The 57,671-nt window shown below is 69.2% G+C and carries 38 protein-coding genes and 2 pseudogenes (2 of these 40 running past the window's edge); 25 read left to right on the top strand and 15 right to left on the bottom strand.

The genetic code is table 11. The annotated features are described in order from the left end of the window. A protein-coding gene (glnE, locus tag ACILRJ_RS15200) for a bifunctional [glutamate--ammonia ligase]-adenylyl-L-tyrosine phosphorylase/[glutamate--ammonia-ligase] adenylyltransferase (RefSeq protein ID WP_395684046.1) crosses the window boundary here: on the bottom strand, positions 1 to 1,028 show its beginning. It extends 1,849 nt beyond the left edge of the window; 1,028 of the gene's 2,877 nt are visible here — the first part of the coding sequence; it begins with the start codon at positions 1,026 to 1,028; its stop codon lies beyond the left edge, outside the window. Positions 1,029 to 1,465: 437 nt separating this feature from the next. On the opposite strand from glnE, the gene ACILRJ_RS15195 reads away from it, so the two are divergent. The 7 genes from ACILRJ_RS15195 (at position 1,466) to ACILRJ_RS15165 (ending at position 14,589) form a co-directional block, all read left to right on the top strand. Continuing rightward, on the top strand, positions 1,466 to 3,160 hold the full coding sequence (locus ACILRJ_RS15195; RefSeq protein WP_395684045.1) for a proprotein convertase P-domain-containing protein: 1,695 nt from the start codon (positions 1,466 to 1,468) through the stop codon (positions 3,158 to 3,160). A gap of 113 nt (positions 3,161 to 3,273) precedes the next feature. Beyond that, entirely contained in the window at positions 3,274 to 5,097 is a 1,824-nt protein-coding gene (locus ACILRJ_RS15190) for an LTA synthase family protein (protein ID WP_395684044.1), read from the top strand. A gap of 123 nt (positions 5,098 to 5,220) precedes the next feature. After that, on the top strand, positions 5,221 to 5,769 hold the full coding sequence (locus ACILRJ_RS15185) for an ECF-type sigma factor (RefSeq protein WP_395684043.1): 549 nt from the start codon (positions 5,221 to 5,223) through the stop codon (positions 5,767 to 5,769). A gap of 63 nt (positions 5,770 to 5,832) precedes the next feature. Continuing rightward, a complete protein-coding gene (locus ACILRJ_RS15180) occupies positions 5,833 to 8,625 on the top strand; it encodes a protein kinase domain-containing protein (RefSeq protein WP_395684042.1) in 2,793 nt (930 codons plus the stop codon). Between the two features lie 216 nt (positions 8,626 to 8,841). Then, positions 8,842 to 10,620 carry a hypothetical protein gene (locus tag ACILRJ_RS15175; protein WP_395684041.1) on the top strand — a complete coding sequence of 593 codons (1,779 nt, stop codon included), beginning with the start codon at positions 8,842 to 8,844 and terminating at the stop codon, positions 10,618 to 10,620. A gap of 146 nt (positions 10,621 to 10,766) precedes the next feature. Next, positions 10,767 to 13,583 (top strand): protein kinase domain-containing protein, encoded by a 2,817-nt coding sequence (locus tag ACILRJ_RS15170; protein WP_395684040.1) that lies wholly within the window; start codon positions 10,767 to 10,769, stop codon positions 13,581 to 13,583. Between the two features lie 478 nt (positions 13,584 to 14,061). Continuing rightward, entirely contained in the window at positions 14,062 to 14,589 is a 528-nt protein-coding gene (locus ACILRJ_RS15165; RefSeq protein ID WP_395684039.1) for a hypothetical protein, read from the top strand. 18 nt (positions 14,590 to 14,607) lie between these two features. On the opposite strand, the gene ACILRJ_RS15160 is transcribed toward ACILRJ_RS15165, so the two are convergent. Then, complete coding sequence (locus tag ACILRJ_RS15160) at positions 14,608 to 16,194, bottom strand: FAD-dependent oxidoreductase (RefSeq protein ID WP_395684038.1); 1,587 nt, start codon at positions 16,192 to 16,194, stop codon at positions 14,608 to 14,610. A gap of 224 nt (positions 16,195 to 16,418) precedes the next feature. Here ACILRJ_RS15160 and ACILRJ_RS15155 point away from each other — a divergent pair, with 224 nt between their 5' ends. The 9 genes from ACILRJ_RS15155 to ACILRJ_RS15115 all read left to right on the top strand — a co-directional run bounded on the left by ACILRJ_RS15155 (position 16,419) and on the right by ACILRJ_RS15115 (position 24,523). Further along, positions 16,419 to 18,119: a choice-of-anchor D domain-containing protein gene (locus ACILRJ_RS15155; protein ID WP_395684037.1), complete on the top strand. Its 1,701-nt coding sequence runs from the start codon at positions 16,419 to 16,421 to the stop codon at positions 18,117 to 18,119. A gap of 39 nt (positions 18,120 to 18,158) precedes the next feature. Further along, entirely contained in the window at positions 18,159 to 18,656 is a 498-nt protein-coding gene (locus tag ACILRJ_RS15150; protein WP_395684036.1) for a hypothetical protein, read from the top strand. A 112-nt stretch (positions 18,657 to 18,768) separates the two neighbouring features. Then, positions 18,769 to 19,161, top strand: a complete 393-nt coding sequence (locus ACILRJ_RS15145; RefSeq protein WP_395684035.1) for a hypothetical protein — start codon at positions 18,769 to 18,771, stop codon at positions 19,159 to 19,161. A gap of 89 nt (positions 19,162 to 19,250) precedes the next feature. Further along, a complete protein-coding gene (locus ACILRJ_RS15140) occupies positions 19,251 to 20,195 on the top strand; it encodes a hypothetical protein (RefSeq protein ID WP_395684034.1) in 945 nt (314 codons plus the stop codon). Between the two features lie 111 nt (positions 20,196 to 20,306). Next, positions 20,307 to 20,567, top strand: coding sequence for a hypothetical protein (locus ACILRJ_RS15135; protein ID WP_395684033.1), 261 nt, complete (start codon positions 20,307 to 20,309; stop codon positions 20,565 to 20,567). 5 nt (positions 20,568 to 20,572) lie between these two features. Further along, the gene (locus ACILRJ_RS15130; protein ID WP_395684032.1) at positions 20,573 to 21,979 is read left to right on the top strand and encodes a delta-60 repeat domain-containing protein; all 1,407 of its coding nucleotides are present in this window, start codon (positions 20,573 to 20,575) and stop codon (positions 21,977 to 21,979) included. A 239-nt stretch (positions 21,980 to 22,218) separates the two neighbouring features. Further along, entirely contained in the window at positions 22,219 to 22,698 is a 480-nt protein-coding gene (locus tag ACILRJ_RS15125; RefSeq protein ID WP_395684031.1) for a hypothetical protein, read from the top strand. Beyond that, positions 22,695 to 24,026 carry a hypothetical protein gene (locus ACILRJ_RS15120; protein WP_395684030.1) on the top strand — a complete coding sequence of 444 codons (1,332 nt, stop codon included), beginning with the start codon at positions 22,695 to 22,697 and terminating at the stop codon, positions 24,024 to 24,026. The genes ACILRJ_RS15125 and ACILRJ_RS15120 overlap by 4 nt, the downstream gene beginning before the upstream one ends. A 95-nt stretch (positions 24,027 to 24,121) precedes the next feature. Beyond that, the gene (locus ACILRJ_RS15115; RefSeq protein WP_395684029.1) at positions 24,122 to 24,523 is read left to right on the top strand and encodes a DUF805 domain-containing protein; all 402 of its coding nucleotides are present in this window, start codon (positions 24,122 to 24,124) and stop codon (positions 24,521 to 24,523) included. A gap of 251 nt (positions 24,524 to 24,774) precedes the next feature. On the opposite strand, the gene ACILRJ_RS15110 is transcribed toward ACILRJ_RS15115, so the two are convergent. The 6 genes from ACILRJ_RS15110 to ACILRJ_RS15085 form a co-directional block, all read right to left on the bottom strand. Continuing rightward, positions 24,775 to 27,687, bottom strand: coding sequence for a protein kinase domain-containing protein (locus tag ACILRJ_RS15110; RefSeq protein ID WP_395684028.1), 2,913 nt, complete (start codon positions 27,685 to 27,687; stop codon positions 24,775 to 24,777). Then, positions 27,671 to 30,448, bottom strand: coding sequence for a protein kinase domain-containing protein (locus tag ACILRJ_RS15105; RefSeq protein WP_395684027.1), 2,778 nt, complete (start codon positions 30,446 to 30,448; stop codon positions 27,671 to 27,673). The genes ACILRJ_RS15110 and ACILRJ_RS15105 overlap by 17 nt, the downstream gene beginning before the upstream one ends. A gap of 161 nt (positions 30,449 to 30,609) precedes the next feature. Beyond that, positions 30,610 to 31,161, bottom strand: a complete 552-nt coding sequence (locus ACILRJ_RS15100; RefSeq protein WP_395684026.1) for an ECF-type sigma factor — start codon at positions 31,159 to 31,161, stop codon at positions 30,610 to 30,612. Between the two features lie 82 nt (positions 31,162 to 31,243). Next, entirely contained in the window at positions 31,244 to 32,302 is a 1,059-nt protein-coding gene (locus ACILRJ_RS15095; RefSeq protein WP_395684025.1) for a choice-of-anchor Q domain-containing protein, read from the bottom strand. Between the two features lie 118 nt (positions 32,303 to 32,420). Next, on the bottom strand, positions 32,421 to 34,187 hold the full coding sequence (locus ACILRJ_RS15090; protein WP_395684024.1) for a hypothetical protein: 1,767 nt from the start codon (positions 34,185 to 34,187) through the stop codon (positions 32,421 to 32,423). 68 nt (positions 34,188 to 34,255) lie between these two features. Next, positions 34,256 to 37,489: an Ig-like domain-containing protein gene (locus ACILRJ_RS15085; RefSeq protein ID WP_395684023.1), complete on the bottom strand. Its 3,234-nt coding sequence runs from the start codon at positions 37,487 to 37,489 to the stop codon at positions 34,256 to 34,258. 132 nt (positions 37,490 to 37,621) lie between these two features. On the opposite strand from ACILRJ_RS15085, the gene ACILRJ_RS15080 reads away from it, so the two are divergent. Next, positions 37,622 to 38,143, top strand: a complete 522-nt coding sequence (locus ACILRJ_RS15080; protein WP_395684022.1) for an ECF-type sigma factor — start codon at positions 37,622 to 37,624, stop codon at positions 38,141 to 38,143. Positions 38,144 to 38,184: 41 nt separating this feature from the next. Then, complete coding sequence (locus ACILRJ_RS15075) at positions 38,185 to 40,947, top strand: protein kinase domain-containing protein (protein ID WP_395684021.1); 2,763 nt, start codon at positions 38,185 to 38,187, stop codon at positions 40,945 to 40,947. Here the strand turns inward: ACILRJ_RS15075 and ACILRJ_RS15070 are convergent. The 3 genes from ACILRJ_RS15070 to ACILRJ_RS15060 all read right to left on the bottom strand — a co-directional run bounded on the left by ACILRJ_RS15070 (position 40,933) and on the right by ACILRJ_RS15060 (position 44,993). After that, on the bottom strand, positions 40,933 to 41,151 hold the full coding sequence (locus ACILRJ_RS15070) for a hypothetical protein (RefSeq protein ID WP_395684154.1): 219 nt from the start codon (positions 41,149 to 41,151) through the stop codon (positions 40,933 to 40,935). The two genes, ACILRJ_RS15075 and ACILRJ_RS15070, sit on opposite strands and share 15 nt — an antisense overlap. A gap of 16 nt (positions 41,152 to 41,167) precedes the next feature. Further along, positions 41,168 to 43,288 (bottom strand): hypothetical protein, encoded by a 2,121-nt coding sequence (locus ACILRJ_RS15065; RefSeq protein WP_395684020.1) that lies wholly within the window; start codon positions 43,286 to 43,288, stop codon positions 41,168 to 41,170. Positions 43,289 to 43,433: 145 nt separating this feature from the next. Next, the gene (locus tag ACILRJ_RS15060; protein WP_395684153.1) at positions 43,434 to 44,993 is read right to left on the bottom strand and encodes a hypothetical protein; all 1,560 of its coding nucleotides are present in this window, start codon (positions 44,991 to 44,993) and stop codon (positions 43,434 to 43,436) included. 216 nt (positions 44,994 to 45,209) lie between these two features. Between ACILRJ_RS15060 and ACILRJ_RS15055 the strand changes: the two genes are divergently transcribed. After that, positions 45,210 to 45,524 carry a hypothetical protein gene (locus ACILRJ_RS15055; RefSeq protein WP_395684152.1) on the top strand — a complete coding sequence of 105 codons (315 nt, stop codon included), beginning with the start codon at positions 45,210 to 45,212 and terminating at the stop codon, positions 45,522 to 45,524. 56 nt (positions 45,525 to 45,580) lie between these two features. Here the strand turns inward: ACILRJ_RS15055 and ACILRJ_RS15050 are convergent. The 4 genes and pseudogenes from ACILRJ_RS15050 to groES all read right to left on the bottom strand — a co-directional run. Beyond that, positions 45,581 to 45,811 (bottom strand): annotated as a pseudogene (locus ACILRJ_RS15050) (transcriptional regulator); the annotation flags it as partial. 232 nt (positions 45,812 to 46,043) lie between these two features. Next, complete coding sequence (locus ACILRJ_RS15045) at positions 46,044 to 48,875, bottom strand: choice-of-anchor D domain-containing protein (RefSeq protein WP_395684019.1); 2,832 nt, start codon at positions 48,873 to 48,875, stop codon at positions 46,044 to 46,046. Positions 48,876 to 49,189: 314 nt separating this feature from the next. Continuing rightward, positions 49,190 to 50,836: a chaperonin GroEL gene (gene groL, locus ACILRJ_RS15040; protein ID WP_395684018.1), complete on the bottom strand. Its 1,647-nt coding sequence runs from the start codon at positions 50,834 to 50,836 to the stop codon at positions 49,190 to 49,192. Positions 50,837 to 50,892: 56 nt separating this feature from the next. After that, positions 50,893 to 51,183 (bottom strand): co-chaperone GroES, encoded by a 291-nt coding sequence (gene groES, locus ACILRJ_RS15035; RefSeq protein ID WP_395684017.1) that lies wholly within the window; start codon positions 51,181 to 51,183, stop codon positions 50,893 to 50,895. A gap of 254 nt (positions 51,184 to 51,437) precedes the next feature. On the opposite strand from groES, the gene ACILRJ_RS15030 reads away from it, so the two are divergent. The 6 genes and pseudogenes from ACILRJ_RS15030 to accB form a co-directional block, all read left to right on the top strand. After that, complete coding sequence (locus tag ACILRJ_RS15030) at positions 51,438 to 53,654, top strand: endonuclease (protein ID WP_395684016.1); 2,217 nt, start codon at positions 51,438 to 51,440, stop codon at positions 53,652 to 53,654. 210 nt (positions 53,655 to 53,864) lie between these two features. Continuing rightward, complete coding sequence (gene cutA, locus ACILRJ_RS15025; protein WP_395684015.1) at positions 53,865 to 54,194, top strand: divalent-cation tolerance protein CutA; 330 nt, start codon at positions 53,865 to 53,867, stop codon at positions 54,192 to 54,194. Between the two features lie 48 nt (positions 54,195 to 54,242). Continuing rightward, positions 54,243 to 56,539 (top strand): annotated as a pseudogene (locus ACILRJ_RS15020) (protein-disulfide reductase DsbD family protein). Further along, entirely contained in the window at positions 56,539 to 57,087 is a 549-nt protein-coding gene (locus tag ACILRJ_RS15015) for a TlpA family protein disulfide reductase (RefSeq protein ID WP_395684014.1), read from the top strand. Before ACILRJ_RS15020 ends, ACILRJ_RS15015 begins: the two are co-directional and overlap by 1 nt. Positions 57,088 to 57,196: 109 nt before the next feature. Continuing rightward, on the top strand, positions 57,197 to 57,637 hold the full coding sequence (gene aroQ / locus ACILRJ_RS15010) for a type II 3-dehydroquinate dehydratase (RefSeq protein WP_395684013.1): 441 nt from the start codon (positions 57,197 to 57,199) through the stop codon (positions 57,635 to 57,637). 31 nt (positions 57,638 to 57,668) lie between these two features. Further along, positions 57,669 to 57,671 carry the start of an acetyl-CoA carboxylase biotin carboxyl carrier protein gene (gene accB / locus ACILRJ_RS15005; RefSeq protein ID WP_395684012.1) on the top strand. 465 nt of this gene lie beyond the right edge of the window, so 3 of the gene's 468 nt are visible here — the first part of the coding sequence; its start codon is at positions 57,669 to 57,671; its stop codon lies off the right edge, out of view.

Genomic DNA, 57,671 nt, shown 5'->3' with positions numbered 1-57,671 from the left:
CGAATCAACTGCACCAGCTGCACGATGAACTCGATCTCGCGGATGCCGCCCGAGCCGAGCTTGAGATCGTCGGCGAGGTCCTTGCGCGCGACCTCGGCGTCGATCAGGGCCTTCATCTCGCGCAGCCCCGCGAACGCGGTGTAGTCGAGATAGCGGCGGAACACGAACGGACGCAGCGTTTCGAGCAGGCGCGAACCGGCAGCGCGATCGCCGGCCACCGGACGCGCCTTGATCCATGCGTAGCGTTCCCAGTCGCGTCCTTCGCGCTGGAAATACTGCTCCATCGCGTTGAACGACAGCGCGAGTCGGCCGGCGCTGCCGAACGGCCGCAGGCGCAGGTCCACGCGGTATACATAACCGTCGACGCTGTGGTCGGCAAGCAGGCCGACCAGCGCCTGGCCGATACGTGCGTAGTAGGCAGTCGCATCGAGCGGGCGCGCGCCGTCGCTGTCGGCGTGCTCGGCGAACGCGAACACGAGATCGATGTCGGACGAGAAGTTCAACTCACCGCCGCCGAGCTTGCCGAGGCCGAGCACGACCATGCGCTGCTCGCGACCGCGCGCGTCGCGCACGACGCCGTGACGTTGCGCAACCTGCGCCTCGGCGCCACGCAGCGCCGCCTCGAGGCAGGTTTCGGCGAGCACCGAGGCACCGGCGAGCGTGGTCTCGACGCTGTCCGTGCCGGTCACGTCGCGCCAGATCAGGCGCAACGCCTCGCGCAGTCGGAAACGCCGCAGCTGGCGGCGCAACTCGGTCGTGTCGCGCACGTCGGCAAGCATGCCCGCGCGCGCGTCCGCGTGGCGCGGGTCACTCATCAGCTGCAGGAAATCGGCGCTGAGCAGGGCCGGCTCGCGCAGCAGGCTGTGGTATGCGAAATCGCTTGCGAGCAGCACGCACGACAGATGGTCGTCGACGCCCGCGTCATCATGGAATGGCACGCTCGCCTCGCGGCAGGCCGCCTCGATCCGCGACAGGCGTTCGTTGAGGAAGGCGGCGGTCGGGCGCGGCCAGCGGGTCGGTTCGAGCATGGTCGGCGCATTGTGGCAGCACCCCGGCGAGTGCGGCCAGCGCGCCCGGCGACCAGCACGGCGTTGGCGCCACGCCGTGGAGGTGCGGCAGGACACAACCCGCACCCGCGCGGCCCGGCATTGATGGGAAGCGTCGCCCGCTCCGCGTCGTGCCATGATGTCTTCGCGCTTCGGCGACATCGTGGCCATTCATGCAGCCGTTCATCGTTGACGCATGGCGCCACGCATGATAAGTGGAGAATTCCTGTGTCGCCGCACGGCGTCTCACACCGTGCAGCGATCCGGACTGGCGACCGTCCGCGACGGGCGCAAAACCTACGGGAGCGAGTATTGCGGGGTTTTGCCAGGCAATGCACGCAGTCGGTCGTCGCCGCTACACGCGATCGACACTTGTTCCTGTACTTGGGGGGTTCACGCAGTCATCTTAGGAGGTTGCTTTGAATACACGAGACATCAGCAAACCATCGGTACTTGCCGTCTGCATTGCGATCGCGCTCGGCGTGCCGATGCTGGCTTCCGCCCAAACGCGCGAGGTGATCGGTCCGCAGTCCAACGCCAAGCAGCCGCCGGCTCCGCCGCAGGCTCCCGGCATCAAGGCGGTGTGGTTGCCGCCAGCCAATGCGCTGTTCGACACCGGCAACCTTGCCGACGGCACCACTGCTTCCTGCTCTGCCGACGCCGGCAATTCGAGCTTCCTGCAAGCTCCCGGCACCCTCTTCGGTTTCGGCGCCTCCTCGGCCGGCGCCACGCGCATGGCGGACGATTTCGTCGTTCCGGCCGGTGGCGCCTGGACCCTGCAGAACGGCTACATCTTCTCCTACCAGACCGGCTCGACCACCACATCGACCTTCACGGCCGTATCGGCACGCATCTGGGACGGTCCGCCCGGCGATCCCGCGTCGAACATCGTCTGCGGCGATGACACCACCAACCGCATGACCGCCACCGAGTTCTCCGGCGTCTACCGCATGCAGGACACCGCACCCGGCTGCACGCGCCCGATCATGGTGGAGACGATCGACCTTTCGAGCTGCCCGGTACTCAATCAAGGCACCTACTGGCTCGACTGGCAGGCCACCGGTTCGCTTGCTTCCGGTCCGTGGGCGCCGCCACTGGCGATCCTCAACACGCAAGTGACCGGCAATGCCATGCAGTTCGCCACGGGTGCCTGGGGACCGGCGCTCGACGGCACGTCGACGCTTGGCATTCCGTTCGTGATCGCCGGCACTTCGGGTGCGGGCGTACCGACCATCACGGTCGATACCGCTTCGGCCGTCTTGACCGACCAGTGCGTATCGGCGCCTGGCCAGAACAACGGCGTGATCGAGCCCGGCGAGACGGTGCAGATCGCAGTGCCGGTCAGCGCGCTGAATGGCGACTTCCACAACGTCGTTGCCAGCCTCGGTCCGGCGCCGGCGGGCGTGACGTACGTGACGTCGAGCGTCCCGCTCGGCACCATCACGGGCGGCAGCTCGGCCACGGCGAACTTCGACATCCGCGTGGACACGACGGCGGCCTGCGTCAGTTCGTTCACCCTGCCAGTGAACATCGCCAGCGACGACGGCAGCGCGAGCGGCTCGATCAGTGCCGATGTCGGCGCGCCCGCCGGCTTCCCGCCGACCGACGTGCCGCTGCCCATTCCCGACAACGACCCGGCCGGCGCCACCTCGACGATCAACGTCACGCAGGACCTCACGCTCACCGCTCTCACCGTGCACGTCGATGTCACGCACACCTGGGTCGGCGACGTGACGCTCGTGCTGCACAGCCCGGCCGGAACCGCCATCACGCTGCTCGATCGCCCGGGCTACACGGGGACCGGCTTCGGATGCAGCAACAACGACATCCACGTCACCTTCGCGGATGGCCAGCCTGATCCGGAAACGGCCTGCGACGCCGCAGGCTCCGCCGCGGCATGGCCGGTGGCCGATGCGGCTCCGGTAACGCCACTGTCCACGCTGGCGGGCGAAAGCACGCTCGGCAACTGGACGTTGACCGCCTCCGACGGTGCGGGAGGCGATACCGGAACGATCGTCAGCTGGTCGCTGACACCGACACCGGCGTTCGTGGGCACCTGCTCGATCTGCGCCGATTCGGACATCATCTTCCGCAACGGCTTCGACGGACCGTAATCGTTCAACAGCGACGCAAACCAGGGGCCGGGACGTTTGTCCCGGCCCTTTTCAATTCCTAACGAACGGTTAATACAGCGTTGCCCCCTTCATGGCATCGTCACGCCCCTGTCATGAGGCCCCTCGCTCCCACTTCACTCGCCGCCGGCCCGAGCGTGCCGACGTGGCGACGCGAAAGCGCGCTGTTCGGCGCCTGCGCGTTGCTGCTGTTGCTGATGCTGGCGCGGCTCGATTCCGGCGCCGCGATCGAGCATGGCTCCACCGCAGACGAACTGCTGCGCCGGCTGCTGCTCAACGCGCTGCCGGCGCTCGCCGTGTTCGGCCTGCTGCTCGCGCTGACGCGACGCCTGCTGCTGTCGACGTGGCTGATGCTGCTGGTGCTGCTCGGCCTGTACGGCGCCAACGCCGCCAAGCTCGGCAGCCTGCAGGTGCCGTTGTTGCCGGCAGACCTGCGTTTCCTCGCCGAACCTGGTCCGGCCTTGCAGTTGTTCTCGCAGTATTTGCGTGTCGATGCGCTGCACGGCGCGCTGGTCGGGTGCGCACTCGGCATCACCCTGTTGCTTGCACGCGAACGCCGTCGCTGTGCGCTCGGCGGCTGGCCGCGGGTCGTGCTTGGCGCCGGCTCCCTGCTGGTCTGCGCATCGCTTGTTGCCGGCGCGACGCCATGGCGCCGACTGTACGACGCGGGCATGCCCGCGTTCCAGCCTTGGGCACTGGCCGAAAGCGCGAGCCGCACTGGCCTGATCGGCGGCATGCTGCTCTATCACTGGGAACTTGGCGGCGGCGATGTTCCCGCGGCTGATCCCGATGCCGCGCGCGCCCTGCTCGAGGCGAACGCGCCGGAGCTGCGCGCCGGCCTCGCCGCATCGACCAATGACGACGCGCTGCCCGACATCGTCGTCGTGCAGAGCGAATCGTTGTTCGATCCGGCACGTCTCAAGGGCGTCCTCAGCGGACGCTATCTCGGCAACCTGCATCGACTGGCGAAGAAGAGCGGGACTTCCGGCGATCTCGGCGTGCCGACGTTTGCCGGCGGCACCATCCGCACCGAGTTCGAAGTGCTGACCGGCGCGCCACTGGCCAGCCTTGGCGGCGTGCAGTACCCGTGGCTCGAACTCGATCGCGAGAACTATCCCGGCCTGGTGCGCGTGCTGAACCGGCATGGCTATCGCAGCGTCGCGATCCATCCGAATGCGGCCGCGTTCTGGAATCGCGCGCGCGCCTATCCGGCGCTCGGCTTTTCGCGCTTCGTCGACAGCGAATCGTTCGCGAGCGACCGCATCGTCGGCCTGTTCACTTCCGACGCGGCGCTGACCGACCGCGTGCTCGACGAGCTCGCCGATGACGGACCGCCGCAGTTCGTGTTCGCGATCAGCATGGAGAACCACGGTCCGTTTGACTGGCGACCTGGCCTCGATCCAAAGCGCCTCGCCGCGTTGCCGATGCCCGAACAGCTCGATGCCGGCGGGCGCCTGTGGCTGGGCAACTACCTGTACCTGCTCGACGACGCCGACCGCGAGCTGGCCCGCCTCGCCGAGACGCTCGCCAAGCGCAAGCGCCGCACCCTGTTGCTGTTCTACGGCGACCACCTCCCCGACCTCGGCCCGACCTACGCGCAACTCGGTTTCGACGACGGACGCGAGGCGAAGCAGCAACCGGTGCCATGGCTGTTGCTCGACAACCGCGAGCATCGCCCGCATCGCCTCGACACGCGCGCATGGATGCTGCCGGGCTTGCTGCTGCAGGCGGCCGGCATTCGCGACGACGCCTGGTTCAATGCGCTGGCAACGCTCGCACGCTCGCAGGATTTCGACCCCGACGACCCGCATTCGGTCGCCGGCGTCGACGCGCTGGCGCGCCTGCAACTGCGCGGCGAACTCGAACCGCTGCTCCACGACGCGCTGGCCCTCGCGCGCGAACACGCCGAAGCGCCGTAGTGGCGTTCGCCTGCTCGCGGGGTGTGACGGCGGCCACGCATCGGCTGCGAACAGGGCACGGATTTAGTTGATGCGGGTTGCCGGACGGGCCACTACACTGGTCCGGCTCGCGCCGAGGTGCTCGTGACCACCGCCACTCCACCGCCCGACGGCGACCTGATCCGGGACGCCTCGCTCGACGAACTGTTCAACGCCGTCTACGACCGACTCAAGGCGATGGCGAGCCGCCAGCTTTCGCGCGGCGCGCCCGGCACGCTCGACACCACCGCGCTGGTGCACGAGTTGTACCTGCGCTTCGATCGCGAGCGCGATCTCGCGTTCGAACATCCGGCGCAGTTCTTCGCCTATGCCGCACGCGCGATGCGCCATCTGCTGGCCGACCGCGCCCGCGCGCGCCTGCGCCTGAAAGCGGGCGGCGAATGGGTGCGCACGACCCTCGGCACCGATGCCGGCGACGCGCTCGCGATCACCAATGCCGAACAGGCGCTCGCGCTCGACGAGGCATTGACCCGGCTCGAACAGGACGATGCACGCGCCGCGCGCGTGGTGGAGCTGCGCTATTTCGCCGGGCTGCCGGCCGAACGCATCGCCGAGCTGCTGCAACTGACCCGGCGCACGGTCGATCGCGACTGGCGCTATGCACGCGCGTTCCTGCACGCCGCGCTGGAGTGAATGTCCAGATCCGGTCGCTTTCGTCGTTATCGTCAGGATGCACGCACAGCAGGCGGGTCCCCGATGGACAAGACAGGCGCGAATGCACGGGCATTGTTCGAACGGGCGCTGGAACTGGTTCCGGCCGAGCGCGCCGCATGGCTGGCAGCCAACTGCCCTGACCGCACGCAGCGCGAGGCGATCGAGCGCATGCTGGCGACCGACGCACAGGCCGACGCCCGCGTGCTCGACCGCTCGTTCGACGCCTTGCTCGAAAGCATTCCCGAGTCGCCCGCCGACGCCGATGCGCCGCCGCCCGGCACACGCATCGGACCGTTCACGCTGCTGGACAAGCTTGGCGAGGGCGGTTCTTCGGTCGTCTATCGCGCCGAACGCGAACAGGATGGCGTGTGCCAGCGAGTCGCACTCAAGCTGCTGCGGCGCGGGCTGTACACGGCGGCGGAACAGCGTCGCTTCCGCGACGAGCGACGCGCGCTGGCGCAGCTGCGCCATCCCGGCATTGCGCATCTGGTGGAGGGCGGCATCACCGATTCGGGCATTCCCTACATCGCGCTCGAACTGATCGAGGGCACATCGATCACCGAGCACGCACGCTCGCACCAGCTCGATCTGCGCGAGCGCCTCGGCCTGTTCGTCGCCGCCTGTCGCGCGGTGGACGCCGCGCATCGCGCGCTGATCGTGCATCGCGACCTGAAACCGTCGAACGTGCTGGTCACGCCCGAGGGCGCGGTCAAGTTGCTCGACTTCGGCATCGCCAAGCTGCTCGACGACGAACCGGACGCGACCCGCACCGACCATCGCGCGCTGACTCCCGGCTATGCCGCGCCCGAGCAATTCAGCGGCGGCGCGATCACCACCGCGACCGACGTGTATGCGCTCGGCGTGCTGCTCGGCGAGCTGATGACCGGCCAGCGCCGCGCGCCCGGCGACACCCATACGCCGTCCTCGCGGATTGCCGTGAATACACCGGCCGGCGTGCTGCCGGCGAGTGCGGACCGGACCCGCCGCCAGTTGCGCGGCGACCTCGACAACGTCGTGCTGAAGGCGACCGCGGAAGAACCGGAACGACGCTATCCGTCGGCAGCCGCGTTCGCCGACGACATCGAGCGCCACCTCGCGCAGCGGCCGGTACACGCGCATCCGCCGTCGAAGTGGTATCGCGCACGCAAGTTCGTCGCGCGCCATCGCGGCGGCGTGGCGACGACCTGCGCGTTCCTGCTGGCGGTGTTCGCCGCACTCGGCATCGCGCTGTGGCAGGCCGGCGTCGCGCGCGAGCAGGCGCAGCTGGCACGGCAGCAGGCGCAACGCGCCGAAGCCGTGCGCGACCTGCTGGTCGGCCTGTTCGATGCCGAAATTCCGTCGCGCCCGCGCGACGAGATGCCGGGCACTGCCGAACTGCTCGAACGAGGCGCCAACAACGCGATGCATGATCTCGGCGCTACGCCCGCAGTGCAAAGTAACCTGCTCGTCGCACTCGGCCGCGTCTACGACCACCTCGCGCTGCCGGACAAGGGCGAACCGGTTCTGGATGCCGCGATCGCCGCGGCGCGGCGCATCGAACCGCCCGACCCCGCCCTGCTGGCGGAAGCGCTCGGCGAGCGCGGCGAACTGGAGCTTTCGCGCAGCCATTACCCGCAGGCGCTGGCGTTCCTGCAGCAGGCATACGACCTGCAACTGGCGCATGTTCCCGACAGCCTCGCGCTGGCCCTGACGCTCGACCGCCGCGCGCACGCGCGCAGCCAGACCGGCGCACACGACGCGGCGATCGCCGACTACCATCGCGCGCTCGCGATCCGCGAACGCCTGCTGCCCGCCGGCGATGCCGAGATCCTCAACGACCTCAACGCGCTCGGCTCCGCCTACAACCGCGCCGGCCGCCCGCGCGATGCCTTGCCGCTGTTGCGCCGTGCCGTCGATGGCGCGCGTGCGGCGTTCGGCGACCAGCATGTGAAGACCGCCCACTACATCAAGAACCTCGCTGCGACCTTCGGCGCGCTGCGCGACTACGCCGAATCCGCACGCCTGACCGCGCAGTCGGTCGCCATCGAGCGCACGCTGTATCCGAAGGGAAGCCCCGACATCGTCAACGGCCTCAACAATCTCGGCGCGATCGATCTGACCCTTGGCCGCCTGCACGCGGCGCGCGAGGTGCTTGAAGAAGGCCGCATGGTCAATCGCGATGCCGGCCTCGACGTCTCGATGGGACAGACCTTCGTGCTCGGCAATCTCGCGCGCGCCGAAAGCCTGCTCGGCGAGCGCACGCAGGCGTTGCAACTGCTGGACAGCGCCGAACGCAGCGCGATCGCGCTCGTCGGTGCGGAGCACGCGCGCACGCGTTCGCTGGTGGTGCAGCGCGACGCACTCGCGCTCGAAGAGGATCCGGGCAACGCCGCCCTGGTCGTCACGCGCATGCAGGACGTGCTCGCACATGCGGATGAGCTTGGCCAGTTCCGCGCTCGCAGCGAAATCGAAGCGCATTGCACGCTCGGCCTCGCGCAGGCGATCCTCGGCCACGACACCGAAGCGGACGCCGCGCTGGCCGCGGCCGCAGCCGCCTTGCCGGTCGATCACGTCGACCCGTTGCTGCTGCCGGCGGTCGCCGCCCGCGCGCAGTGGCAGCACGCGCATGGCCAGGATGCCGCGGCGTACGCGCTGCTCACCGACTGGATCGCACGCGCCGCGCGCGAACTGGCGCCGTCGCACTACGCACTCGGCCTGCTCCATCTGGCGCTCGCGGAGATGCAGTCGCCTGCAGACGCGCGGCCGCATCTCGAGGCCGCGCGCTCAGCCTTCGTCGAACTGCCGAATGACCACCCGTGGCAGCGGCGCCTGGCTGCGCTGGATGTTTCGCGCTGAGGTCCGACCTCGGTGCCTGCGGGCGCCAGCACACGTTGAACTGCGGCAGCGGCACTGCCGAAACGATCTTTTGCGACGGCTTCGCGCTCTTCTGATCGCGCACGGCGACGATTCGTCGCGTGCCAACGCCCTCCGCACGCCGCCGCCGATGTCCAGGATCCGCATGGAACGGCGTTCTTCTGGAAAGCCCGCGCATGGCGGCATCGGGAGAACGAAATGGACGCTGCGAAGAGCAGGATCACGACGCGGTTGGATTCGATTCGTCGCGCACTCGCATGGGCTGCGACCGCCGGCATCCTCGCCTGCCATGCCGCGCAGGCGATGATCACGGTCGGCAATCCGTCCGATACCGACTGCAATTTCCACGACATCGCCGCGGCCGTGCAGGCAGCGGGCCAGTCGCCGGGCTTCGACCTCATTGCGGTTTCGGGCGGCCCCTGGACCTCGCAAACCACGATCACCGACCACGACGCCGACGGATTGACCATCGAAGGCGGTTTCGCCAATTGCAGCGCCGGCATCTCGACCGGCCGCTCGACCATCGACGGTTCCGGCGCGGCGCCGTCAGGCCCGCTGATCGTCCACAGCGGCAACGGCAGCCTCACCCTGCTGCACCTGGTCCTGCAGAACGGCAAGGGAGGCGTCCAGTCGGTCGTCGCAGGCCCCCTGACCCTCAGCGACGTGCTGGTCTATTCGAACCACGCCGACTATGGCGGCGGCTTGTTCGTCAGCGGCAACGACATCTTCCGCATGCATCTGACGCTGATCGGGACCAGCATCAACAGCAACTCGGCGACCGCCAATGGCGGCGGCCTCTATCTCAGCAACGTGGATGCGTCGATCTCCGGCGGCAGCAACATCCTCGCCAACATGGCGCAGGGCAGCAGCACCAGCGACGGCGGCGGCATCTACGCGATCGACTCGAACATCACCATGCGCGACCACAGCGTGTTCCCGTTCCCCAACATCGGCAGCAACTACGCGCAACGCAACGGCGGCGGCGTCTACTACTCGACGTCGCACGCGGGGGCGTACGAAATGCTGCTGTGGAACGACCGCGCGAATGCGCCGATCATCGTTTCCGAGAATACGGCGCAGAGCCAGGGTGGCGGGTTCTACCTGTCATCGATTGCTTCCGGACACCAGGTGTACTCGTTCATCGGCCTCGAGAACGCCCGCATCGACAACAACAACTCGTATGAAGGGGCTGCGATCTACGCCTTTTCCAGCGGCAGCACCTTTTCGGTGGGCACCCAGATCCAGATGGCGCAAACGGTACCCGGCAATTCTATTCCGCCCTGTGCCGCCGGCGTCGAATGCAATACGATCAACGGAAACCATGCGATCGGCGGCTCGGTGGTGCAGCTGAGCGGCGCGGGGGATTCCGGATCGACGTCGTTCGCGATGTATCGCGGCCGCATGCGCGACAACCGGGGCGGCGCCCTGGTCGGCGGCAACGCCTACATCAACATCGAGAGCAGCCTGATCACCGGCAACGAGATCGATGGCGGTGGCGACCTCATGTTCGACATCTCCAACACGCTGCGCATCGCCAACAGCACGATCGCCTACAACACCATCGCCGGCAGCGAACTGTTCACCGTGATCCTGCCGCCGGCATCGCTTGAGATCCTGCACAGCCTGCTGGTGCAATCGACCGCGGGCGCGACGCAAGGCTATCTGATCGGCGCCGGCGTGCCCGTCACCGTGCGCGACATCGGGGCACTCAATGTCGGCATCAGTGGTACCAACGTGCAGTTCCTGACCGACCCGTTCGTCAACTCCGCCGGCGGGAACTTCCACATCCTCGGCACGTCCTCGGCCGTAGATCGCTGGGGCGACAGCGGCGACCCGAATGATCCGCCGCCGACGATCGACCTCGACGGCGCGTTGCGCCCGCACCTGCGCAATTCGCCGACGACACCCTACGATTTCGGCGCCTACGAGGCCGATGCAATCATCGATCCCATCTTCATCAATGGCTTCGATCCGTAGCGACAAATTCAACGATCCATGATGCACCACCCCGCCGCTCGCCGTCGGCGAGCTGGCGGCGGCGCGCTGCGGAACTCGCCCGCGCCGCCGCCGATTGCAACGACGGGCGACGCAGCTCATGCTGCGCGGATCCAGGGGAGGTGTGCATGACGAAGGAGAACGCGGAACGCGGTCGACGGCGCGTGCGCGATCTGTTCGAGGAAGCGGTCGCGCTGCCACCTGCGGCGCGGGGCGACTGGCTCGAAGCGAACGTCGACGACGCCGGCACGCGCGCCGAAGTCGAACGCCTGATCGCCGCCGACGACTTGCCGGACACGCGCGTGCTCGACCACTCCGTCGACGACCTCGTTGCGCGCGTCGGCGAACCGGATGAAGAAGCGGCGCCTGCTGCCGGCGACACCGTCGGCTCGTTCTCGCTCGGCGACATGCTCGGCGAAGGTGGCTCCTCGCTGGTCTACCGCGCCAGCCGCGAGCAGGACGGGGTGCGCCAGCACGTCGCACTCAAGCTGCTGCGCCGCGGACTGCAAACGGCCGACGAGCGCCGCCGCTTCCGCGACGAGCGACGAGCGCTCGCGCAACTGCGCCATCCCGGCATCGCACACCTGATCGAAGGCGGATACAGCGACGCCGGCGTGCCCTACATCGCGCTGGAACTCGTCGACGGCGTGCCGATCACCGACCATGCGCGCGCACGCGAACTCGACCTGCGCGCGCGCCTGCGCCTGTTCGTCGATGCCTGCCGCGCGGTCGAGACCGCCCATCGCGCCCTGATCGTGCATCGCGACCTCAAACCATCGAACGTACTGGTCACGCGCGATGGCGTGGTCAAGCTGCTCGACTTCGGCATCGCCAAGCTGCTCGACGCCGACGACGATCCGCAAGGCCAGCACACGCAGCATCACGCGATGACCCCGGCGTATGCAGCGCCGGAACAGTTCGCGCGCGGCGCGATCACCACCGCGACCGACGTCTATGCACTCGGCGTGCTGCTCGGCGAGTTGATTTGCGGACAACGCCGCGCACCCGGCGACACCCATCCGCCGTCGGCGCGCGTCAGCGGCGAGCCGGGTCCGGGCGCCCTGCCCGCGCCGCCTGCGCTCACGCGCCGGCTGCTGCGCGGCGATCTCGACAACATCGTGCTGAAGGCGACCGCGACGGAACCGGAACTGCGTTATGCCTCGGCCGGCGCGCTCGCCGACGACATCGAGCGTCACCTCGCCGGGCAACCCGTGCTTGCGCACCCGCCATCGGCGCGCTATCGCGCACGCAAGTTCGTCGCGCGCCATCGCGCCGGCGTCGCGATGAGCGCAGCCGTCTGCGTGGCGGTGCTGTTGTCGCTCGGCATCGCGGTGTGGCAGGCAAGGATCGCGCGCGAGCAGGCGCGCCTCGCGCACCATCAATCGATGCGCGCGAACGCGACGCGCGATTTCATGGTCGAACTGCTCAAGACCGCCAGCGCCGACCTGCCGAAGGACGAGCGCCCGTCTCCGCAGCAGCTCGTCGACCAGGCCGCGCGCGACGTGCGGGAGGATCCCGACATGGATCCGTTCGTGCGCGCGCAGGTCCTGCTCACGCTCGGCTCGATCGCGCGCAGCGACGGCGACTACGCGAACGCGGGCCGCCTGATCGACGAGGCGATGCAGCGGGAGCGCGAACTCGGCGTGCCACCGGAGTCACCGGACTGGCTGGCCGTCGCCACCGAGAAGGGCAACCTGTTGCACTCGACCGGGCGTTCCGACGAGGCGGACCGCCTGATGGCCGACCTCGTTCCCGCGATGCTCGCATCGGATACCGAACCCGCGCTGTCCGGCCTGATGCTGTACGGCGCGACGCGCGCCTATGCCGGCGATACCGAACGCGCCGCAACGATCGCGCAGCAGGCGCTGACCAAGGCACAACGAGTGTTCGGCGCCGATTCGGTCAACGGCATCGCGACCGCGACGTACCTTGGCCAGCTCTGCTCGAGCATCGGCCGCTACCACGAAGCCGAGACGATCCTCGATGAGGCAATCGCGCGCTGGCGCCGCCTCGGCCGCCCGCAGGACCAGCAGTTCGCACGCTCGCTGCTGCACCTGGCGGTCGCCAGACAGCAGCTCGGCAAGCGCGCCGAGGTCGAGCCGCTGTTCCGCGAAGGCATCGCGCTGATGCGCCGCATCTACGACGGCCCGCACGACCGTCTCGCGATGGGCCTGGTCCGCTACGGCACGTTTCTCACCGAGGCGGAGCGCTTCGACGACGCACAAGCGGCGATCGACGAAGCGCTCGCCGCCTATCGGAAACTGCTCGGTGACGATGACGCCAAGACCGCGACCGCACTCGATGCGGCGGGCGAGCTCGCGCGCGCGCGCAACGCGCCAGCGCAGGCGGAGCCGTTGCTGCGCACGGCGTACGCAACGTTGCAGGCTCGCGCACACGATGCCGGATACGGCCTCGAACTCGCGGCGGCCCGCCTGCATCTGGCCGACACCCTGCTCGACCTCGGTCGCACGGACGAGGCCGCTGCGCTGGCGGCGATCGGCATCGAGGACGCACCTCCGCTCCAGCGCGAGCCGCTGTCTCCGGAAGCGCAGCGCATCGGCGGTCGCATCGCACTCGCACGCGCGCAGCCGCAACCTGCGCTCGACGCCGCCGATCGCGCGCTCGCGCAACTCGGGCGCCGCGACCCGCCGCCACCGCTCGCGCAAACCCGCATTCGCGAACTGCGCACGCAGGCACTGCTCGCGCTTGGACGCACCGGCGACGCGGTCGCCGAGGCGAATCGCGCGCTCGCCAGCCTGCATGCAGCGGTGCCGGAAGCGCACTTGCGCGAAGCCGGCCTGCTCGCGCTGCGCGCACGCTGCGAGCGTGCCGACGGACGCGCCGACGCCGCCACCGCTTCGATCGCACAGGCACGCGCACTCGGCGTACCTGCGGCCCTGCTCGCCGAGCGCGACCGCGCGCTGCTGGAGACGACTGCTCCCTGATCGCCATCCACCTGTTCCCGCCGACGCTACCGGTGCGATTCGGCGTGGCACGCGATTCGCGGTCGCGGTCCGCATCGGCGCAGGAATTCCCGCTCGTCAGCACGCCAGGTCCGTGCACAAGCAAAGCAGGATGTCCACTCTCCGACGCAACGGCGTTACTCGACAGCACGATCCCGAGATGCGCCGCCATGCCTGCTCCCTCCAGCCACTCGCCGTTGCGCTTCGCATCCATCCTGTTCGCCGCCCTCGCCGCAAATCGCGCCGAGCCGATGATCGCCGTCGCGCAACCGCGGTCGACCTCGATGGCAACGCGCCCTTGCCAGTTCGACAACGCGTCCACGCCTTGCGACTTCGGCTGTTGCGCAGCGGACGCGGTCGCTGTTGCATTCTTCGCCAACGCCTTCAACGACCGGAGAACAACGCTCGTCTCGTCCACCGAGGCGACAGCAATCATTCAACCGCAGCGGGGGGAGGTTGCATGAAAGCCATGTTCCGCATCGCGCTCCGCGCCATGTTCGTCGTTGGCACCTGCACCGCGGCGCCGATGGCCGTCGCGCAGAGCTGTGCCGTGCCTGCCCAACTCACGCCGAACACGTCGCAATCGCTCGACAGGTGCCAGGGAGAAACCGGCCTCGTCCTCGCCTGCAATGCTTTTCCACTGTATGGACGCGCTGCGATCGTGCGAATGGACCTGCCTTACCCTGCCGGCCTGCTCGAAGTGCAGTCGATGACGGTCGGCTACGATCCCGCGCTGTTCCTTCTGCGAGCGGCCTGCAACAACTCGGCCGGCTGCGGCTATGCCAGCAATTCCGGAACCGTGGTCGACTCGATGGACCTCGCCCTCGTCGATTCGGGCAGTTACTTCCTCGCGATCGCGACGCCATATCCGGGAACACCGGATTGCGGGCAGGTACTGGTTACCTACTGGCTCACGCCCGAGCAGCAGGCACTGCTGCAGGACGGCGTTTTCCGCGGCGGCCTCAGCGCACCGCCGATACTGCCGTGAACGCAGCGACGCGCGCGTTCAGGCCACCGCCACGCGCGCACGGAGCAGCGCCTGCGCGACGCCTTCGCCGGTCTCCACGCCGCCTTCCATGAAGCCCTGGTTGTCGAGCGCGCAATGTTCGCCGGCAAAATGCAGGTGGCCGACCGCCTCGCCGATCGCGCCGCGGATCGTCGTCCACTGACCCGGCGTGAAGCACGCGTAGCTGCCGCGGGTCCACGCGTGCGTCGGCCAGTGGAAGCGTGCCTCTCGCGCACCCGCGCGCGCGGCGGCGATGCCGGGCCAGATCGCTTCGAGCTGCTGCGCGGCCGTGTCGGCCTGCTGCTTCGGCGTGCCGTTGCCGATCTCGACACCGTGGCGGCCGCCGACGAAGTTGGTGAGGATGCCCGAGTTGCCGGCCTGCATGCGGCTGGTCTCCCAGGTCGTCTGCAACGGCAGGTCGCTGTAGGTCGCGCCGGCGCTCGCATGGCGCGTGCGCCAGACCCGCTCGCCGAAGCCGATCATGAGTTTCGCATTGGTGCCGTAGCGCAGTTCCTCGATCGCGCGGCGCTTCTGCGGCGGCAGGTCGAGGTCGAGCTGCACGTCGCGCAGGGTCGTGAACGGCAACGCCAACACCACCCGCCGCGCACGCACGTCGTTGCTGGCGGCGCCGCGGCGGAAGGTCAAGCGGTAGTGGCCGTCGGCCTCCTGGCGCAGCGCTTCCAGCACGCTGCCGGTGCTGATCGCGTCGTCGAGTTTCGCCGCCAACGCATGCGGGATGCGGTCGTTGCCGCCGCGCACGTGGTAGCGCTCGTCGCTCGCGCCGAAGATGCGGAACGCGTCGGTGCCCGGATCGATGAAGGTTAGGAAGTTGAGTGCGGACTGCTCCGCGCATTCGAGCCCCATCTCGGTGGTGTAGGCGACTTCGATCAGCGCGCGCAGCCAGCCGGCGGCGCCATTGCGATCGAGCCACTGCGTCATCGATTCCCGGTCGAGCGCTTCGGCACCGCCGGGTGCCGCCCAGGTGATCTGCTCGTCCGGCAGGCTGTCGGCATCCCGCTGGATCGCGGCAGCGAGCGGGGCGAACTCGCGCAGGATGTCGTGCTCGGAGTAGCGGCGCCCGCCGTGGAACCAGAGATCACCGAACACGGTGGTCGGGTCCTCGGCGAGATCGTCGAGCACGAGTCCGAGCTCGGCCGCGAGTGCGCGGATTCGTGCGTGGCCGCTATCGATCAGCTCGCCGCCGAGCTCGCATACCTGGCCGTCGGCGAAGTGTTCGCGCAGCGAGAACATGCGCCCGCCGATGCGCTCCTGCGCCTCGTGGAGCGCCACGCGCACGCCCGCCTGGCGCAGGCGCCACGCACAGGTCAGGCCGGCGATGCCGGCGCCGACGATGACGACTTCCTCCGCAGCGTCGTCGTGCATTCGCAGCGCCGCCGGCGTGCACGCGGCGAGTGCGAGTGCCACCGAGGCACCGAGCGAATCGCGCAGGAATCGCCGGCGCGCGCGGTCGACGCGCGCTTCGCGCTCGCGCGCGATGGCCTCGTCCAACGGCTCGCCGCTGCGCGCGCAATGCGCCGCGATCGCGGCTCCCCGCCGCAGGATGTCCACGAGTGGTGTGCGCGCCATGAAGACTCCCCCATCGTCGTCAGGACCGACAGCCTAGCGCAGTCGCCGATGTGCCGCCGCGCGAAGGCGCGCCCGTGGCTGGTGACCGCGAGCAGCCGGCCAGCCAGGCAGGCTGAATCCGGAGTCGTGGTGGCACACGCGGCGCACGGGCGCGGCCCCGCACACTCACGCCACTGGCCCCCGATCGCCCGCGACTGCGTGGACAACGCGAGGAGGACCATGCCATGCCCGCCCGACACCCGTCCCACGCCGCCGCGTTCGCCGCACTTGCACTCGTCGTCACTTCTGCCGTGCATGCAGCGAACACGCCGATGCACAAGCGCTTCGAGTTCGCGCGCACCGACGTCGCCATCGCCGCGGCGGGTGGCATCGGTGCGCCGACGGAACAGGGTGGGGGCGCGGGGGCACTCGAGCTCGATGGTGTCCAAGGCGATGTCACGCTCGCGCTGCTCTACTGGAATGGCATCGACATCGAACTCCCCGCCATGGGCCTCACCGGCGGCGACGCCAACTACGATCAGCCGCAGATCCAGTTCGACGGTGTCCAGGTCACTGGCGACCCTGTCGCGGCTGGAGGAAGCAACGACTGCTGGCCGGACGCGAATTCAACCTTGCCGCCGAGCGCGGCGACCTGGCGCGCCGATGTCACCGACCGCGTGCGCCTGCGCGGTGATGGCACCTACACATTCTCGGGGCTCTCCGCAAAACCCGGCCACAGCGCGAACGGCCTCTCCCTGATCGTCTACTTCGACGACGGCAATCCTGCCAACGACCTGCGTGTCAGCCACTACGATGGCCTGCAGAGCAATCGTGAGCAGATGGCATTCGCGACCGCATTCGACTATGCGGGTGGCCCCGTCGAAGCGATCCTGCATGCGTCCGATGGCCAGAACACGCTCGCCGACTCGACACTGCTCTGGACGACGCTACCCGGTCCGACCAGCGGCAGCTCGACGACGCTGCGCTACGGCACGCTCTACGATGGCCTCACGCTCTGGCCCGGCAGCAGCGTGCCGCACATGGGCCATCAACGCGGTGCGCGGCCCGACACCTTGTGGGACGTCCGCCACATGCCGCTGACAGCGATGCTCGGACCACAGCGGCACTACACCACTTCGTTTGCGTACGCATCGGCGCAGGATTGCGTGTCCCTGCACGTCGTGCAGGTCGTGCGCCAGGCGGATCCGCTGCCGCCGACCCTGGCCCCAGCGCCGTACGACTTCGGCGACGTCGTCGCCGGCGCGACATCCCCGCCGAGACGCTTCACGTTCAGCAACTGGATGCCGGGTCCGGTGCAGATCGGTACGCCGTCGCTGACCGGCGGCGGCGTTTTCCACATCGTGGCCGACACCTGCTCGGCCCAGTCCGTCGCTCCGGGCGCGCAGTGCACCGTCGACGTCACGTTCGCGCCGACTTTTGTCGGCCCGGTGATCGCCTACGAGGGGACATTGACCGTGCCGTTCGAGGACGCGGTCGTGCATTCGCCCAACCCGGCGAAGCCCTATGCCCTGCTGCGCGGCTCGGTGGTGCCCACAGCGCCGTTCTCGCGCCTCGTGTTCGATCCCGACCGCTGCGCATTCGCCTCGATACCGATCGGCACCACATCGGCGCCGGTCCGATTCCGCGTGCGCAGCAATGGCACCCTGCCGCTCACGCTCGACACAATCACCGGCAGCGGCGCGACTTATCCCCTGCTCGCCACCACCTGCACAGCGGGCAGCGTGCTCGCGCCCGGGAGCGAGTGCGCCATCTCCGTCGCGTTCCGTCCGCCGTCGATAGCCACGAGCACGGGGTTCGTGCGCGCGGGCTTTCACGCGGAAGATACGGCGGACGCTTCGAGCTATCTGCCATTGCAGGGACGCGGCGTCGACGTTGCGGGCGCGGAGATCTTCACTGATGGCTTCGAGCCAGCACAGTGCTACTGAACAGGTCGCGTCAAGGCCGCCAACCAACGAGGAATTGCCATGATCCACTACGCCATCCCGTGCTTCGCGCTCGCAGTCCTGACGAGTCTCGTCGCGCCCACGTCGCAGGCAACGTCTTCCGGTGACAGAGCGCAGGGAACGCTGGTCGTGCAAGCGGAAGACAAGCCTCTGCACGTCGACCTCAAGCACGCCTATCTCGTCATCGGACCGGATGCGTTCGAGCCGAACAAGACCACCCGTCGCCTGGTCTTCGCCGCCGACGACCTGCGCGCCGCCATTGAAGCCTGCAAGGAAATCCGTTGCGCCACCATGATCTCCAACGACGGTCTGGTGCTCGACTTGGATGACGCGGGACCCCGCTACTGGGCGCACGTGCAGCCGATGCAGTACTCGGGCTCGCTCGACGCCCGCGGACTCGTCCTTCGCACCGACAGCCCCGACCGCCTTGCGGGAACGCTGATGGTCGACAACTCCGGCGTGACGACCACGATCGAGTTCGATGCTCCGCTGGTGAAATCGTTCGGTCCCGTCGAATGAGAAACCCGCGGCCATGCGCTGTCCCGCAGTCGCGGAATCATGCGCACCCCGACCCCTGCCGGCGACACCCACCGCCGTCGAACGCCCCGATCGGAACAGTGGAGGACATGCGATGAAGACGATGATGATGATGCTGGCGCTGGCTTTCTCCTTCGTCAGCGGTTGCAGCGGAGCAGGCGACACGGCCCAGCGCGTGTTCGCGGACATGTCTGCGAACATGAGGGAAATGTCGGCGATCCTGGCCAGCGTCACCGACGAAGCCAGCGCGAGGGCCGCGCTGCCGAAGATCGATGCAGTACGCGCGAAGATGCGCGACTGCGCCCGGCGGGCCAGGGGCGTGCCGAGGCCCGACGCCGCCACCGAGCAGGCGCTCAACGCCGCGATGCTGGCGGTCCAGCGCGACGTCATGCCGGCCATCGCCGCCGCCAAGCAGCGACTGGCGGCGCAACCGGAACTGATGGCGATCATCGCGCCGGCCCTGCAGGGGATGGAGAACGATCTCTGAAGCGGTCCGCATGGTCGTCGCGCACCGCGATCGCGGCGGCCTGAAATCGTCGGTGCGATGATGCTCCCGCGCGTTTTTCCGGAGTCAGCATGAATCAGCACCGCGATGCCGCCCTGCCGGCCGCTTCCCTGGCGGCCAAGCGCCAGTCGCTGGCGCAGTGGAAGCAGCTGATGAAGCGCTATCCGCTGATCTCGCCGTGGACGCTGGTTTCCCCGATCCTCACCGCGCTCGGCGCCAACGCCATGACCGCGCACCTGCTGATGAGCGGGCGCATGACGCCGTTCGAGTTGGTGGTGCTGGTGGCCCTGGAGGCCGTCCTGCTGACCGCCATTGCCTGGCTGCAGGGCCTGGGGATGCCGCCCGCGGCGATCGAGAGGAATCCAATGCCGGCGCGCGAACGGTTGGCGACGCTCGCCTTCGGCCTGTTCTGGCTGTGCGGTGTCTACACGATCGTGTTCTTCGCGATGGTGCCGGCGGGCGACGAAATCCTGCGCGCCGCACACGACCCGCTCGCGTTCCTCGGCCGTTCCACCCTGAAGTGGCCGCTGCTGATCACGGCCGCCGGCGCGCTGGTGGATTGGATGCAGGACGCGGCGCACTACCGCCGACACGGCGGCACCTTCCTGAGCACACCGGGCTTCCACGGCGCCGCTCGCTGGCTGACCTTGTTGCTCGGCGGCATCCCATTGTTCGTGCCACTGGTCGGGCTGGTGTTCGGGATCGCACTCGTCGGCAGAAATATCGTCGCCTTCTGGAAGAAGCGCTTCGGCACGCCGCGCGAGCGCGTGCAGGCGGTACTGATCGTGACGATTCCAGTGGTCGGCTGGCTCGTCCTCAACGGCATCGGCTGGCTCGATGCATGGCTCGAACCAAAGGTCCGCGGTGTGGGCTGGTGGGCGGTGTGCTACGCCACGGCGAAGTTCAACGCCGAATTGTTCGTGATCTGCCTGCCGCTGATCGCGAGCAAGGCTTATGCGGAAGAAGCCGCAGCGCTGGCGCATCCTTCACCAGCAGGCGCCCGGATCGAGAACTAGTGCTGCCCGCCCACGATGCGGATTGAAACCGACGCGGCGGCGCGCCTTGCGCGACCGGCGTCTCGCGCCTGCAGTCGGACAACTCTTTGCCAACGTCCTCGACTGGTCGACATGGCTACCGAACCGCATCACGCCCGCGGCATCGACCCCGCGGACGAACGGCGCTTCTTCGCACGGCTATGCACAGCCATCCTGGCGATGGCCGTGACCGGTTTCTCGTGGCGCGGGCCCGGTCCGCGCGAGGGCTGGTCGGCAGCGAAAGCGTACTGCCCGTACAGCGCCGCTGAGGCAGCGGCGTTCGGCGTCGCACAGGCGGTGGCCCGCGCACGCGCGTTCCTGCGTGGACAACCACAGACCCTGCCCCTGGATTGAATGCGATGACACTCTTGCGTTCCACGCGACGCGTGTTTGCCTGCGCGGTGCTGTTGCCGGCACTGTTGGCCGCGATGCCGCCCGCGCGGGCCGCCGACGGCGACCCCGACCCGACCTTCGACGGCGATGGCCGCGCCTGGTACGTCTGGCCGGACACCTTCGTGCAGGTCGAGACCACCGCGGTTGCGGTGCTGCGCGACGGCAGTGTCGTCACCGCCGGCTGGGCCGATCGCGGCAACGACAACCGCGACTTCGCGCTGGTGAAGTTCCGCAGCGACGGCAGCCTCGACACGGGCTTCGGCGATGCCGGCACTAGGGTGATCGCGTTCGATCTCGAAAGCGGCGGAGACGATCGCGCGCTTGGCGTGTTCGAGCTGGCCGATGGCAAGCTGCTGGTTGCCGGCTCGGCCGGCGTCGGCGTCTCGCCGTATGTGTGGCCCGCGACCGCGCGCCTGCGCGCCGACGGCCAGCTCGACACCAGCTACGGCACCGGCGGCAAGGCGTGGTTGAGCACTCGACCGTGGACGGGCTCGAACACGATGTTGAGCGCGGTGACGCGCGCCGCCGATGGCGACCTCGTCTTCGGCGGCCTTTGCTCAAGCTGCGGCCAGGGCGGCCTGCCCGATCTGCTCGCGGTCCGCGTGACTCCGACCGGGCAAGCCGACACCAGCTTCGGCGTCAACGGCTGGCGCAGTTTCGGGCGCGTCGGACCGGACCAGTCGTGGATGGTCGAACGTGTCGAAGCGGTCGCGGTCGACCGCCAGAACCGCGTGCTGCTCGCCGGCCATGAGGAAACCTACACCGACCCGGACGAACGCCAGCGCGCGCTGGTGCTGCGCCTGGATGCCAGCGGCGCGCCCGACGCCACGTTCGGCGACGCCGGCCTGTTCCTGCTCGATACGCTCGGCAGCTGGAGCGCGCGGGCGCTTGCGGTCGATCCCGCGAACGACTCGATCGTGCTCGCGCTCAATACCACCAACATGCCGGCGGTCGCACCCGCGACGATGATGATTCGCGTACGCAGCACTGGCGTGCTCGACACGACATTCGGCGACGGTGGCGCGAACGCGTTCTCGTGGGCGGAAGGAAATGCCGTGAACGCGCTCTCGATCGGCAACGACCGGCGCATCAACGCGACGGGTCGCGTCGACCCGACCGGCGCGGCCGAATCCTATTTCTTCGCCGCGCGCCTGCTGCCGGACGGCACGTTCGACGCCACATTCCACGGCAACGGCGTCCGCCAGCTCGGCATGCCGATCGGCACCAACACGCACGCCAGCGCGTTCGCACTCGCGCTGCCGGGCGGTCGCCAGGTGCTCGCCGGCAGCCTGTACGACACAGTCGGTCCGCGCTACGCGACCGGCGTCGCGCGATTGCAGTCGGACTGGATCTTCGCGGATGGGTTCGAGTAGGGCTGAGGGCTGAGGGCCGCGCACTGTAGCTGGACTTCGCGTAGCTGCGCTCCGCTGCGCACGAACGGATTCATGATCTCCGTTCCCCTGAGCGCAGGCGCGCAGCGCCGGAGTCGAAGGGCCATACTCTGAGCCGCCACTCGCGGATGGCCCTTCGCGCGGCGCAATCGCGTTGAAGAGATCGCATGCGCCCATCGCGCACGGCGCGCCGGCCGCATCGTCGGCCGAGGGGAACTGCGATGAATCCTGTTCGAGTAGTGCTCGCCACGCTGCTGGCCACCTGGGCCGCGCTCGCGCATGCGGGCGAAGCCAGGGGCACGCTCACGCTCGCCGGCACCACCGTCGAGCTGAAGGCCGCGACCGCGCTCACCATCCAGAGTGGCGGCGAACCGATCACGCTGGTCCTGCTCAGCGAGAAGCCGATAGACCTCAAGGCTGCGCTCGCGACGGACGATCCCTACCTGACCCTCATCAACGATCCGGTGCTGGATGGGGTGACCCACGCAGCGGTGTTCGTCAGCAGCAAGCGCACGTCGATCAACGCGCACAAGGCCGGCGACTCGACGCAATACCTCGCGTCGCGCAAGTTCGGCCTCGACGCGACGGTCTCGGGCGGCGACGGCACGCCCGTGAAGGGCCGCCTGCGTTCGACCGACAAGGAAATGTCGGTGCAGATCGACGCCGAATTCAGCACCGACATCGCGAAGCCGGGGGCATGATGCTGGGATGCGTTGCCGGATGCCTGTCGCTGCTGCTCGCCGGCGCTGCGTACGCGGCGGACGGCGAACTTGATGCCACCTTCTCGGGCGACGGCGTCGCGTGGGCGGCGTGGTCGCTGCCGATGACGGGTGCAGCGCGGATCGGGCCTGCTGCCGATGGCCGTATCGTGGTCGCGGCGACGGTTGCCGATGGCGCGAACCGCGACTTCGCCGCCGCGCGCTTCCTGCGCAGCGGCGCGCCTGACGCGGCGTTCGGATTCTTCGGCCTGCGCACGATCGACATCGACCTGATCGCGGACGGTCGCGACACGCTGCTCGGCGCATTCGTGCTCGCCGACGCGCGCACGATGCTGCTCGGCACGGCGCAGGCGCCGGGCGGTGCGCAGCTTGCGGCGCTGGTGCGCTTGACCGCCGCCGGCGACGCAGACCCCTCGTTCGGCAGCAACGGCCGACGCGTGATCGCCAGCGCGCCGTGGCCGCTGCCGGATATTTCGATCAGGGCCGTCGCGCGGCAGACGGATGGGCATTACCTGTTTGCCGGCACCTGCAGCAACTGCCCGGGCGCACGCGCGGCCGTGGTGCTGCGCGTGGACGCGAGCGGGGTCGCGGACGCCGCGTTCGGCAACGGCGGCTGGGCCAGTCTCGCGTTGCCGCCGGTGACCCACGTCGAGCACGTCGCGGTCGATGCACAGGGCCGCATCGTGCTCGCCGGCTACGAAGGCGATCTCGCCAACGACGATCACAACCCGCTGCTTGCACGCTTCCTGCCGGGCGGATCGCCGGACACCGCGTTCGGTGCCGGCACCGGCTACGTGCGCCTGACCGGCATCGCCGGCGCGCCGGTCGGCGGCTGGATCGGCCATGCCGCGGTGGCCGATCGCGACGGCTCGCTGCTGCTCGCGCTCGCCACCGACGAAGACCGCGATTCGCTGCGCGCCGGCATCGTGCGCGTGCACGCGAACGGCAGCCGCGACACGAGCTTCGGCAGCGGCGGCGTGTTGCTGGTCGATCTCGAGAACGGTACCCAGCTCGATGCGCTCGCCCTGCAGAGCGACCGCCGCATTGTCGCCGCGGGAGTGATCTCGCACAGCGGCAGCGGCGATGACGTGTTCGTGCTGCGCGCGCATGCCAACGGCACGCTCGATGCGTCGTTCGACGGCAACGGCGTCGTGCGCCATTCGCTCGATGCGCAGACCGACCGTGGCTACGCCCTCGCGCTGGTCGATGGCCGACCCTTGATTGCCGGCCTCGCAAATCGCGGCGACAGCTGGGATGGATTCGCGCTGCGCCTGACCGCGGACCTGATCTTTTCCGATGGCCTGGATTGAATCGCAGCCGTTGGCCCCGCGCGCTCCGATTGCGCGTGAATGAAGCTGACGCGGCACTGTCGCCACGTCCTCAACGCTCCCACGAGGATGAAACCGTGAATTGGAAAACCCTGCTGTTCTCGTTCGAAGGCCGCGTCGGTCGCGGTGCGTACTGGGGCCTGGTGGTCGCCTCGCTGCTGCTGTTCGGCGCGCTCGGCGGCGCGAGCGTCATGAGCATGCTCAACGCAAGCGACCCCGCCGCCGCGGGCGGCGGCACGAGCGTGGCGATGATGGTCGCAGGCCTGCTGTTCCTGTGGCCGGCCCTCGCAATCCAGGCCAAGCGCTGGCACGACGTCGACAAGTCCGCGTGGTGGATCCTGATCAATCTGGTCCCCGCCGTCGGCGGACTGATCGCGCTGGTGTTCAACGGCTTCATCGCCGGCACGCCCGGCGCGAACCGCTTCGGCCCCGCCCCCGCCGCTCAAGCGCGCCCCGGCCAGGCAACTGCCGGCGCCTGACCGTCGCGAGGCATGCAATCGGCGCGCATCGCCAGATGGCGGTGCGCGCCGTGCATCGTTCCTGCAGCAAGCGGCCGCCGCGCGGGTTCCTTCGCGGACTCCGGCGTTCGACTTCTCGGAACTTCGTTCCGCTGCGCTCAACGCGAATGGTTTGGGTCCGCTGCGCTCACCGCGAACGGATTTGGTCAGCCGCGCTCAACTCGAGTGGTCCGATTTCGAGACGGCTCCAACGCTGCGCAGCGGCAGCGATGTCAGCCGGCGCGGCGGCCGAGGGTGCTCTCCAGCGCACGCGCCTCGCGCAGGCGCTTGGCGTGCTCGGGTGACTGCAAGCGGCGGATCGCCTGCGCGATGTCGCTGCGTGCGCCGGTCAGATCGCCCTCGTCGCGGCGGACGCGGCTGCGCACGAGGTAGACGTGACCGAGCATCGGCTGCGTCGTTTCGTCACCGCCGCGTTCCAGTGACGCGCGCGCCTGTTCGACCAGCGCCGCGGCTTCGCGGCGCAATCCGGGATCGTTGGTCGCGACCAGGCTCGCGGCGAGTTCGGCACGCGCCTGCGCGACCTCGGCGTGGTCGGGGCCGTACGCCTTCTCGATCAGCACCGCTGCGCGGCGCCGCGCGGTGATCGCCTCGGGCAGGCGCTGCTGTTCGTGGCGCAACGTACCGATGATGCTGTTGAGGTAGGCGGCTTCGTACGAATCGTCCTTCGACAGCTTCGCCATCGCCGCGATCGCCTGCGTCGCGAGCGCGTCGGCTTCGTCCAGGCGCCCGAGTTCGCCGAGCGCGCTGACGACTTCGAGCGCGGTCAGCCACGTGTAGACGCTGTCGCCGGTGACCGCGCGGAACGCCTCGAACGATGCGCGGTAGCGTTGTGCCGCGAGGTCGAGGCGGCCTTGCGCACGCGCGAGGTTGCCGTGGAATTGCAGCGCCTGCGCATACTGTCCGCTCGGCGTCCTGGCGAGGATGCCGATCGCTTCCGCCAGCGACGCGTCGGCCGCTTCGAGGCGGCCGCTGCGGCGTTGCAGGTCGCCGAGGCGGATCAGGGTGCCGCCGAGGATTGCGTGGTCGCCCGGCAGTTGCGCGCGTTCGATGCGTAGCGCGGTCTCGTACTCGGGCAGCGCCTCGTCGTACTTGCGCTGCACGCGCAGCGAGTCGCCGATCGACGTGTGCAGGACCGCGGCGCGCGCGTTGTCCGCGCCGCCGGCGGCTTCGACGATGCCGACCGCCTCGCGCAGGACGGCCAGCGCCTCGGCGAAGTGCGCGCTCTCGTGCAACACCTTGCCGAGCGTTTCGAGGTACGCGACCAGCTCGATGCTGCGCGACCCGTGCAAGGTGCGCACGATGTCGACCGCATCGCGCGCGAGGCGCTCGGCTTCGTCGGCCCGCCCCTCGATCAGGGCGATCTTCGCCGCGGTCGATTCGGCCTGGGCCATGCGCGCGCTGCGCGCCGCGCCGAGTGCGCGCAGCTGGTCCATCGCGGCCGTGACCAGCGGCGCGGCGGCCTTGACGTCGCCGGACGCATACACGCCGTCGGCATGCGCGACCAGCGCCTCGGTCGCCGCGAGGCTGGCGGCGCCGCTCAGTCGCTTCTGCATCTCCCATGCGCGCGCGAGGGTGAGGGCGCCCGCCTTGTTGTCGTCGAGGTTGATCTGGATTTCGCCGAGGTCGCGCAGCAGTTCGGCTTGCAGGTCCGGCTCCGCGGCGAGCGTCGCATCGATCTGCGCGACGCCGTCGCCGATCAGCTGCGCGGCCGAGCGCGCCTTCGCCTTCGCACGACTGATCGGATCCTGTTCGCGGAACAAAGCGAGCATGTAGTTCTTCACGCGTTCCGTGCGCGCCAGCTGGCGTTCGGCATTGGCGCGTTCGGCGTCCGCGCGTGCCGCCTGCGCGCGTGCATGCTGCGCCTGCCACAGCGCGACGCCGAGGCCGGCGACGAGGGAGGCTGCCACGAGGATCGACGCGGCGACGCCAACCCGATGGCGAAGCACGAACTTGCGCGCGCGATAGACGCCGGAGTCGGCGCGCGCCGCGATCGGCCGACCCTGCATCCATCGGCGCAGGTCGTCCGCAAAGGCGGCGGCCGTCGCATACCGGCGCGCGGGCTCGCGCTGCAGCGCGGTGGCAAGGATGACGTCCGCGTCGCCGCCGAGTCGACGCGCGAGCGCGGCCGGCGTGACGCCTGCGCCGTACAGCGCCTCGATCTCCTGCTCCGACGCGCGCGCCGCGATCGCGCTTGGCCGCTCGCTGATCTCGCGCGTCGCGTCCTGCGCCAACGACGCGGCGTTTGTCGAACGGCGCGCCTGCGGCAGCCGGCCGGTGAGCAGCTCGCACAGGATCAGGCCGAGCGCGTACACGTCGGCCGGCGTGCCGACCGGTTCGCCAAGGATCTGCTCGGGCGCGGCATACGCCGGCGACAGCACGCGAGCGCCGGTGCCGGTCATGGTCTGCTCGCCGCTCTCCTCGATCAGCTTGGCAATGCCGAAGTCGAGCACACGCGGTTCGCCACGTGCATCGACCAGCACGTTCGAAGGTTTCAGGTCGCGATGCACCACCAGCTGCGCATGCGCATGCGCGACCGCATCCGCGACCTTCGCAAGCAGCTCGACCCGCGCTTCGACGCCGAGCCGCTGCCGCGCGGCATGCCGGGTGAGCGATTCGCCTTCGACGTGGTCCATCACGTAGTACGGGCGGCCGTCGGTGCTCATGCCGCCATCGATGAGGCGCACGATGTTCGGATGCGACAGGCGCGCTAGGATGCGCCTCTCGCGCAGGAAGCGCCGCACGATCGCCACGCTGTCCATGCCGCGCTTGATCAGCTTGACGGCGACGCGCTGTTCGTAGCTGTCATCGCTGCGCTCGGCAAGGAAGACCACGCCCATGCCGCCTTCGCCGATCACCCGCAGCAGGCGATACGGCCCGGCGCGTCCATCGGCGGGCGCGGCCGCATCGGCGCCGGCCGGGAGGCGTGGCAGTGCGGCGGCGACACCCGCATCGAGCACGCCGTCCGTGTCGGCGTCGGCTTCGAGCAGGCCGCGCAGTTCCACCGCCGCCGCAGGATCCTCCGCGGCGATCGCGGCGAGGCGTGCCTCGCGCATCGCCGGCGGTCGTTCGACCAGTTCGTCGAACCACGCGGAGATGCGCGTCCAGCGATCAGCGGCCCCGGGCATGCGCTTCGCCTCCTGGGCTGTCGATCCGCGCCAGCAGATCTTGCTGCGCGCGTTCCATCTCGGCCAATTCGGGTGCGTGGTCTTTCTTCGCCAGTGGCAACGCATGTTCGAACAAGGCGGCGGCCTCGGCAAACCCGGCCGGATCACCGACGGCGACGAGATCGAATCCGACCTGATACGCCGCCTGATAGGCGTCGCGCGAATCGGCACCATACAGCTTCACCGCCAGTGCGCTCCAGCGCCGATGCGCCTTTAGCGCGGTCGGCAATTCGCCTTGCGCGCGCGCGACCTCGCCCAGTGCGCGCAATGGACGCATGATTTCCGGTGCGTCCGCGTTGCCGGTGACCTGATCGATGCCGGCGATGGCGGCGTCGATGGCGGCTCGCCCGCGCAGCGGATCGCCGGTCTGGAACAGCATGAAACCGTAGTCGGCGCGGGCGCGCCAGCGCTGGATGTCGTTCGGCAGGTCGGCTTCGCGGTACATGCGCTCGGCCTCGGCGAACTCGCTGGCAGCGGCCGCGTACCGGCCCTGGCCTTCGAGTGCGCGGCCGAGGTAGCGGTGGCGATGCGCCGTCTCGTTCACGCCTTCGCCGGAGTCGAGCGCGATCTTCAAGTCCGCCTCCGCTTCGACGAAGCGTCGACGCCCGAGCAACAGGATGCCGCGCGAAAACAGCACGCGCGCATACGGCATCGAGTCCTTGCCATACAGTTTCGCGTAGCAGTCCAGCGTCTTGTCGAACAGCGGTTCCGCTTCGTCGGCACGACCGAGGCGGTCGAGCAGGCCGGCATAGTTGCGCTCGGCCTCACATGCGCGCGGCTCGACCGCGCCGCGCTCCCTCACCAGCGCCGGGATCGCGACGCGGTACTCGTGCTCGGCGGCCGGGTAGTCGCGCGCCTCTTCGAGGAACAGCGCCAGCGCGACGCGATGGTCGGCGACCGCGGCGTTGTCGCTGCCGAGGCGCTGTCGCACGCGTTCGACCAGGCCGCGCTGCAGCGTCACCGCCGCGGCAGCGGACTGGGTGACGGAGACGACGTAGGCGAGTTTCGATTGCACCGCTTCGATCTGCGCAGGATCGGTGCCGGGGTCGCCCTGCATGATCGCCAGCGCGGCGCGGAAGTCGTGCTCGGCCTCCGGGTTGCGGTCGGAATCGTTGTAGAGGCCGCCGCGCACCGCGTACGCATGGGCCATGCGCGGATCGTCGGCCGCAACGTGTTCGCCGAGCAAAGCGAATCCCTGGTCGATGCTCGCGCTCGCATCCTGCCGCGCCCCGAGGTTGCCCTGGATTTCCGCGATCGTGACGAGCAGTTCGCCGCGCGTCTGCGGATCCTCGGCCAGCGAGGTATCGAGGGCGACGCGGCCGCGACGCAGGACTTCGGCCGCGCTCAGTCCCGCGCCCTTCGCGACGGCTGGATCATTCTGCTGGAAGATCGCGACAAGAAACCCTTTCACGCGCTCGGCGCGGGTCGCCTGCTGTTGCGCAAGCTGCGCCTGCTGGCGCGCATGTTCCGCCTGCCAAAGGGCAACGCCGAGACCGGCGAGCAGCGACAGCACGACCAATGCCGCGGCGGCGACGCCGAGCCGGTGGCGCTGCACGAATTTCGCCAGCCGATACGCACTCGAATCGGCGCGCGCGGTGATCGGCCGGCCATCCAGCCAACGGCGCAGGTCGTCGGCGAACGCCGCGGCGGTCGGATAGCGGCGCGCCGGATCGCGCTGCAGCGCCTTGGCCGCGATCACGTCGATGTCCCCGGCGAGCGAGCGCACGATGTCGCGAGCTTCGACGTCCGCACCGTACAGTTCGATCATCTGCCCGCTCGTGCGCCGCATGGCGAGCGTGCTCGGCCGTTCGCTGTCCGTTCCCTCGACTTCGCGCGCAAGCTGCGCCGGCGAGGTCGCGAGGCGCCTCTGCGGCAGCTCGCCCGCCAGCAGCTCGCACAGCATCAGGCCGAGCGCGTAGACGTCGCTGGCGGTGCCGACCGGCTCGCCGAGGATCTGCTCCGGCGCGGCGTATGCGGGCGAAAGCACGCGCAAGCCGGTGCGCGTCAAGGTCTGTTCGCCGCTATCCTCGAGCAGCTTGGCGATGCCGAAATCCAGCACGCGCGCCTCGCCGGCAGCGTCGACGAGCACATTCGACGGCTTGAGGTCGCGATGCACCACCAGTTGCGCGTGCGCATAGGCGACCGCCTCCGCGACCTGCGCCAGCAAAGCGATGCGCGCACGCACGTCCAGATGGCGCGTATTCGCATGGCGCGTGATCGTGTCGCCATCGACGTGGTCCATCACGTAGAACGGTCGCCCGTCGCTGCTCATGCCGCCGTCGACGAGGCGCACGATGTGCGGATGATGCAGGCGCGCGAGAATGCGTCGCTCCTGCAGGAACCGGCGCAGGATCGCCTGCGTATCCATGCCGCGCTTGAGCACCTTGACCGCGACCTGCTGCTCGTACGCGCCGTCGGTGCGCTCGGCCAGCCACACCATGCCCATGCCGCCCTCGCCGAGCGGGCGCAGCAGCCGGTACGGACCGGCGCGGCGATCCGACGGCGCGCCTTCGTCGAGCAGGGTCGGCACGGCGGACGGCGCATCCGCGTCGAGCAGGGCGTTGCCGTCCTCGTCGGCAGCGAGCAGCGCACGTACCTCGGCCGCGAGCGCGCCATCCGATCGCGCGACGACGTCAAGACGACGCACGCGCTCCTGCGCCGGCAGTTCGACCAGTTCGTCGAACAGCGCGGCGATCTCGTTCCAGCGGGCGGCATCGGCCATCGTTTCCTCCGTAGCGCGGTACGCGGGTCGCGCGGGCCGCCGGGATGCCGCGGCATGCGACTCGATCCGCCTTGCCTGTGGCTCTCGGGTGCCGAGGGGGCTCGCGCCACACGCTTGACCCGCCCCGCATGCCCGCTCCTCCCTACCCTGCCCGCTCGACCCTACGCACCGGCGATCTCGCGCTGCAGGAACGCACGCGCGCGGCGCCAGTCGCGCTTGAGCGAGCGCTCGGACCGATCCTGCACGCTGGCGATCTCGGCCAGTTCGAGGCCGGCGTAGAAACGCATCTCCACCAGCGCCGCGAGCGGCGCGTCGAGTTCCGCGAGGCGGTGCAGCGCCTCGTCGAGCGCCAGCACTTCCTCGCCGCGATCCTCGGCCGCAGCCTGCAGCGCGGTCGTGTCAAGCGAGCCGACGGCCTGGTTGCCGCCACGACGCAGCGCCGCGCGTGCGCGCACGTGGTCGATCACGATCTGGCGCATCACGCGCGCGGCGACCGCGAAATAATGCCCACGGTCGTTGACCTCGATCGCACCGTGCTGGGCCAGCTTGAGGTAGGCCTCGTGCACGAGCGAGGTCGTGCGCATCGCCTGCTCGCCGCGCAGCTGTCCCGCGGCAAGCCGGCGCAACTCGTCATAGAGCAGGGCGAACACGCGCTCGGAGGCTTCGCGGTCACCGCCGCGCGCCCTTCCGATCAGTTCGGTGATTTCGGCCATGCGCCCCCCAGTGGGGCGCTACGTTGCCACGCGGGGGGCGCCGCGGCAATGCGGCACCGGCACGGCCGTTCGGGGGTAGCCCTCACGCACCGTCGAAACCGTTCGCGAAAATCAGGTCCGGCTGCACCTGCATCTCATACGCACCGATGTCGACGATCCCGAACTGCACGCGCGGATTGCCGTCGAGGTCGACGGTGCCGACGCCGCCCGCGGGCAGGTTGTGGCCGGCGTTGTACAGCGGCGACGTCGCCTGCAGGTGGTGGTTGTTCGGGTTGACGAACTGCGGGTCCTGGTTGCGGTTGCCGGCGCTGCCGCTGGCCGGGGACACATTGAGCACGTCGACGTCGTTGTTGAGCATCAACGGGTGCAGCGTGATGTTCTGGTCGAATTCGGCGCCGCCATTGCCCCACAGGATGTTGTTGGACAACGTCATGTTCGCGATCGGGCTGAGGAACACCGCGCCAGCGGAGGAAGGGGTGGTATCGAACGTGTTGTCCGCGATCGTGTTGTCGTTGAGGTAGACGTCGAATGCGGAACCGGCGCTCAGATCGAAGCCCGCCACGTACTCCGCACCCAAGGCCGAATTGTTCGCAACCACGTTGCCGATGAAATACATCGGCCCGGTGTCCGTCGACAGGTAGACGATCGCCTGGCCCGACCCTGGCGTGTCGGACGTGTTGAGCCGGAACCGGCAGTTCTCCACGCGCAGCTCGGCGGGCGCGTGGGCATTCAGCGCGGCCGCGCCGCCAGTGGCCCCCACGCCATGCAGGAATGTCAGATTGCGCACGGTGATCGTTGCCTGCGGATCGCCGGCCACGCCCACGTACATCACGTGGTACATCGACTGCCCGTCGAGCGTGGTCAGGCTCGCATCCGGCGTCTGCGTCGTGCAACCGGCATTCCAGCCGCCTTCGATATCGAGCGAACCGCTGCCGGCAATGCGGTTGTAGAAGAACCCGCCGGAGCTCGTCGCGAGGTACGTGCCGGAGCGGATCGAGATCGTGTTGCTCTCGCCGTTGTTGCCGGCGGTCGTGAATGCGGTCTGCAGCGCAGCGGCGGTGCCGACGCAGAACGTGGCGGCGTGCGCGATCGGCACGGATGCGATCGTGAACACGAGGGCGAGCAGGATCTTGTGGCGCATGGCAGTACCCCGATTTGGCGTCCAATGTGAGGGAACGCCAAAGCGCAGGGAATCCGGCTGCCCAATGTGACATCGCCGGCTGAGCGGACGCATTCCCGCCGCGCGGGCGGCGTCCGGGTCAATTTCCGACCGGCTCGAAGCCGTCGGCGAAGATGAGGTCCGGTGCGAATTCATAGGCGCCCAGGTCCTGCGGGCCGAAGCGGTCCTGAAGGTTGGTGAAGTCGAACACGCGGGGCCCGCCGTCGCGCGTCGCCGTTTGCGCGGTCGCCGGCGCGAAATCGACCGCGATCGAGCCGAGCGACAAGCGGTAGTCGCCGGCGGCCGCGTCGCGGAACAGCGGATCGGCGACGACGCGCTCCGCCGCCGGCGGCAAACTGCCGAAGTCGTTGGCGACCAGATACTGGAAGCAGCCCGACCGCAGCGCCGAGGTCGGTTCGATCAGTGCGTTTTCGGGCTGCCAGACGATGTCGAGCTGCGCGTACGTCCCGCGCACGTCGTCCTCGGGATCGCAGCCGCCGGCACCGGCGATGACGCCGCGCCCGGGGCCAATCGCGTTGTAGGTGATCGTCGTCGCGGTCAGGACCAGGGAATTCGCCGCGCCCGGCGCATCAAGCAGCGCGCCACCGACATTGTTGTCGACGATCAGGGCGCCGTTGAACGCGACCTGGCCGTAGTCGCCTCCATGTCGCACCAGCGATTCGCCGAAGCTGTCGTCGATGCGCGTGCCCCTGAACATCGCGTGCGCGGCATGCGCGACGGGGCTGGCGACGACGATCGCCGCACCCGGCTTGCGGAAGCCGCCATCGATCGCCCGGTTGCCGCGCATGCGGTTGCAGCTTTCCGGATCGGCGCATCGGACCGCCGCCGCGGGCGCGCCGTCGGTCGATCCCTGCATCGTGAAGCGCGTGTCCCCGCTCGCGTCGGTGGCCGCTTCAACCAGCACGGCGCCTCCCGCGACCGACGCGGTATTGTCCTCGAGGTTCGTTTCGGACAGGCGCAGGTGCGCGTCGCGTGCCAGCGCGATGGCACCGCCTCGCGCCGCGCTGTTGCCCAGGATACGCGCCGGCATCGATGCGTCGATCGTATAGATGTCGGCGTCGCCGCGGGCACCGTACAGGTACAGGCCGCCGCCGTCGCCGCCAGCGCTGTTCGCCCACAGCACGGCGCCGCCGATGCCGCGCGACCCGATTTCCAGACGGCAGTCCAGCGCGTAGATGCCACCACCGTAGTCCGTCGCGGTATTCAGCGAGACGTGCGTGCTGTCGAACAGGTGCACCGTCGCACCGATGCACTGCACGCCGCCGCCGGCCACCGCCGAATTGCTGGTGACGGCGGAATCGCCGAACAGCAGCAACTGCATGCTGGCGGGGTCAGCGTTCGCATCGCTGTTGAGTACGGCAATGCCGCCGCCCGCATAGGCCTGATTGCCCCGCACCAGGGTATTGGACAGCGCCAGCACCGCGCCATCGCCGCCTGTTGCGTAGATGCCGCCACCGCGACCCGCGGTGCCGCCACCCTGGATGTCGAGCCGTTGCAGTGCGACCGTGCGCGTCGCGTTGATGCGCAGCACGGGAGAGTTGCCGTCGCCGTCGATCACCGTGCGCGCACCCGCCAGCGGTACGGCGTCGCTGCAACTGGCGTAGCCGCCGGCCAACACGAGCACGCCCTGCACCTGGTCGACGAGCAACGCCTGCTGCGAATAGGCGAGCGTCGCGCTGAGGCGGATCTCGTCGTCGGCAGTGGTCACGGCCGCGGCGCCGATCGCGGTCTGGATCGACGCATGCGTGCAGCCGGGGCCGCTGCCGACGCGATAGACCGCGGCGGCCGCCGGTGTCGAGAACGAGATGACTGCGAGGGAAGCGATGAGGGCAGGCAGGCGATGCATGGTCGACTCTCTCGGTGGGAAACGGCACGTCCCTGTGCCCGGGGGAACTTAAGGATTTCGCGGCGCCGTCACGTGCCATCGAAGCCGTTGCGCAGCAGCACCAGCGTGTCGCTGTCGCTTTGCATCGCTTCGTCGCCGTTCGCGCGGACTTCGAAGCGGACCCTTGGCTCGGCGGTCGTGGCGAGCACGGGTACGATCACGGTGTAGGTAACGCTGCGACCGATCGGAAGCGCTGCGTTGTCCGCAAGGCCGCCGACACCGCTTGCACCGCAAGCCGCGCCGCCGCTGCCCGCAACGCAGGTCCAGGTCAGTGCGGAGGTGTCGAGGCCCGGGCTCGCGAGCGCGGTGACCGCGACGGCGCTCGCATCCGCGTTGCCGGCGTTGGTCAGCGTCACGCTGTACACCAGTGTCTGGCCGTAACGCGCGTAGACGATGCCATCATTGACGGCGACCGACAGGATCGCGTGCGGCGCGCTCGAACAGGCGACGGCAACGCTCGCCACGTCGCCGGCCGGCATCGTGCCACTGCCGTTGCTGACGGTGCAGAACAGGCCGCCCGGATGCGTGGCGACGTTGACCGTGTAGCTCGCGCCGACCGCGACCGCCGTGCTGAACGCGAACGTGCTCGCACCGATCGGCGCACCGATGACCTGCACCTCGTCGCCACCGACGGACAGTCGCAGCACGAGCGGTTCGGCAGTGAGGCCGGTGATGGTGCCGCCGACGAACTGCGGCGTGACCTGCAGCGTCTGCGTGCCGACGCTCGCGCTGAATTGCGCGTCGCCGGAGTAGCTGGCCGACAGCGTCAGTACGCCGGTCACGTTGAGAGGCGTCAGCGTGCAGCTCGCCGCCGGCAGCGTGATCGTGCAACCGCCGGAGCCGGAGCCGAAACCGACCAGCACCTCGATCGTGCCGGTCGGCGTGCCGCTGCCGGGCGAGGCTGCGGACACGGTCGCGATGATCGTCGCAGCCTGGCCGAGGCGGATCGGTGTAGTCGGCAAGATCGTCGTGATCGTCGCAGCGCGGTTGACGGTCTGCGCGAGGGCCGGCGAGGTCGCCGGCGTGTTCTGCGCGTCGCCGGCATACTGCGCAGTGATCGAGTGCGCGCCGACGCCAAGCGCGGTCGTCGTGAAATTCGCCGAGACGCCGCTGAGTGGTGCGGACCCGAGCACCGTGGCGCCATCGCGGAACGTGACGCTGCCGGTCGGTGCCGCGGCGGCCAGCGTCGCGGTAAAGGTCACGCTCTGGCCGTACACGCTCGGCTCCGCCGAACTGGCGAGCGTGATCGTCGTCCCGTGGATGAAGGAAGCGACCACCGAGCAAGCCGCCGTGATCGGACCGGTCGTGTAGTTGGCGCCGTCGAGCGTGCCCACGGGGCAGTCGCCGCCGAACGGCAGGATTGCGTGGTATCCGCCGAAGGCGAACACGCCAAGGTGCGCCACTTGCCCGTACACAACCGCTTGCGAAGATGGCGTGATCGTGCCGCCTGTGCCGGTGACCGATGCGGTCACCGTTGGCGAGTAGACGCGCTCGAACGCACCAAGGTCCTGCGGGCCGAACAGGTTCGTGACAGCGGGCAGGTCGATCACACGCGCGCCATTGTCGAGCGTCGCATCGCCTGCATGCGCCGGCGCGAAGTCGAGTGCCGGCGAGCTCGCGGAGAGCCGATAGTTGCCGCCGGCGACGTTCTCGAACAAGGGATCTGCAACGAGGCGATCGGCGCCGGCACCCAGCATGCCGAAATCGTTCGCGACGAGGTCGTCGAAACAGTTCGCCTGCGGCGGCTCGAACAGCGAGAACAGCAGGCCATGTCCCGGCTGCCAGATGATGCTGCGGCGCAGGTGGATGCCGACCTCGTCGTCGGCGACGTCGCAGGTGGTCGGCGTGCCGAATACGAGGGTGCCCGCCGCGATAGTGTTGTTCGCGATCGTGGTCGACTGCACGACGACCGCTGTGTCGGGACCGAGGCCGACGATGGCGGCGAAACCGCCGTCGACGTGGTTGTCGGTGACGAGCACGCCGTCGAGCGTGACGCGGCTGCGCGACGTGCCCTGCTGCAGCAGGCTGAAGCCGTCGTTCTGCTCGATGCGCACGCCGCGGAGCGTCGCATGGGCGGTGCCGCCGTCAGCGGTGTCGATCAGCAAGGCGGCGCCGATGCCGGAATGGCCACCGACATCCACCACGCGATTGCCGCGGATCATGCTGCAAAATTCCGGACTCGGGCACGCAACGGCATTTTCCGGCGCGCCTTCGAGCGTGCTCTGTGCGAGGAAGCGCGTGTCGATACCAGCGCTGGTACCGGGCGCGATCCAGACGGCACCGCCGGAAGCGTCCGCGCTGTTGTCGAGCAATCCGCCGCCACCGAACATGCGCACCTGCGCGCCGCCGGCGATCGCAATGCCGCCGCCGTCGACCGCACGATTCTCGCGCACGAAGGTGAGCATGCCGCTCGACACGGCATAGAAGTCGGCGCTGCCCTGCGCGCCGGTGAGATACAGGCCGCCACCGCGGCCACCCGCTGCGATCGAGTTGCGGTACAGCAGGCGCACATCGCTCGATGTCAGGTCGAGGCGGCAGTCGTCGGCATACACGCCGCCACCATCGTGGCTGCCCGCGAAGCCCGCATCGCCGGCCTGGTTCTCGTGCACGCTCGAAGCATCCTGCACGGCGACCGTCGCAAAGTCGCAATGGATTCCGCCGCCACGGGCCCGTCCGATGTTGTACGCAACCTCGCTGGTGCCGGACAGTCGCAGCTGCAGGCGATCCTGCGGCGTGGCCGGGTTGTAGTTCGCGACCAGGATGCCGCCGCCATTGACGCTGGCGTTGCGCACGACGATCGTGTCGACCAGCTCGACCATGCTCGCGGCACTGCCCGCCGCATTGGTTTCGACCACGAGGCCGCCGCCACTGGTGGCGTCGCGGATTTCAAGGTTGCGCAGCGTCGCATCCGCCGTGTCGCTGATGCGCAGCGCCGGGTCGGCGCCGCTGCTGCGCCCGCCAACGATGGTGCGTGCACCAACGGTCGGAGTCGGACTGGTGCAGGTCGCGTAGCCGCCATTCAAGGCGACCGCGCCATGAGCGGCCGCGATGTGCATGTTCAGCGCCTGGGCGGTATACGGGCCGCCCGCGACGCGGATCTCGTCGGCGCCGGTGCTGCCGGCGGCATCGGCGGCGTCGATCGCGGCCTGGATGGTCGCGTGGGTGCAGCCGGCACCGCTGCCGACGGTGTAGATCGCGGCCGGGACGGGAGCGGCCGCGAACGCGGCGACCACGGCAAGGAGGCAGGCGGGCAGGCGGTGCATGGCGCGCTCTTCGATGAGGGTGTCCCGGACAAGGACGCGCAACCATCGTCGCGAGCGACATCCCTCTTTCACGAAACCCGCGGGCGCTCGTTCCGACCATCCTGCTACAGTGACCGCCGGAGGGAAGTTGCCGTGAATGAAGCTGGGGCGGAACGAACCGCGGATGCCGCGTTCGACGACATCTACCAGCGCCTGCGGCTGGTCGCGCGACGCGAGCGTCGACGCGTCGGCGCTGGCGACACGATCAACACAACCGCGCTCGTGCACGAGGTCTACCTCGACATCTGCCGGCGCGACGGCGCGCTCGCCCTGCGCGATTACGTCGGCTACGCCGCACGCGCGATGCGCCACCTGCTGATCGATCACGCGCGCCGCTACCTGCGACCGAAGCATGGCGGCGACCTGCAGCGCACCGCGTTCGATACCGGAGCGCTCGACGGCGTGCGCATCGATGCCAGCCAGGCGCTCGAGCTCGATTCCGCGCTGTCCCGCCTCGCCCAGCTCGATCCGCGCGCCGCGCGCGTGGTGGAGCTGCATTTCTTCGCCGGCCTCGAACTCGAGCGCATCGCCGAACTGCTCGAGGTCTCGCTGCGCACCGTCAATCGCGACTGGCGCGTGGCGCGCGCATGGCTGCAGGGCGAACTCACCAGCTGACACCTGTCGCGTTCGGCGACGATTCCTCGTCGAGTATCCGCATGAGCAACGCTGACCACGACGCCTACGCCCGCCTGCGCAACCTGTTCGAACACTGCGCCGACATGGCGCCGGGCGAGCGCGAAGCCTGGCTCGAGCGCGAGGCCATCGACACCACGACCCGCATCGAGCTCGAAATCATGCTCGCCGCCGATGCGAACGGCGGCGGTCTGCTGCGTCGCGAAGTGGTCGACCTGATCGAACGACTCGACGAACCGGCCGACGAGTTCGACGCCGGCGGCCTCGTCGGCCGGCGCTACGGCGCGTTCCAGCTCGTGCGCCTCATCGGTCGCGGTGGCCAGGGCACGGTCTACGAAGCGGCTCGCGTCGAGGGTGATTTCGCCCAGACAGTTGCCGTGAAGCTTCTGCGCCGCGGCATCCACGACCCGCACGAGCACCGACGCTTCCGGCGCGAACGCGACATCCTCGCGCGCTTCGACGACCCCGGCATCGCCCGCCTGATCGATGGCGGCGTCAGCGCCGAGGGCGTGCCCTACCTCATCATGGATTTCGTCGACGGCGAACCGCTGGACCGCTGGTGCGAACGCCGCCCGACCGATCTCGCCACGCGCCTCGCGCTGTTCGAGCGCGTCTGCGGCATCGTCGCGGCGGCGCATCGGGCCCTGATCGTGCACCGGGACCTGAAACCCGCCAACGTGCTGGTGACCGCCGACGGCACGGTCAAGGTGCTCGACTTCGGCATTGCGCGCCTGCTCGACGAGGACGACGCGCTGACGCACACGCTGGTGCCGCTGATGACGCCCGGCTACGGCGCGCCGGAGCAGCTCGACGGCAGCGCGATCACGCTCGCGACCGACGTGCACGCGCTCGGCGTGATCCTGCGCCAGCTGGTCACCGGACGATCGCCGCAGGACGCCGGCGCCGGTGCAACGCCACCGCCGGAACTGCACTGGATCATCGCCAAGGCGACCGCCACCGAGCCGGAACGTCGCTACCGCGACGCCGCGGAGCTGCGCGACGACGTCGTGCGCTACCGCATGGCGCGCCCGCTGATCGCGCACCCGCCTTCGCGGCTGTACTTCGCGCGCAAGTTCGTGCGTCGCCATCGCGGTGGCGTGCTGGCGACGATGCTGTTCGTGGTCGGCGTGCTCGCCAGCGCCGGCGTCGCGCTGTGGCAGGCGAAGGTCGCGCGCGAGCAGGGCGCGCGCGCCGCCAGCGAGGCGGAACGCGCGAAAGCGGCATTGGCTCGCGCGGAGACGGTCCGCGACTTCGTCGTCGAGGTGTTCGAGACCGGTGGCTCCGGCCTGCCGCGCGACCAGTTGCCCGATACCGCGACCCTGCTCGAACGCGGGCGCAGCGCCGCACTGGCCGGCGGTTCGCGCGCGCCGGAGACGCGCGCCGACATGCTGTCCATGCTCGGCCGCATCTACCTCGGACTGCAGCGCGAGGACCGCGCGCTCGAACTCGTGAACGAGGCGCTGGCGATCCTGCAGAAGCAGCTGCCGCGCAACGACGAGGCGTATGCCGTTGCGCTCGCGCGGCGCGGCGAACTGCACGGCAGGCTCGGCCATGGCGAGGAAGCGCGCAAGGACTTCGACGCCGCGCTGGCGCTGCAGGCCGCACGCGACCCCGAGGGACTCGACGTCGCGCGCACGCTGATCGCGCGGGGCGAGCAGCGCGCCGCGAACGCCGAGGTCGCGGAAGGCGTCCGTGACTACGAGCGCGCGCTCGCGATCGAGGCGAAGCATGCGGACGCGCCGATCGCGCTGCGTGCGCAGACGCTCAACGGCTACGGCATTGCGCTGTGGCGCGCCGGCGATTGCGCGGGCGGCGAGGCGCCCCTGCGCGAAGCGGTCGAACTGTCCCGGCAGGCCTGGGGCGACGATCACGCCGAAACCGCCGGCGCGTTGTCGGGCCTTTCGCTATGCCTGACCCAGCAGCTGAAGTTCGCGGAATCGGAAGCGGTCTCGCGCGAAAGCCTGGCGATCCTCGAGCACATCTACGGCGCCGATCATCCCGCGCTCGGGCAGTCGAAGAACAACCTGGCCAACCTGCTCGCCCGCGTCGGCAAGCTGGGCGAAGCCGAACCGCTGCTGCGCCAGAAACTCGCGGCCGACCACGAAACCGGCGTCGACGAGGCCGGCAGCGGCCTCAATACCTGGATCAATCTCGCCAATCTGCTGCGCAACCGCGGCGATCTCGATGGTTCACAGGTCGCGTCATTGACTGCCCAGCGCATCGCCCGGCGCATCGCGCCGGATGCTGCGGTCGGACACGAACCAGACCTGTTGCTCGCGCATCTGGCATTGGCGAGATCGGATCTCGCGGCGGCGCAGTCCGGCATCGACGCCTACCGCCGCTGGCAGGCCACGCCACAGGGTGCGCAGGCCATGCTGCCGGCGCGTATCGACTTCCTCGAGGCACGCATCGCGTTGCAACGCCGCGACCTCGCCGCCGCCGAGCCGCTGGTTGCGCGCGGACTGGAAACGGTCGAGCGCCTCGGCTGCACGGACGGTGCACGCGGCTACATCGTCGCCGCGGCCCTGCGCCAGGCGCAGGGCCGCGATGACGAAGCGGGTGCGCTCCTCGACAGCGCCGCCGCACTGTGCGAACGGCTCGGCACACCACGCCACTTCGCCTATGGCGAGGCGCTGCTCGCGCGCGCCGAATGGCGCCTGCGCCACGCCGACCGCCAAGGTGCCGACGACGACGCGCGGCTGGCCGACGTGGCGCTCGCCGCCGAGTTGCCAGCGGAGCACGACAAGCGGCTACGACTGGCGGCGCTGCGCTCACGATTGCGATGAACCCAATGGATGAGCTGGATCAGACATCCGTGCCGCCCATGCCAACACCGCCACCGCCGTGGTCGTGCGCCTCTTCGGCGCGTCGGCGACCACGGCTTCCGCCGCGATGACGTGTCCGGCGATCGACGCGGCGTTCTGCAGCGCGCAGCAGGTGACCTTAGTCGCGCGGGCCAGCGGTCGTCGCTTGCGTCTGTTCACGATCAAGGCATCGGCATTCCCTTCAGCCGTCGAAACCGTCGGTGAACAGCGCGTCGCCGACGTCGAAGCGCACCGGCACGACCGTGCGTGGATGCTGCGGGTCATTGCTGCCGATGCACAGCGCGGCTTCGTAGTGCCCGGCCGCCAGCGCGGACGGATCGAGTGTCACGCTGATCGAGGCGGCGCCGTGCGCACCGACGTCGCCGGAAACCGCGGACAGCGACAGCCATGGCACGTCGGACGGCAGTGCGCACGCATCGGGCGCCTCGACCGCGCGCACGAGCAGCGCGTGGTAGTCGGGGAACTGGTCGACGATCGGATCCCAACCACCCGGCGCACCGGGGTTGCCGCGCATCAGGTAGCCGTTGCCGGCATCGGGCGTGCCGTTGACGTCGGACGCAACATAGACCACGCCGGGATCGATCGGATCGAACTGCACGCCGATGTAGACGCTGCCGGAATCGATGCTGAGGCCGAGGCCCGACAGGTCCACGCGCACGAACGACGCGACGGCGGTGGTCGGGATGTCGGTCGCGACCGCATCCACCGCGGCGAGCAGGTTGCCGGGGCCACCGTCCCAGCCGCTGTCGTCGTAGACGACGAGCTGGAACGCCTGGCTGGTGCCGGGCGCGCTCGGTGATGCGAGGAACGACACGCATGCGCTCGTGTACGTCGCCGGGTACGCACTCGGCGTGAAGCGGTCGACGTAGCCGGCGAGGCTGAACAGCCCGGAACCGTCGCGGTAGCCGTCCTCGGGCGCGCCGTCGTCGTGCACCACGATGCCCGGCGTTGACTCATCGCAGCCGGCGGTCGTCGCGCCACGCAGCGAAACGACGTCGCGCGCGTGTCCGCGCCAGCGATCGCGCGTGGCGTCGTTGCCTCGCTGCTTGCGCAGCGCAAGCGGCGTCGGTGCATGCGCGGGCGGCGCGGTCGACGGCCGAGCCGCCGGCGCTTCAATCGCGTTCCATTGCAGCGGCAGGTCGCCGTCGTTGCGGATCTGCAACGGCAGAACGACCGCGGCGCCACCCGGCTGCGCGCTCGCGCCGAGCGGCGTTGGCGTGACCGCGATCGTCGCCGGCTGCAGTGCCGGCGCGACCGCCAGGTGCACGGTCGCGCTTGCGCTGTACGCGGTCGGCGAAGTGCGCGTCCAGGCGAGCGCACTCCCCGGCGCAATCGATGGCGAGTTGTACGAGTACTGGTTGCCGATTGATGCGTCGACGTTCTGCAGGCCGACCGTTGCGCTTCCACCCATGTCCCAGTCGGCATTGCTGGCGTCGCCGAACACGGTATTCGCGTAATGGAACTGGAGCGAGCCGTCCTCGCCGAGCAGCGCCTCGAACACGGCCGGGGCACCGCCGTTCTGGAAAAAGTGCGGACGTATCCACTGGACGATCGCGCGCCGGTTCGGCGATGCGCCGTCGACCTGCCACCAGACATTGCCGGCGCTGTCGGCAAAATCGTCCCAGAACGGCGCGATGATCGGTCCGCCCATGAAGATGTCGGGTTCGTACGGCAACGGATCGTTGAACGCGTAGCTGAAACCGTCGAGCGTACCGAGCACGAGCGTGCCGTTGTTGCCGATCGTCAGCAGGTTGCTGGCGCCGTCGTAGAACGGAAACGCGAACGGCAGCGTGACACCGGTCGCGGCATCGTCGGCGAGGCCGAGCGGCGTACCGGTGCCGACGATGTCGGTGAACGCGAACGGGATCGCGGTGGCCGCGTAGCCGGGTTCCTGGTCCTGCGCGGTCCAGGTGGCGGCATAGTCTCCGGCGGACAGGGTCGCGGTCACGATGCGGTTGAATTGCATCGACGCGCCAGGTGCGACGGCCTCGTGCATCAGCGCGAACAGCTCGCCATCGACGCTGTCGACAAGCGTGTGGTAAGCGAGCGTCGAACCGCCGAGGTTCGTCAGCGTGTAGCAGAAGTTGACCGCATCGCCGGCGTGCACGTCGAGCTCGGTCGCGCTGCCGCAGGTGGCGGGATCGCCATTGTCCAGCGCGAGGCCGACGGCCAGCTGGAGGTCGCCGCCGGCCGGATTCGCGGCGGCATGCAGGTGGATGGGCTCGCCCGCCGCGACGACGGAAGTCGCGAGCAGGGGCAGGCAGACGGACAACAGCAGGCGGATCGTCGAAGACAGGTTCACGGGCGCTCACCACGGCAGGAGTCGGGATCGGGCGGAACGGTGGCGGCCGCTCCGCCTGCGACCGTAGCAGGCCGCTCGCGCGCCGCATGAAGCAGGCGTCAACACCGCGTGACAGGGGCGTGACAATGACGCAAATCGCAGCGGATCAACCGCTTGCGATCGCGATTCGCGCATGCACGCCGGCGCGGCGCTGGCGTGCGCGGCGCAGCGATTCGTCGTCGCCAAGGCGCTGGTACAGCTCGATCATCGCGTCCGCCGCGTCGCCATCCCGGTCGGCGTAGACGGCAAACCGTCCCGCAATGCGCTCGGCATCGCTTTTGCGCCCGGCGCGCAACAGGAAACGCGCATAGGCGGAGCCGGCGACAACCGTGCGGTCCGGTCGATGGGCCTCGACGGCACGCGCGAACGCCGCCGCATATCGTTTCTCCGCGTTCGCGGTGTCGCCATGCGCATCGGCGACGCGCGCTTCCGCGAGATCGAGCGCATAGGCGAAATCGGAATCGGCCGCAGCGTCTCCGGCGCCGCGCAGGCGGACCAGCAGGCGTACGGCGAGCGCGTCTTGATGCGCGGCCAACGCGGCGTCGATCAGCACGCCTGCAGCCCATGCCGGGCTGGCATCGGTGGTCGGATCGACCGGCTTAACCACGCGTTCGAGCAATGCGTCGGCATCCGCAACGGCACCGGCCGCGTCGCCGCGCGCGCGCGCCAGTGCGCGGCGCAGCACGGCGAATTCGGGTGGCGCGTCGGCGCGACCATCGTCGTAGCGATCGAGCAGTGGCAGCGTCGCGTCGAGATCACCGCTCGCGAGCAGGGTCAGCGCGCGCGTGAACGCGATCGAACGTACCGCGCGCGGATCGTCCATGCGCGGCGTCAGGCGCCACGCGCGCTCGCTGCTCGCGAGCGAGCCGTCGAAGTCGAGCATGGCGCGCTGCGCGTCGGCTTTTGCCGCGAGCGTCGATGCAAGATGGTCCTGCACGCCGAAACGCTCGAATGTCGCCGCGGCACGGTCGAACGCCGCGATCGCCTGGTCGAAATGGCCGTGCCACGCATGCGCCATGCCTTCGTTGTTGTCGACGCTCGCCTCGCCCGGCAGGTTGCCGGCACGGCGCCAGGCGATGCGCGCGAGGCCGAAGCTCGCGAGGGCGTCGTCGTAGCGGCCGCTCTCGTCCTCGATCGTGCCGCGCAGCATCCACGCCCGGCCGAGCAGCATCGGTTCGTCGAGGCCGTCCAGCGCCGCGAGTGCGGCATCGCAGCTTGCCTGCGCGCGCTCCAGTTCGTTGCGCCGGTACGCAATCGCGCAAAGACCGTACGATGCACGCGCGCGCAATGCCGCCGGCAGGGCGTCGCCTCCCGCGGCAAGCGCTTCGAAACCACGCTCGGCCAGCGGCAGGCGGCCTGAACGCTCGTCGATTTCGGCCGCGCGCACCGCAATCGCCGGTTCGCTGCGCAATCCGGGCGGCGCCGACTCGACCAGTTCCGATGCGGCGCGCATGTCGCCTTCGAGGAAGGCGGCATCAATGCGCTGCTGCAGTTCGAGCAGAGGCGGTTGCAACGCGGCATCGCGCGCCGGCTCGAGGCCGAAATGCCGCGCGAGCACGAGATCGATCGCTTCGAGCGGGGTCGCCGCGGTCGCACTGTCGCGCATGCTGTGTTCGGCGTCCTGCACCTCGAGTTCTGCCGTCCAGCCGTCGTCGCCACGCCGCATGCGCGTGGGACGCCGGCGGCGAACGCGAGCCGCTGCGCCGGATCGGCGGCGACGCCGGCATCGGCGCGCGCGAGCAGGGCGATCGCCTGTTCGGTCGGCAACGCGGTGACGCCAGCGCGTTCGCGCAGGCGCGAGACAAGGTAGTCCATCGCTCCGAAGCGGATCCAGCGCGACGACGCATCCTCGTCCGCGACATCGACCGGCAGCGCCAGCCAGGTGGCGGCGACCGGTGCGCCCGACTCGGCCGACGACGCATTGGCCTGCGCTGCGGCCGGGGGGTCCGGCGGCAGCGGTGCGTTCCAGCGCCGGATGAACGCGACGATGGCGACGGCGACGATCGCCGCGAGCACGAGCACGACGCCCGCAAACGCGACGCGGTGTCGGCGTGCGGCCGCGTCCGTCGCACGCGCGCTGGCAGGCACCACGGCAATGTGCTCCGCCGCTTGCGCGATCTGCTCGATCGGCGCCGTGGCGACCTCGCCCGGCGGCGCGTCGTTGCCGACGATCTCGACCGGTGCGACCCAGTGGTAACCGAAACGCGCGACCGTGCGGATCACGCGCTGCTCCTCGCCGGTGTCGCCGACCGCACGGCGCGCGCGAGCGAGGGTCTGGCCGAGCAGCGCGTCGCTGACATCGACGCGACCCCAGACCGCGCTGATCAATTCGTCGCGGCCGACCGCGCGCTCGCGCCGTTCGAGCAGGTAGACGAGGCAGTCGAACGACTTCGGCGGCAGCGCGACCGGCCCGCGCGCACTGCGCAGCTCGCGGGCAGGCGCGTCGAGTTCGTAGTCGTCGAAACGGTAATGCAGTGCGGACATCGGGACATCGTGCAGGGCCGCCAACCGGCGGGCAGACGCGCCGCGCCACGGCATCCCGTCGACTGTATCAGGTTGTCGCTGCGGTGCCGGCGAGTAAGCGGCGCCCCTCGGGGTCCACCGCGGGCATTTCTTGCCGGCGGCCGCCGAGACGGGCGGCCGTGCGCTGCAGCGACGACGTCACGCGCGCTGCATTCGCGCGCCCGCGAAGCCAGGGCGCGATTGCGTCCGGCCCTCAGCGCGAGGGCGTGGCCGCGCCATCCGCGCCACGCACGCGCCAGCGCATCTGCGGTGACGCGAGCGTGGCTGCGAGCGGCGGCTGCGTACCCTCGACGACCAGGGTGACGCCGTCGTGGTCGTCGACGAACGCGAGCGACGGCGCGTCCGACGTCGTCGCCCATGGGGTCGCCCGTGCGCGTCGCGTGGCATCGACGACGACGACGCGCAGGTTCGCGGCCGGCGTCGCATCAATGCGGAAACCGCTGCCGTCGGCAGCGCGCGCCGAGAGCATGGTGTGCACGTCGGCCGCGCCGGGTTCCGTGCCGGATGGCAGCGCGCGGATGTCACCCGCCGCCAGCCCGGCCGCATTCGCGAGCAGGTCGGCCGCGTCGAAGCTGTCGCGGAACAGGACGAGCACGTCGGTGTCGTCCGCGCTTGCCGCGTAGCCTGCGTAGGCACCCGATGTCTGCACGGCCGTTTCCACCGCGGAACCGCCGGCATCGGCGCGCACCGGCACGCTGAGCAGGTACGTCACGCTGCCATGCGCGGGAACGAGCGCGACGTCGGCGAGGGTGCCGCTGCCGCCCGCGCTGCAGGCACCACCACCGGCATCGAGGCAGATCCAGCTTGCCTGCGCGGCATCGACGGCATCCGCGAGGGTCGCGACGATGGCAGTGCCATTCGCGGCGACGCTGCCGTCGTTGCGCACGATGATGGCGTAGTCGAGCATCTGTCCGTAGCCCGCATGCGCGATGCCGTCGTCGATCGAGACGGCGAGCGCGACATCCGGCGCGAGGTTCTCGAGCGCGAACGCTGCCATCCCGGCGACGCCTGCCACCGTCGCATTGACCGCGTAGCTGCCTGCCACGGCATTCGCGATTGCATCGACGGATGCGTAGCCATCGGCGTCGGTGACCGCACTCGCGGCAACCGTCGCGCTCGCGCCGCCGACCGGAGCGGCGAATGCGACGCTGACGCCGGGCACGCCGAGGCCGCCGTCGTTGGTCACGCGCACGGTCAGCGGCACGGCAAACGCGTTGCCGACCGTGACCGACTGCGGCGTGCCGGAAACGGCGGCGACCACGCTCGGCGGATTGAACGCGAACTCCGCGACGACGCTGCACGCGGCGACGATCGGGCCCGCGGTGAACGTGTCGTCGTCGAGTACACCGGGGCAATCGCCGCCGACGCCGCCGACGTGATAGCCGGCATCCGGCAGCAGGTGGAAGAACGCGCTGCCGCCGAACGCGACGGTCAGCGCGCCGGGCGGATCGATCGAGCCGTGCCCGCCCGAAGCGGGCGTCACGGTGAACGTATCGATCGCGAAATGCGCGAGGACGCCGCAGTCGCTCACGACTGCCGCCGTCGTGAACACGTTGCCGACGAGCGCGCCGCCGCAGTCGCCGTCGACACCGGCGACATGGTGCCCGGGCTGCGGCGCGAGCGTGAACTGCACCTGCGAACCCTCGGCGACGATTTGCGGCGCGTCCGGGCCGATCGTGCCCGCGCCATCGGCGGCGGGCGTGACCGTGTGCGAGGTAACCGCGCTGCCCGCCAGCGTCGCGACGAACGGATTCGGCACGCCGTCGCTCGGGATCTCCACGCGCGCGGCATGGCTGCCGACGGCCGCCGGCGTGTAGGTCACCGAGAACGCGCAGGTCGCCGAAGGCGCGAGCACGGCGCCGTTGCAGGCGGCGACGTCGCCGCCTGCCGCGAACTCCGCCGCATCGGTGCCGGCGATCGCGATCGAGCCGAGCTGCAACGTGCTGTCACCGCCGTTGCGGATGGTCAGCATGCGCGTGCTCGCAAGCCCGAGCGGCACGGCGCCGAAATCGGCCGGATCCGGCGCGACCTCGAGTTGCGGCACGATGCCTTCGAGGGTCAGGCGCACGCCGAAACCGGGGAACCAGGTCGTGTTGATCCATTGCGAGGCACCGGAACCAACGAGATGGTCGCCGATCGCAATCGGATTGGCGATGCCGGTCGCGCCGAAAGCGCCACTGCCGTAGACAAGCGCGTAGGAGCCTGGTGCAAGCGCGACGTCGTCGAAAACGCCCGCGTACTCATCCGACACGCTGCCGATCGGCACCAGCGTCGACGCGACGACGGCGTCGGCGAATGCGGCCGAACCCGGGCCGGGCAATGGCGTCGTCGGCGTGGTCGTGCGCAGGATCGCCGCGTACACGCTGCCGCTGCCGCCGGCGTAGGACCAGATGCCGGTGCGGCCGACACGGGTGGCGCGCGCGAGCGTGAAGCGCATCGCAAAGAGGTGGTTCGCGTCGATCGTCCAGAAACCGCTCGCCCACCACGCATCCGGCAGCGCGGTCTGCGCGAGGAAGCGGGTCGATGGCGGCGCAACCGGCGGCAACGCGTGGCCGCGCAGGAACACGCGCAGGTTCACGCCTTGCAGCACGAACGCATTGGTCGTCGCGTTGACCGTGTACGGCCCCCGCGTCTGTGGCGCCGTCGGCTGGCCGGTGTGGTTCAACGTCGCGAAGAAGTCCGGCGCGGTCGCGCCATGGCGGCCGGTGCCGATCACCAGCGCATACCAGCCCGGCTCGAGCGTCGCGGACAGTGGCGCGGCGACATCGTTAGGCGTCGTCGAGTCGACCGTCAACAGGCTCGTCGCGAGCAGACCGGTCTCGCCGACCGCATCGGGCGTCGACACCGGCGTGCCGACGCGATGGAGCGCCGCGTAAACCGTGTGCGTGCCGGCGCCGAACCGGCTCAGTTCGGCGCCGACCTCGCTGACCTCGGTGCGCTCGGTGACCCGGAACGTGATGCCGGACGGGTTCGCGCTGATCGCGATGCCGCCGCCGGCATCGCCCGCCGCCGAACTCTCGAACACGAACGGATCGCCGGCCTGCGCGGATGCGGCGAACGCGAAAAGTGCCCAGAACGCGATCCGGACCAGCGATCGCAGCGGAAATTGCGGCCGAAGCCGCCCTGAAGATGCCTGCATAAGCGTTCCCCCCTTTCCATTGCTCCCGTCTGCAAGCGCAAATCAGTGCCCGCGCGAATCACGGCCGCGGTATCGGTCGCAAAGAAAAAGCCCCGCATCGCTGCGGGGCTTTTGATGTTGCGGGGCGGAGGCATCAATACCATCCCCACCCAACCCTCCCCTTGAAGGGGAGGGCTTGTTCTCGCGAAGCGGAGCGGCGCTTAGAAATCCATGCCGCCCATGCCGCCCATGCCGCCACCGCCACCGCCGTGGCTGTGGGCCTCTTCCTTCTTCGGCGCTTCGGCGACCATGGCTTCCGTCGTGATGACGAGGCCGGCGATCGACGCGGCGTTCTGCAGCGCGTAGCGGGTGACCTTGGTCGGATCGAGGATGCCCATCTCGACCATGTCGCCGTATTCGCCGGTCGCGGCGTTGTAGCCGAAGTTGCCCTTGCCGTCGGCGACCTTGTTCAGCACCACGCTGGCTTCCTCACCGGCGTTGGTCACGATCTCGCGCAGCGGCGCTTCCATCGAGCGCTTGGCGATCTGGATGCCGTGGTTCTGGTCTTCGTTGTCACCCTTGAGCTTGGCAAGGCCGGACAGCGCGCGGATCAGCGCGACGCCACCGCCCGGGACCACGCCTTCCTCGACCGCCGCACGCGTCGCGTGCAGGGCGTCTTCGACGCGCGCCTTCTTTTCCTTCATCTCGACTTCGGTCGCGGCACCGACCTTGATCACGGCCACGCCACCGGCGAGCTTCGCGACGCGCTCCTGCAGCTTCTCGCGGTCGTAGTCCGAAGAGGTCTCCTCGATCTGCGCCTTGATCTGCTTGATGCGCGACTGGATGTTCGCCGCTTCGCCGGCGCCGTCGATGAGCGTGGTGTTTTCCTTGGTGATGTGCACCTTCTTGGCGCGGCCGAGGTCCTTCAGCGTCGCCTTCTCGAGCTGCAGGCCGACTTCCTCGGAGATGACCTGGCCACCGGTCAGGATCGCCATGTCCTCGAGCATCGCCTTGCGACGGTCGCCGAAGCCCGGCGCCTTCACGGCGGCGACCTTGACGATGCCGCGGATCGTGTTGACGACGAGGGTCGCGAGCGCTTCGCCTTCGACTTCCTCGGCGACGATCAGCAGCGGCTTGCCGGCCTTGGCGACGCCTTCGAGCACGGGCAGCAGCTCGCGCACGTTGGAAATCTTCTTGTCGTACAGCAGCACATACGGGTCTTCCAGCTCGACCTGCTGGCTTTGCTGGTTGTTGATGAAATACGGCGAGAGGTAGCCGCGGTCGAACTGCATGCCCTCGACGACGTCGAGTTCATTGTCCAGGCCCGAGCCTTCCTCGACCGTGATCACGCCTTCCTTGCCGACCTTGTCCATCGCCTCGGCGATGAGCTTGCCGATCAGCTGGTCGCCGTTGGCGGAGATCGTGCCGACCTGCGCGATCGACTTGCTGTCGGCCGACGGCTTGCTGAGCTTCTTGAGCTCCTCGACGGCGCCGATGACGGCCTTGTCGATGCCGCGCTTGAGGTCCATCGGGTTCATGCCCGCGGCAACGGCCTTGAGGCCTTCGCGGATCAGCGCCTGCGCGAGGACGGTCGCGGTGGTGGTGCCGTCACCGGCGACGTCGGAGGTCTTGGAAGCGACTTCCTTGACCATCTGCGCGCCCATGTTCTCGAACGCATCGGCGAGTTCGATTTCCTTCGCGACGGACACGCCGTCCTTGGTGATCGTCGGTGCGCCGAAGCTCTTCTGCAGCACGACGTTGCGACCCTTCGGGCCGAGCGTCGCCTTTACCGCATTGGCGAGGGTATTGACGCCGCGCAGGATGCGCGCGCGCGCGTCTTCGGAGAAACGGATTTCTTTGGCAGCCATGGTTGTTCCTAATGAGTGTCTGGATGGATTCGATTGCAGCGGCGCAGCGCGCCTGCTTACTTCTCGACGACGGCGATGAGGTCTTCTTCGCGCATGACCAGCAGTTCCTGGCCCTCGACCTTGACCTCGGTGCCCGAGTACTTGCCGAACAGCACGATGTCGCCGACCTTGACCGCCATCGGGCGGACCTTGCCGTCTTCCTGGATCTTGCCGGTTCCGGCGGCGATGACCTCGCCCTTGACCGGCTTCTCGGCAGCGGCGTCGGGGATCACGATGCCACCGGCCGACTTCGTCTCGGCTTCCAGACGCTTGATGATCACGCGATCGTGCAACGGGCGAAGCTTCATGGATGTCTCCATCAACAGGTTGATTTGAAAGGGATTGTCTAACTCTGTTAGCACTTGTACTTGCTGAGTGCCAATTTTAGCGACGAAAGCGCCCCTGCGGAAGGGGCGTCGTCGACACGCAGCAGGAGATGGCGCCCGCCGCGGGTGATTCAAGGGCGCGGCCGGCCGTCCTGAAAATGTCGCGGGCGCCGCTTATAGTAGGCAATGCAGGTCTGCGGCGAGGTGCCCGGACCTCTTTCCTGGGGGAAATCCACATGCGGTCCATCCGAGGCGCCGGCGGCGCCATGCTCTGCTTTTGCCTTGCGCTCGCCGCGCCTGCCGCGCTGGCGCAATACGTTTCACTCACCGGCACCACCGTCGAACATTTCGACACGCTCCTCGCGAACGGCACCGGCTCGACCCTGCCGACCGGCTGGCGCATGCTCGAGGCCGGCTCGAATGCGAACACGACGTACGCGGCCGACAACGGCGCCACGCCTGGCGGCAACACCTACAGCTACGGTGCGACCGGCAATTCCGAGCGCGCACTTGGCACGCTGCGTTCCGGTTCGCTGCAACCGCTGATCGGTGCGCAGCTCGGCAACGACAGCGGCCTCGTACTCGACCACATCGACGTCAACTATGCCGGCGAACAATGGCGCCTCGGCGTCGCCGCTCGTGCCGATCGCCTCGACTTCCAGTACAGCCTCGACGCGACCTCGCTCAACGATGCCGCTGCGACCTGGGTCGACATCGATGCGCTCGACTTCGTCTCGCCGAACACCTCGGCCGCGGTCGGCGCGCTCGACGGCAACCTCGCCGCGAACCGCGTCGCGCTTGCCGCCACCATCGACGGCCTTTCCCTGGCGCCCGGCGCGACGCTGTGGGTGCGCTGGATCGACGCCGACATCGCCGGCGCCGAAGACGGCCTCGCGATCGACGACGTGCAGTTCAGCGTCGACGGCACGCCGCCGGTCGACAATCCGCCGACGGTGGCCTCGACGACGCCGGCCGCGAACGCGAGCGGCGTCGCGCTCGCCGCCTCGCTCAGCGTCACCTTCAGCGAAGGCGTGACGGCGACCGAGCCGTGGTACTCGATCGTCTGCACGACCTCGACCACGCACACGGCGACGGTCTCCGGCGGACCTGTCACCTTCACGCTGACCCCGTCGCCCGCGTTCGCCGCGAATGAAAGCTGCACCTGGACGATTCTCGCCGCCGGCATCACCGACCTCGACGGCACGCCCGATCCACTCGCCAGCGACCAGGCGGTCACGTTCACGACGATCGATCCCGCGACGGCGCCTCCGACAGTTGCTTCGACCGAGCCGGCCAACGGCGCGATCAATGTCGCGATCGCGAGCGACATCCGCGTCACCTTCAGCGAAGCCGTGACGACCAGCAATGCGTTCACGCTCACCTGCGACTCGACCCCGATCGCGCTCGACGAAACGGGCAGCGGCACGCAGCGCACCTTGACGCCCGCGACGGTGCTGCCGACCGGCGGCACCTGTGCTTTCAAGGTCCTCGCCAGCGGCGTGCTCGACCTCGACAACATCCCGCTCGCAGCGGATTACGTCGCGACGTTCCAGATCGCGAGCGGCTCGCTCGGCGACTACTACTCGCACGTCAATCCGGTCAGCCCGGAGCAACTGCGCTGCTCGCTGCACAACACGATCAAGGGCCACACGGTGTATCCGTACAGCGGCGGCGCGCAGAACAGTTGGACGATCCTCGAGATCGCGCAGCAGGACCCGAACAACGCGGCAAAGATGATCGACGTGTATCGCAACCGCTCCTACACGATCGGCAGCGACCGCGCCGGCACCGGCGGCGGCATCACCTACAACCGCGAGCATACCTGGCCGAACTCGCTCGGCTTCGCCAACTCCAGCCTCGCCGCGTACACCGACACGCACATGCTGTGGCTGTCGGACACTGCGCAGAACGCGAGCCGCGGCAACAAGCCGTACGACAACTGCGCCAGCGGCTGCACCGAACTGCCGACCGAGGTGAACAACGGCGTCGGCGGCACGGGTCAGTCCAACTGGGTGAAATCGCCGGACGGCAACGCCGGATCGTTCGAGGTCTGGAGCCACCGCAAGGGCGAGATGGCGCGCGCGATGTTCTACATGGCGATCCGCTACGAGGGCATCGCGGCCGAGGACGCGCACGACGGCAACATCCCCGACCTCGAACTCACCGACAACCGCAGCCTGATCGTCATCACCAGCAACACCGCCGCGAAGGCGTACATGGGCCTGCTCTCGACCCTGCTCGACTGGAGCGTGCAGGATCCGCCGGATGCCGAAGAAATCGCGCGCAACGACGTGATCATGAGCTTCCAGGGCAACCGCAATCCGTTCGTCGACCATCCGGAATGGGCGACGCGCGCGCTGTTCGAGTCGAATCAGCCGGCAGTATGCGAGCCGGTCATGCCGAACGACACGATCTTCGACAACGGCTTCGACGCGGCGCTGTTGTTGCACTGACCGTGGCAAATCCAAACCGTTCGCGTTGAGCGCAGCTCGCCCTGCGAGCGGAGTCGAAACGGCTTGACACGCACCCTTCGACTCCGCGCCTGCGGGGCTGCGCTCGGGGCGAACGGAATTGGGCAAATCCAAACCGTTCGCATGGGTCAGGCCCGGGGCAAACGGAGTGTGGTGTGCGATCATCGGCGGCCCAGCCCAACGCCGATCGCCATGCCCGCTGCCGTCCTCCACTGCAGTTGTCCCGACGCCGAAACCGCTGCGCGCATCGCGCGTGCGCTGGTCGACGAGCGGCTTGCCGCATGCGTGCAGGCGCTGCCGGGCGTGACGTCGACGTATCGCTGGCAGGGCGAGGTGCAGGTCGATGCGGAGACGCTGCTGCTGGTCAAGACCTCGTACGCGCGGATCGAGGCGCTGAAGTCGCGCATTGCCGAACTGCATCCGTACGAGCTGCCCGAATTGCTCGTGCTGGAGGTCATCGATGGCGCGCCGGATTACCTTGCGTGGCTCGAAGCCGCAACCACGGCCACCGCCTCACGATGAACGTCCTGCAAGATTCGCGGTCCAAGCGCGGTCCCTCTGCCGCAGCCGATGATTCCACGGAGTTTTTCCCGATGCGCAACCTGTTCGCCGGTCTCGCCACCGCGCTCGTGATCACCCTCGCCGGCGCCGCAAACAGCGCCCGCGCACAGGACGAGAGCGGCCTGCTGCCGGTCGAGCAGGCGTTCAAGCTGAGTGCGCGTACCGACGGCGCCGGCAAGCTCGCGCTGCACTGGGACATCGCACAGGACTACTACCTGTACCGCTCGCGCATGAAGGCGAAGACGACGCAGGCCGGCCTCACGCTCGGCACGCTGGATCTCCCGCCCGGCGAACAGAAGCACGACGAATTCCTCGGCGAGGTCGAGGTCTACCACCACTCGATCGATGCGACTCTGCCGTACACGCTCACCGATGCGAGCGCTAAAAGCGCCAGCGTCACGCTGACCGTGCAGGGCTGCCACGAGACCGATCCGAAGATCTGCTATCCGCCGAGTCCGACCACGGTCAGTGTCGAGGTCGCGGATGCCGGAGCGAAGAGCATCGCGGCTGACGCCGCTCCTGCAGGAGCCGGCGGGACGGCGCTCGGCATCCAGCTCGGCACCGGCGCAACGAGCGGGCTTCCGGGAACCGACGCTTCGCCGCTACCGCCGGAACAGGCGTTCGTGTTCGAGGCGATCGCGCAGAGTCCGACCACGATCCTCGCGCGCTGGACGATGCCGAAGAACTACTACCTGTATCGCGACAAGAGCATCGTCACGCTCACCGATGGAAACGGCGTGCAACTCGGGGCGCCGCAGTGGCCGGCCGGCGTCGACCACACCGACGAGCACTTCGGCATGGTCAAGGTGTATTTCGACCAGGTCGAACTGCCGATCACGCTGCTGCGCGAACAGGGCACGGCGCAAAGCGTGAAGCTGCATGCGGAATACCAGGGTTGCCTCGAGAACGGCATCTGCTATCCGGTGATGCAGAAGGACGTAGTGGTCGAATTGCCGACCGCGAGCCTCGAACAGCTCGCGGCGGCGAAGGCTTCGTTTGTGCCGGTGCCGAAGAGCATCGCGGCGCAAGCCGCTCCTGCAACCGCCACATCTTCCGCCTCGCAGCCCTCGCCCCCCGACCCTCAGCCCTCGCTCGGCGGCATCCTCGGCGCCCTGCTCGCCGCCGTGCTCGGCGGCCTCGTGTTGAACCTGATGCCGTGCGTGCTGCCGGTGCTGTCGCTGAAGGTGCTCGGCCTCGCGCAGAGCGGCGAGAGCGCGGAGAAGGCGCGCAAGCACGCGCTCATCTATACCGCCGGCGTGCTGGTCGCATTCTCCGCGATCGGGCTCGCGGCGATCGGCCTGCGTGCGGCGGGCCAGGCGCTCGGCTGGGGCTTCCAGTTGCAGCAGCCGATCTTCGTCGCGGTGCTCGTCTACGTGCTGTTCGCGATCGGCCTGTCGCTGTCGGGCGTGTTCAACATCGGTGCCGGCCTCGCCGGTGTCGGCCAGAATCTGGGCAACCGCGGCGGCGCGGCCGGCGACTTCTTTACCGGCGTGCTCGCGGTGGTGGTCGCGAGCCCGTGCACGGCGCCGTTCATGGGTTCGGCGCTTGCGTACGCGTTCTCCGCCTCGTCGCTGGTCGCGCTGCTGGTGTTCCTCGCGCTTGGCGTCGGGCTTGCCCTGCCGTTCCTGCTCATCGGTTTCGTTCCCGCGCTCGCGGCCCGCCTGCCGAGGCCCGGCGCGTGGATGGAAACGCTGAAGCAACTGCTCGCGTTCCCGATGTACCTGACCGCGGTGTGGCTGGTATGGGTGCTCGGCAACCAGCGCGGCATCGATGCGGTCGGCTGGGTGTTGATCGGCGCGGTCGTGCTCGCGCTCGGCCTGTGGTGGTGGGAGCGCAGCCGCTACCGCGACGGCATGCTCGCGCGCGCGTTCGCGTTGCTGGTCGTGCTCGGCGCGGCGCTGCCGCTGTGGCAGGTTGGGCAGCTCGCGCTGCCGAAAGCCGCGCAGGCGGCGAACGCCGACACGTTCGCGTATTCCGCCGAACGCCTTGCCGCGCTGCGCACCGAAGGTCGCGGCGTGTTCGTCGACGTCGGCGCCGACTGGTGCGTGACCTGCAAGGTCAACGAGAAGGCCGTGCTCTTCACGGATGCGTTCCGTGACCTGCTCAAGCGCAACAACGCGGTGTTCATGAGCGCCGACTGGACCAATGTCGATCCCGCAATCACCGCGTTCCTGCAGCAATACAAGGCGGTCGGCGTGCCGCTGTACGTGGTGTTCCGCGCCGGCGAGCCGGGGCCGGGCCAGGCGCTGCCGACGGTACTGACCCAGGCAATCGTCGAGGACGCATTCAAACCGAAGGCGCACTGATGGCGATGGATCGCAGCCATCTGCTGGTGATCGCGCTGGCGCTCGGCGGCGCGCTCGGAGGGTTCGGGCTCAGCGTGTGGCTGTATCCGGCGCGGATGCCGCAGACGACGGCGCTGGTCGGCGCTGCCCGTCCGGCGCTGGAACTGCCCGATGTCGATGGCAGCCGCGCCTCGATCGCACGCTGGAACGGGCGCCTGCTGCTGCTCAACTTCTGGGCCAGCTGGTGCGGACCGTGTATCGAGGAAATGCCGCTGCTCGAGCGCGCCCAGCAGCGCCATGGCGGCGCCGGCCTGCAGATTGTCGGCATCGCGGCCGACGGCGCGCAGGCCACGCGCGCCTTCCTGGCAAAGCACCCTGTTACCTATCCGATCCTCGTGGATGATCCGGATCTGCACGCGAACGACCGCGATTCCGCCGCGATCTACGGCAATGACCGCAACGTGTTGCCGTATTCGGTCCTGATCGGGCGCGACGGGCACATCCTCGCGCAACGGTTCGGCAACTTCACGGAAGGCAGCCTCGAACAGTGGCTGGCACCGCATCTGTGACCCGCAATTCCTGAAATCTCGGCAAACAACCGCCGAACGTCGCCGAACTGGACAGATCGCGCGCCCTCGTCCAGACTTGCACCCCCCGTTTTTCGGCGAACCGCCCCGCGTGGCCAAGCTGCTCGTCCTCCACGGCCCCAACCTCAACCTGCTCGGCACGCGCGAGCCGGAGCACTACGGGCGTGCCACGCTCGCACAGATCGACGCGGAACTGGCAGGCATCGCGACCGCATCCGGACACGAACTCGCAAGCTTCCAGTCGAACGCCGAACACGCGCTGATCGAGCGCGTGCATGCAGCGCGCGCCGACGGCACCTCGTTCATCCTGATCAACCCGGCCGCGTTCACGCATACCAGCATCGCGCTGCGCGACGCGCTCGCCGCGGTGGCACTGCCATTCATCGAGGTCCACCTCAGCAACGTGCACGCGCGCGAACCGTTTCGCCGTCATTCCTATTTCTCGGACCTCGCGGTCGGCGTGATCGCCGGCTTCGGCGCGCACAGCTACGCGCTCGCGCTCGATGCCGCCGTGCGCCGCCTCGCGGCCTGAACCCTTTCCAGACTTACAGCCCGGAGTCCCCATG

Origin of the sequence: Dokdonella sp., assembly GCF_044227025.1 — a bacterium.
Lineage (GTDB): Bacteria > Pseudomonadota > Gammaproteobacteria > Xanthomonadales > Rhodanobacteraceae > Dokdonella_A.
This window is presented reverse-complemented; position numbering and strand designations above follow the sequence as displayed.

Bases quoted from the DNA above. Each gene is read 5' to 3' on its own strand.
- ACILRJ_RS15190 (WP_395684044.1), top strand. From the start codon at position 3,274: ATGAGGCCCCTCGCTCCCACTTCACTCGCCGCCGGCCCGAGCGTGCCG.
- ACILRJ_RS15180 (WP_395684042.1), top strand. From the start codon at position 5,833: ATGGACAAGACAGGCGCGAATGCACGGGCATTGTTCGAACGGGCGCTG.
- ACILRJ_RS15175 (WP_395684041.1), top strand. From the start codon at position 8,842: ATGGACGCTGCGAAGAGCAGGATCACGACGCGGTTGGATTCGATTCGT.
- ACILRJ_RS15170 (WP_395684040.1), top strand. From the start codon at position 10,767: ATGACGAAGGAGAACGCGGAACGCGGTCGACGGCGCGTGCGCGATCTG.
- ACILRJ_RS15165 (WP_395684039.1), top strand. From the start codon at position 14,062: ATGAAAGCCATGTTCCGCATCGCGCTCCGCGCCATGTTCGTCGTTGGC.
- ACILRJ_RS15160 (WP_395684038.1), bottom strand. From the start codon at position 16,194: ATGGCGCGCACACCACTCGTGGACATCCTGCGGCGGGGAGCCGCGATC.
- ACILRJ_RS15155 (WP_395684037.1), top strand. From the start codon at position 16,419: ATGCCCGCCCGACACCCGTCCCACGCCGCCGCGTTCGCCGCACTTGCA.
- ACILRJ_RS15150 (WP_395684036.1), top strand. From the start codon at position 18,159: ATGATCCACTACGCCATCCCGTGCTTCGCGCTCGCAGTCCTGACGAGT.
- ACILRJ_RS15145 (WP_395684035.1), top strand. From the start codon at position 18,769: ATGAAGACGATGATGATGATGCTGGCGCTGGCTTTCTCCTTCGTCAGC.
- ACILRJ_RS15140 (WP_395684034.1), top strand. From the start codon at position 19,251: ATGAATCAGCACCGCGATGCCGCCCTGCCGGCCGCTTCCCTGGCGGCC.
- ACILRJ_RS15135 (WP_395684033.1), top strand. From the start codon at position 20,307: ATGGCTACCGAACCGCATCACGCCCGCGGCATCGACCCCGCGGACGAA.
- ACILRJ_RS15130 (WP_395684032.1), top strand. From the start codon at position 20,573: ATGACACTCTTGCGTTCCACGCGACGCGTGTTTGCCTGCGCGGTGCTG.
- ACILRJ_RS15125 (WP_395684031.1), top strand. From the start codon at position 22,219: ATGAATCCTGTTCGAGTAGTGCTCGCCACGCTGCTGGCCACCTGGGCC.
- ACILRJ_RS15120 (WP_395684030.1), top strand. From the start codon at position 22,695: ATGATGCTGGGATGCGTTGCCGGATGCCTGTCGCTGCTGCTCGCCGGC.
- ACILRJ_RS15110 (WP_395684028.1), bottom strand. From the start codon at position 27,687: ATGCCCGGGGCCGCTGATCGCTGGACGCGCATCTCCGCGTGGTTCGAC.
- ACILRJ_RS15105 (WP_395684027.1), bottom strand. From the start codon at position 30,448: ATGGCCGATGCCGCCCGCTGGAACGAGATCGCCGCGCTGTTCGACGAA.
- ACILRJ_RS15100 (WP_395684026.1), bottom strand. From the start codon at position 31,161: ATGGCCGAAATCACCGAACTGATCGGAAGGGCGCGCGGCGGTGACCGC.
- ACILRJ_RS15095 (WP_395684025.1), bottom strand. From the start codon at position 32,302: ATGCGCCACAAGATCCTGCTCGCCCTCGTGTTCACGATCGCATCCGTG.
- ACILRJ_RS15090 (WP_395684024.1), bottom strand. From the start codon at position 34,187: ATGCATCGCCTGCCTGCCCTCATCGCTTCCCTCGCAGTCATCTCGTTC.
- ACILRJ_RS15085 (WP_395684023.1), bottom strand. From the start codon at position 37,489: ATGCACCGCCTGCCCGCCTGCCTCCTTGCCGTGGTCGCCGCGTTCGCG.
- ACILRJ_RS15075 (WP_395684021.1), top strand. From the start codon at position 38,185: ATGAGCAACGCTGACCACGACGCCTACGCCCGCCTGCGCAACCTGTTC.
- ACILRJ_RS15060 (WP_395684153.1), bottom strand. From the start codon at position 44,993: ATGCGGCGTGGCGACGACGGCTGGACGGCAGAACTCGAGGTGCAGGAC.
- groL (WP_395684018.1), bottom strand. From the start codon at position 50,836: ATGGCTGCCAAAGAAATCCGTTTCTCCGAAGACGCGCGCGCGCGCATC.
- groES (WP_395684017.1), bottom strand. From the start codon at position 51,183: ATGAAGCTTCGCCCGTTGCACGATCGCGTGATCATCAAGCGTCTGGAA.
- ACILRJ_RS15030 (WP_395684016.1), top strand. From the start codon at position 51,438: ATGCGGTCCATCCGAGGCGCCGGCGGCGCCATGCTCTGCTTTTGCCTT.
- cutA (WP_395684015.1), top strand. From the start codon at position 53,865: ATGCCCGCTGCCGTCCTCCACTGCAGTTGTCCCGACGCCGAAACCGCT.
- ACILRJ_RS15015 (WP_395684014.1), top strand. From the start codon at position 56,539: ATGGCGATGGATCGCAGCCATCTGCTGGTGATCGCGCTGGCGCTCGGC.